At 71.0% G+C, this 53,496-nt stretch carries 54 protein-coding genes (1 of these 54 cut by a window edge); 36 read left to right on the top strand and 18 right to left on the bottom strand.

The annotated features are described in order from the left end of the window. The first annotated feature begins 333 nt into the window (after positions 1-333). From rpmH to Leucomu_RS15000, 9 genes are all read left to right on the top strand, one after another. Positions 334-471, top strand: coding sequence for a 50S ribosomal protein L34 (gene rpmH / locus Leucomu_RS15040; protein ID WP_010155609.1), 138 nt, complete (start codon positions 334-336; stop codon positions 469-471). A 24-nt stretch (positions 472-495) separates the two neighbouring features. Beyond that, positions 496-930, top strand: a complete 435-nt coding sequence (gene rnpA / locus Leucomu_RS15035; protein WP_081611644.1) for a ribonuclease P protein component — start codon at positions 496-498, stop codon at positions 928-930. Beyond that, on the top strand, positions 927-1,235 hold the full coding sequence (yidD, locus tag Leucomu_RS15030; RefSeq protein WP_128387717.1) for a membrane protein insertion efficiency factor YidD: 309 nt from the start codon (positions 927-929) through the stop codon (positions 1,233-1,235). Before rnpA ends, yidD begins: the two co-directional genes overlap by 4 nt. A gap of 5 nt (positions 1,236-1,240) precedes the next feature. Further along, complete coding sequence (gene yidC, locus Leucomu_RS15025) at positions 1,241-2,188, top strand: membrane protein insertase YidC (RefSeq protein WP_128387716.1); 948 nt, start codon at positions 1,241-1,243, stop codon at positions 2,186-2,188. 7 nt (positions 2,189-2,195) lie between these two features. Next, the gene (locus tag Leucomu_RS15020) at positions 2,196-2,699 is read left to right on the top strand and encodes a Jag family protein (RefSeq protein ID WP_128387715.1); all 504 of its coding nucleotides are present in this window, start codon (positions 2,196-2,198) and stop codon (positions 2,697-2,699) included. A 107-nt stretch (positions 2,700-2,806) separates the two neighbouring features. After that, positions 2,807-3,451 carry a 16S rRNA (guanine(527)-N(7))-methyltransferase RsmG gene (gene rsmG, locus Leucomu_RS15015; RefSeq protein ID WP_128387714.1) on the top strand — a complete coding sequence of 215 codons (645 nt, stop codon included), beginning with the start codon at positions 2,807-2,809 and terminating at the stop codon, positions 3,449-3,451. Continuing rightward, positions 3,444-4,361 carry a ParA family protein gene (locus Leucomu_RS15010; RefSeq protein WP_017884095.1) on the top strand — a complete coding sequence of 306 codons (918 nt, stop codon included), beginning with the start codon at positions 3,444-3,446 and terminating at the stop codon, positions 4,359-4,361. Before rsmG ends, Leucomu_RS15010 begins: the two co-directional genes overlap by 8 nt. A 3-nt stretch (positions 4,362-4,364) precedes the next feature. Beyond that, the gene (locus Leucomu_RS15005) at positions 4,365-5,375 is read left to right on the top strand and encodes a ParB/RepB/Spo0J family partition protein (protein ID WP_017884094.1); all 1,011 of its coding nucleotides are present in this window, start codon (positions 4,365-4,367) and stop codon (positions 5,373-5,375) included. A 47-nt stretch (positions 5,376-5,422) separates the two neighbouring features. After that, a complete protein-coding gene (locus tag Leucomu_RS15000; RefSeq protein WP_017884093.1) occupies positions 5,423-5,866 on the top strand; it encodes an SRPBCC family protein in 444 nt (147 codons plus the stop codon). A gap of 154 nt (positions 5,867-6,020) precedes the next feature. On the opposite strand, the gene trxA is transcribed toward Leucomu_RS15000, so the two are convergent. The 3 genes from trxA to Leucomu_RS14985 form a co-directional block, all read right to left on the bottom strand. Then, complete coding sequence (trxA, locus tag Leucomu_RS14995) at positions 6,021-6,344, bottom strand: thioredoxin (protein ID WP_128387713.1); 324 nt, start codon at positions 6,342-6,344, stop codon at positions 6,021-6,023. 29 nt (positions 6,345-6,373) lie between these two features. Further along, positions 6,374-7,300 (bottom strand): thioredoxin-disulfide reductase, encoded by a 927-nt coding sequence (gene trxB / locus Leucomu_RS14990; RefSeq protein WP_128387712.1) that lies wholly within the window; start codon positions 7,298-7,300, stop codon positions 6,374-6,376. Positions 7,301-7,379: 79 nt separating this feature from the next. Beyond that, the gene (locus tag Leucomu_RS14985; RefSeq protein WP_128387711.1) at positions 7,380-9,653 is read right to left on the bottom strand and encodes a DUF6049 family protein; all 2,274 of its coding nucleotides are present in this window, start codon (positions 9,651-9,653) and stop codon (positions 7,380-7,382) included. A gap of 53 nt (positions 9,654-9,706) precedes the next feature. On the opposite strand from Leucomu_RS14985, the gene Leucomu_RS14980 reads away from it, so the two are divergent. The 9 genes from Leucomu_RS14980 to Leucomu_RS14940 all read left to right on the top strand — a co-directional run bounded on the left by Leucomu_RS14980 (position 9,707) and on the right by Leucomu_RS14940 (position 16,812). Beyond that, a complete protein-coding gene (locus Leucomu_RS14980) occupies positions 9,707-11,131 on the top strand; it encodes a CCA tRNA nucleotidyltransferase (protein WP_128387710.1) in 1,425 nt (474 codons plus the stop codon). 105 nt (positions 11,132-11,236) lie between these two features. Continuing rightward, positions 11,237-12,085: a PIG-L family deacetylase gene (locus Leucomu_RS14975; protein ID WP_228407130.1), complete on the top strand. Its 849-nt coding sequence runs from the start codon at positions 11,237-11,239 to the stop codon at positions 12,083-12,085. Positions 12,086-12,260: 175 nt separating this feature from the next. Next, on the top strand, positions 12,261-12,620 hold the full coding sequence (gene rpsF, locus Leucomu_RS14970) for a 30S ribosomal protein S6 (protein WP_017884087.1): 360 nt from the start codon (positions 12,261-12,263) through the stop codon (positions 12,618-12,620). Positions 12,621-12,623: 3 nt separating this feature from the next. Further along, positions 12,624-13,169: a single-stranded DNA-binding protein gene (gene ssb, locus Leucomu_RS14965; RefSeq protein WP_017884086.1), complete on the top strand. Its 546-nt coding sequence runs from the start codon at positions 12,624-12,626 to the stop codon at positions 13,167-13,169. A gap of 54 nt (positions 13,170-13,223) precedes the next feature. Beyond that, complete coding sequence (gene rpsR / locus Leucomu_RS14960) at positions 13,224-13,484, top strand: 30S ribosomal protein S18 (RefSeq protein WP_017884085.1); 261 nt, start codon at positions 13,224-13,226, stop codon at positions 13,482-13,484. Between the two features lie 19 nt (positions 13,485-13,503). Continuing rightward, complete coding sequence (gene rplI, locus Leucomu_RS14955) at positions 13,504-13,953, top strand: 50S ribosomal protein L9 (protein ID WP_017884084.1); 450 nt, start codon at positions 13,504-13,506, stop codon at positions 13,951-13,953. Between the two features lie 465 nt (positions 13,954-14,418). Further along, positions 14,419-15,795, top strand: a complete 1,377-nt coding sequence (gene dnaB, locus Leucomu_RS14950; RefSeq protein WP_017884083.1) for a replicative DNA helicase — start codon at positions 14,419-14,421, stop codon at positions 15,793-15,795. Positions 15,796-15,869: 74 nt separating this feature from the next. After that, complete coding sequence (locus tag Leucomu_RS14945; protein ID WP_017884082.1) at positions 15,870-16,493, top strand: hypothetical protein; 624 nt, start codon at positions 15,870-15,872, stop codon at positions 16,491-16,493. A gap of 31 nt (positions 16,494-16,524) precedes the next feature. Continuing rightward, a complete protein-coding gene (locus tag Leucomu_RS14940) occupies positions 16,525-16,812 on the top strand; it encodes an ABC transporter ATP-binding protein (protein ID WP_017884081.1) in 288 nt (95 codons plus the stop codon). 88 nt (positions 16,813-16,900) lie between these two features. On the opposite strand, the gene Leucomu_RS14935 is transcribed toward Leucomu_RS14940, so the two are convergent. From Leucomu_RS14935 to Leucomu_RS14910, 6 genes are all read right to left on the bottom strand, one after another. Continuing rightward, complete coding sequence (locus tag Leucomu_RS14935; RefSeq protein WP_017884080.1) at positions 16,901-17,395, bottom strand: hypothetical protein; 495 nt, start codon at positions 17,393-17,395, stop codon at positions 16,901-16,903. After that, positions 17,388-18,218, bottom strand: a complete 831-nt coding sequence (locus Leucomu_RS14930) for an LssY C-terminal domain-containing protein (protein ID WP_128387708.1) — start codon at positions 18,216-18,218, stop codon at positions 17,388-17,390. Before Leucomu_RS14930 ends, Leucomu_RS14935 begins: the two co-directional genes overlap by 8 nt. A 98-nt stretch (positions 18,219-18,316) precedes the next feature. After that, positions 18,317-19,171: a siderophore-interacting protein gene (locus Leucomu_RS14925; RefSeq protein ID WP_128387707.1), complete on the bottom strand. Its 855-nt coding sequence runs from the start codon at positions 19,169-19,171 to the stop codon at positions 18,317-18,319. 221 nt (positions 19,172-19,392) lie between these two features. Next, positions 19,393-20,778: an adenylosuccinate lyase gene (purB, locus tag Leucomu_RS14920; RefSeq protein WP_017884077.1), complete on the bottom strand. Its 1,386-nt coding sequence runs from the start codon at positions 20,776-20,778 to the stop codon at positions 19,393-19,395. A 58-nt stretch (positions 20,779-20,836) separates the two neighbouring features. After that, entirely contained in the window at positions 20,837-21,334 is a 498-nt protein-coding gene (locus Leucomu_RS14915; RefSeq protein WP_017884076.1) for a low molecular weight protein-tyrosine-phosphatase, read from the bottom strand. A gap of 90 nt (positions 21,335-21,424) precedes the next feature. After that, the gene (locus Leucomu_RS14910) at positions 21,425-21,832 is read right to left on the bottom strand and encodes a phage holin family protein (protein ID WP_128387706.1); all 408 of its coding nucleotides are present in this window, start codon (positions 21,830-21,832) and stop codon (positions 21,425-21,427) included. 106 nt (positions 21,833-21,938) lie between these two features. On the opposite strand from Leucomu_RS14910, the gene Leucomu_RS14905 reads away from it, so the two are divergent. Continuing rightward, positions 21,939-23,315, top strand: coding sequence for an AAA family ATPase (locus tag Leucomu_RS14905; RefSeq protein ID WP_128387705.1), 1,377 nt, complete (start codon positions 21,939-21,941; stop codon positions 23,313-23,315). Here the strand turns inward: Leucomu_RS14905 and Leucomu_RS14900 are convergent. Then, positions 23,270-23,671, bottom strand: a complete 402-nt coding sequence (locus Leucomu_RS14900; RefSeq protein WP_128387704.1) for a hypothetical protein — start codon at positions 23,669-23,671, stop codon at positions 23,270-23,272. The two genes, Leucomu_RS14905 and Leucomu_RS14900, sit on opposite strands and share 46 nt — an antisense overlap. A gap of 290 nt (positions 23,672-23,961) precedes the next feature. Between Leucomu_RS14900 and Leucomu_RS15235 the strand changes: the two genes are divergently transcribed. The 7 genes from Leucomu_RS15235 (at position 23,962) to Leucomu_RS14870 (ending at position 32,113) form a co-directional block, all read left to right on the top strand. Beyond that, a complete protein-coding gene (locus Leucomu_RS15235) occupies positions 23,962-25,053 on the top strand; it encodes a hypothetical protein (RefSeq protein ID WP_164884585.1) in 1,092 nt (363 codons plus the stop codon). Then, positions 25,050-26,591, top strand: a complete 1,542-nt coding sequence (locus Leucomu_RS14895) for a tetratricopeptide repeat protein (protein WP_164884584.1) — start codon at positions 25,050-25,052, stop codon at positions 26,589-26,591. The genes Leucomu_RS15235 and Leucomu_RS14895 overlap by 4 nt, the downstream gene beginning before the upstream one ends. A gap of 70 nt (positions 26,592-26,661) precedes the next feature. Further along, positions 26,662-27,765, top strand: a complete 1,104-nt coding sequence (locus Leucomu_RS14890) for a histidinol-phosphate transaminase (protein WP_031290030.1) — start codon at positions 26,662-26,664, stop codon at positions 27,763-27,765. Between the two features lie 78 nt (positions 27,766-27,843). Then, entirely contained in the window at positions 27,844-29,031 is a 1,188-nt protein-coding gene (locus Leucomu_RS14885; protein ID WP_128387702.1) for a thiamine pyrophosphate-dependent enzyme, read from the top strand. A 137-nt stretch (positions 29,032-29,168) separates the two neighbouring features. Beyond that, positions 29,169-30,092 (top strand): alpha-ketoacid dehydrogenase subunit beta, encoded by a 924-nt coding sequence (locus Leucomu_RS14880; protein WP_238560342.1) that lies wholly within the window; start codon positions 29,169-29,171, stop codon positions 30,090-30,092. A 28-nt stretch (positions 30,093-30,120) separates the two neighbouring features. Beyond that, the gene (locus Leucomu_RS14875) at positions 30,121-31,473 is read left to right on the top strand and encodes a dihydrolipoamide acetyltransferase family protein (protein ID WP_017884069.1); all 1,353 of its coding nucleotides are present in this window, start codon (positions 30,121-30,123) and stop codon (positions 31,471-31,473) included. Between the two features lie 16 nt (positions 31,474-31,489). Continuing rightward, entirely contained in the window at positions 31,490-32,113 is a 624-nt protein-coding gene (locus tag Leucomu_RS14870) for a GNAT family N-acetyltransferase (protein WP_017884068.1), read from the top strand. A gap of 131 nt (positions 32,114-32,244) precedes the next feature. Here the strand turns inward: Leucomu_RS14870 and katG are convergent, their stop codons facing one another. The 5 genes from katG to Leucomu_RS14845 form a co-directional block, all read right to left on the bottom strand. Beyond that, positions 32,245-34,476: a catalase/peroxidase HPI gene (gene katG, locus Leucomu_RS14865; protein WP_128387701.1), complete on the bottom strand. Its 2,232-nt coding sequence runs from the start codon at positions 34,474-34,476 to the stop codon at positions 32,245-32,247. Positions 34,477-34,568: 92 nt separating this feature from the next. After that, positions 34,569-35,072 (bottom strand): Fur family transcriptional regulator, encoded by a 504-nt coding sequence (locus tag Leucomu_RS14860; RefSeq protein ID WP_128387700.1) that lies wholly within the window; start codon positions 35,070-35,072, stop codon positions 34,569-34,571. Between the two features lie 205 nt (positions 35,073-35,277). Next, entirely contained in the window at positions 35,278-36,303 is a 1,026-nt protein-coding gene (locus Leucomu_RS14855) for a cation diffusion facilitator family transporter (RefSeq protein WP_228407128.1), read from the bottom strand. Between the two features lie 16 nt (positions 36,304-36,319). Beyond that, complete coding sequence (locus Leucomu_RS14850) at positions 36,320-38,578, bottom strand: heavy metal translocating P-type ATPase (protein WP_128387699.1); 2,259 nt, start codon at positions 38,576-38,578, stop codon at positions 36,320-36,322. A gap of 3 nt (positions 38,579-38,581) precedes the next feature. Continuing rightward, positions 38,582-38,803 (bottom strand): heavy-metal-associated domain-containing protein, encoded by a 222-nt coding sequence (locus Leucomu_RS14845; RefSeq protein ID WP_128387698.1) that lies wholly within the window; start codon positions 38,801-38,803, stop codon positions 38,582-38,584. Between the two features lie 171 nt (positions 38,804-38,974). Between Leucomu_RS14845 and Leucomu_RS14840 the strand changes: the two genes are divergently transcribed. Beyond that, on the top strand, positions 38,975-40,252 hold the full coding sequence (locus tag Leucomu_RS14840; RefSeq protein WP_128387697.1) for a glycosyltransferase: 1,278 nt from the start codon (positions 38,975-38,977) through the stop codon (positions 40,250-40,252). On the opposite strand, the gene Leucomu_RS14835 is transcribed toward Leucomu_RS14840, so the two are convergent. Beyond that, on the bottom strand, positions 40,219-40,977 hold the full coding sequence (locus Leucomu_RS14835) for a GntR family transcriptional regulator (protein ID WP_017884061.1): 759 nt from the start codon (positions 40,975-40,977) through the stop codon (positions 40,219-40,221). The two genes, Leucomu_RS14840 and Leucomu_RS14835, sit on opposite strands and share 34 nt — an antisense overlap. Before the next feature lie 256 nt (positions 40,978-41,233). Here Leucomu_RS14835 and iolC point away from each other — a divergent pair, with 256 nt between their 5' ends. The 8 genes from iolC (at position 41,234) to Leucomu_RS14795 (ending at position 50,841) form a co-directional block, all read left to right on the top strand. Then, the gene (iolC, locus tag Leucomu_RS14830) at positions 41,234-42,187 is read left to right on the top strand and encodes a 5-dehydro-2-deoxygluconokinase (protein WP_031290024.1); all 954 of its coding nucleotides are present in this window, start codon (positions 41,234-41,236) and stop codon (positions 42,185-42,187) included. 1 nt (position 42,188) lies between these two features. Continuing rightward, on the top strand, positions 42,189-43,073 hold the full coding sequence (locus Leucomu_RS14825; RefSeq protein ID WP_017884059.1) for a class I fructose-bisphosphate aldolase: 885 nt from the start codon (positions 42,189-42,191) through the stop codon (positions 43,071-43,073). 138 nt (positions 43,074-43,211) lie between these two features. After that, positions 43,212-44,723 (top strand): CoA-acylating methylmalonate-semialdehyde dehydrogenase, encoded by a 1,512-nt coding sequence (locus Leucomu_RS14820; RefSeq protein ID WP_017884058.1) that lies wholly within the window; start codon positions 43,212-43,214, stop codon positions 44,721-44,723. 100 nt (positions 44,724-44,823) lie between these two features. Further along, positions 44,824-45,744 carry a 5-deoxy-glucuronate isomerase gene (gene iolB / locus Leucomu_RS14815; RefSeq protein ID WP_128387696.1) on the top strand — a complete coding sequence of 307 codons (921 nt, stop codon included), beginning with the start codon at positions 44,824-44,826 and terminating at the stop codon, positions 45,742-45,744. An 88-nt stretch (positions 45,745-45,832) separates the two neighbouring features. After that, on the top strand, positions 45,833-47,758 hold the full coding sequence (iolD, locus tag Leucomu_RS14810) for a 3D-(3,5/4)-trihydroxycyclohexane-1,2-dione acylhydrolase (decyclizing) (protein ID WP_128387695.1): 1,926 nt from the start codon (positions 45,833-45,835) through the stop codon (positions 47,756-47,758). A 228-nt stretch (positions 47,759-47,986) separates the two neighbouring features. Then, positions 47,987-48,910: a sugar phosphate isomerase/epimerase family protein gene (locus tag Leucomu_RS14805; RefSeq protein ID WP_017884055.1), complete on the top strand. Its 924-nt coding sequence runs from the start codon at positions 47,987-47,989 to the stop codon at positions 48,908-48,910. A gap of 13 nt (positions 48,911-48,923) precedes the next feature. Further along, positions 48,924-49,940: a Gfo/Idh/MocA family protein gene (locus Leucomu_RS14800; RefSeq protein ID WP_017884054.1), complete on the top strand. Its 1,017-nt coding sequence runs from the start codon at positions 48,924-48,926 to the stop codon at positions 49,938-49,940. A 28-nt stretch (positions 49,941-49,968) separates the two neighbouring features. Continuing rightward, a complete protein-coding gene (locus Leucomu_RS14795) occupies positions 49,969-50,841 on the top strand; it encodes a sugar phosphate isomerase/epimerase family protein (RefSeq protein ID WP_128387694.1) in 873 nt (290 codons plus the stop codon). 63 nt (positions 50,842-50,904) lie between these two features. Here Leucomu_RS14795 and Leucomu_RS14790 read toward each other — a convergent pair whose 3' ends face one another. Further along, positions 50,905-51,672, bottom strand: coding sequence for a sulfite exporter TauE/SafE family protein (locus tag Leucomu_RS14790; RefSeq protein ID WP_128387693.1), 768 nt, complete (start codon positions 51,670-51,672; stop codon positions 50,905-50,907). A gap of 109 nt (positions 51,673-51,781) precedes the next feature. Here Leucomu_RS14790 and Leucomu_RS14785 point away from each other — a divergent pair, with 109 nt between their 5' ends. Further along, positions 51,782-53,221, top strand: a complete 1,440-nt coding sequence (locus Leucomu_RS14785; protein ID WP_128387692.1) for a sugar porter family MFS transporter — start codon at positions 51,782-51,784, stop codon at positions 53,219-53,221. Between the two features lie 171 nt (positions 53,222-53,392). Here the strand turns inward: Leucomu_RS14785 and Leucomu_RS14780 are convergent, their stop codons facing one another. Then, positions 53,393-53,496: the end of a Gfo/Idh/MocA family oxidoreductase gene (locus tag Leucomu_RS14780; protein WP_128387691.1), read on the bottom strand. Its footprint extends 925 nt past the window's final position; the window shows 104 of its 1,029 coding nt (coding positions 926-1,029); its start codon lies beyond the right edge, outside the window; its stop codon occupies positions 53,393-53,395.

The following is a 53,496-nucleotide window of genomic DNA, read 5'->3' as shown; positions in this document are numbered from 1 at the left end:
GCGGATACTCGGTTCGGTCTCGTAGCTGGAAGAGGAGATGTTATGCCCAGCTTTATCCACAGCCTGACGCGCGTGGAGGCCCGAGATTACGGGCGAGTTCAGGACCGGACGAACACCTGCGCCCACGTTAGTCACAGATTTGTCCACAGGCAAGTCTGAAAACCCCTGGGCGATGCGCGGTGGGGAACCCCGCGAATCGGCTTTGACTGCGGCGCGGTTTGGGCGTAAAGTGATTACCTTGTATGGGCGGCAGCCATTGCAGCCCTGCCCAATTCCGACTTCCTCGACGCCTGCGAGCTTCGGGGATCTGTTCCATAAGTCACGGAGTCTTTCATGAGCAAGCGTACTTTTCAGCCCAACAACCGCCGTCGCGCCAAGGTGCACGGCTTCCGCGCCCGCATGCGCACGCGTGCCGGCCGCGCCATCGTCGCGGCTCGTCGCGGCAAGGGCCGCTCGAAGCTCACCGCGTAATCGTCTTCTGCCCCCTGGCCGATCGTGCCTGCCAAGCGGCATCGCGTCACCCGGGGTGAGGATTATCGGTTCGCCGTGCGAACCGGACGCCGCGTGGGTGGTGCGTACTGCATCACCCACGCGGTTTTGCGTTCTCCGACCGGTCGGCTCGATGCCTCCTCGCAGGCCGGCGCGCCGGCCGGGGGCGGCGAGCGCGCAGAAGGGTCGGATCCGGTTCCCCCCGCCCGCTTCGGGTTCATCATCTCGAAGGCCGTCGGAAACGCGGTGACCCGCAATCTGGTGCGTCGTCGGATGAAGAGTGTGGTGGAGCGCCGCATCCGCAGTGGCATACGGGGCGTCGACGTGGTCTTCCGGGCGCTGCCTGCGGCGGCGGGTGCGCCGTTCTCCGAGCTCGAGCGCGAGATGAATCGAGCGCTCGACCGCGTCGAGCGCGAGCTCGTCGCCGGGGAGCAGCGATGAGGCGCGCGGCCTACGAACTCTGGTTCCTGCCTCGGAACCTGATGATCGGCTTCATGCACCTCTACCGCCGCTTCATCTCGCCGCTCTACGGCCAGGTGTGCAGGTATTATCCATCGTGTTCCCGGTACGCTGTGGAGGCGTATCAACTGCGCGGCTTTCTCGTCGGATCGCTCATGACGACCTGGCGCTTGCTGCGCTGCAACCCGTTCAGCCCCGGCGGTGTCGATGATGTTTCGCCCGGGCGGCGCCAGAACTTCTTCATCAATCAGCGCGGCTTCGTCCGCCCCATCGAGCGAAAGGCCTGATCCCGGTGGACTTCTTCGAAACGATACTCTGGCCGCTGCGTTGGCTCGTCGAGCTGGTGCTGTGGGCGTGGCACTGGCTCTTCACCGCGATGGGCATGGATCCGGCCTCGGGTGTGACCTGGGTGCTGTCGATCATCGGCCTCGTGGTCGTGGTGCGCTCGGCGCTCATCCCGGTGATGGTGCGGCAGATCAAGTCGCAGCGCCGCATGATGGAGATCGCGCCCGAGCTGAAGAAGGTTCAGGACAAGTACCGGGGCAAGAAGGATCAGTTCTCGCGCGAGGCGATGAGCCGCGAGACCATGGCGCTGTACAAGAAGCACGGCACCAATCCGTTCGCATCGTGCCTGCCGATCCTCATCCAGATGCCCATCTTCTTCTCGCTCTTCTACGTGCTGCGTCACGCAGCTGAGAACAAGACCGGCATCGGCTTCATGACGCAGGATCTGACCGAGAGCTTCAACGCGGCGTCGATCTTCGGCGCTCCGCTCAAGATGAACTTCACGCAGGGCTGGGAGACCGGCAACTGGATGGTCGTCGCGCTGCTCGGCGCGATCATGGTGCTGATGATCGCCTCGCAGTTCTTCACCCAGCTGCAGATCATGTCGAAGAACGTCTCGGATGAGACGAAGAACTCGCCGATGTACCGCCAGCAGAAGATCCTGCTCTACATCATCCCCTTCGCGTTCCTGTTCTCGGGCGTCGCGTTCCCTCTCGCGCTCAACATCTACTGGTTCTCGTCGAACCTGTGGACGATGGGCCAGCAGTTCATCGTGATCCGCAGCATGCCGACCCCGGGCAGCGACGCCTGGCGGGCGCGTCAGGCCCGCCTGAAGGCGAAGGGTAAGCTGACCGACGACGAGGTGCGCGCGCTCGAGGTCTCCGAGCAGCCGAAGCCGCAGGGTCAGCGTCAGCAGCCGGTCAGCGCGAAGCGCGCCAAGAAGAAGAAAAAGTGAGGTCACTGTGAGCACTGACGAGGCAACCGCCGACCGCGTGCACGAGGATCCGGCCCTCGAGGAGCTGGAGGCCGACGGCGATCTCGCGGCCGACTACATCGAGGGCTTGCTCGATATCGCCGATCTCGACGGTGACATCGACATCGATGTCGCGAACGGTCGTGCGTACGTGTCGGTGAACGGAGGCGGCACCGATCTCGACAAGCTCGCGGCACCCGACACCGTACAGGCGCTGCAGGATCTCACGCGGCTCGCGGTGCAGGCGAAGACCGGCCGCTTCTCCCGACTCATCATCGACGTGGGCGGCTCGCGCCACGCGCGCGCCGCCGAGCTCAAGCGCATGGTCGACGCCGCGATCGCTCAGATCGCCGCGGGCCGAGATCGGGTCGAGCTCGAGCCGATGTCGTCGTACGAGCGCAAGCTCGTGCACGACGACGTGGCGGAGCGAGGCTTCTTCTCCGAGTCGCGCGGTGAGGGCAAGGATCGCCGACTCGTCATCAGCCGGGGTTGAGCGACGCGGGTGCGCGTTTCACGTGAAACGCGCACCCGGCGGACCACCGCTCGCGCCGGTCCGCCGGCCGACTCATCACTGGACACACGAACGCGAAGGAGGGCGCGGTGAGCGAGACCCAGGTCGAAGCGGAACCGGGCGCCGCGGCGCAGATCGCCGGCGACCGCGTCGGCGCGCTGCGCGAATTCGCGCGGGATCTCGGCGAGCGCGGTGAAGAGCTCGGCCTGATCGGCCCGCTCGAGCCGCCGCGCCTCTGGACGCGTCACCTGCTGAACAGTGCGATCCTCGCTCCCCTCATCACCGCGGGATCCCGTGTCGCCGACATCGGTACGGGCGGAGGCATGCCCGGCCTCGTGCTCGCGATCGTGCGCCCCGACGCGGCCTTCCGGCTGATCGAGCCGATGGAGCGCCGGTGCAACTGGCTGAACGAGCAGGTCGAGCGTCTCGGCCTCGACAACGTCGAGGTGCTGCGGGGTCGGGCCGAGGAGTATCACGGCGCGTTCGAGGTCGATCAGGTCACCGCCCGAGCGGTCACCGCGCTGCGCAAGCTCGTGCCCCTCACCGCTCCCCTGCTGCGCGACGGCGGCGAGATGCTGTTCCTCAAGGGCGCCTCGGTGCAGAACGAGATCGACGCGGCCGAGAAGGTGCTGCGCAAGCACCGCGTGCGCGACATCTCGGTCGAAGAACTCGGGGCCGGGCGGCTCGCCGAGACCACCCGCGTATTTCGAGCTAAAATCGGTACTCATGGCTGAAGCGGAGAAGACGCTCGTCGGCGACCACCTCGTCGACAAGATCCGACGACGCCGCAAACTGGCCGAGACGGTCTCGCCCCTGCCCGACGCACCGCGCGTGATCACGGTGTCGAATCAGAAGGGCGGCGTCGGCAAGACCACGACCACCGTCAATCTCGCCTCGGCTCTCGCGCGACGCGGAGCGCGGGTGCTCGTGATCGATCTCGACCCCCAGGGCAACGCTTCGACGGCTCTCGGGGTGCCCCACCGCCCCGAGGTCACGAGCGTCTACGACGTGCTGCTGGGCGACAGCAGCATCGAGGACGCGCTGCAGCCGACCACCGACCATGAGAACCTCTTCTGCGTGCCGTCGACCATCAACCTCGCGGGCGCCGAGATCGAGCTCGTATCGCTCGTGGCCCGCGAGCAGCGTCTCCGCACGGCCCTGCAGGCGTTCCTCGCGGAGCCCGAGAACACGTACCACTACGTCTTCATCGACTGCCCGCCCTCGCTCGGGCTGCTCACCGTCAACGCCTTCGTCGCCGCCGACGAGGTGCTGATCCCGATCCAGTGCGAGTACTACGCCCTCGAGGGTCTGAGCCAGCTGCTCGGCAACATCCAACTCATTCAGAAGCACCTCAACCCGGGGCTCGCCATCTCCACGATCCTGCTCACGATGTACGACGCGCGCACGAATCTCGCGCAGGAGGTCGCCGGTGAGGTGCGCTCGCACTTCCCGGAGCAGGTGCTCGCGGCCGTGATCCCGAGATCGGTGCGCATCTCGGAGGCGCCGAGCTACGGGCAGACGGTGCACGCCTATGACGGAGGGTCCATCGGTGCGCTGGCGTACCTGGAGGCCGCCGCCGAGATGGCGGAGCGAGGCGCGGAGGCTCCGCACGGAGCCGACACACATGAAGACGGAGAGGCGTAACGCATGGCGACGAAGAAGCGAGGCGGGCTCGGCCGCGGGATCGGCGCGCTCATCCCCCAGGCTCCCGCGACCGGTGAGCGACCGGTCGATGTGTTCTTCCCCGCCAACAACGGCGCGGCCGCCGTTGCCGCCGCCGAGAGCGAGGGCGCGACGAGCGAGGCCCCGGAGGCCGCCGATGCACCCCGGCTGCAGGAGGTTCCGGGCGCGCAGCTGACGCGCCTGCCCGTCGCCGAGATCGTGCCCAACCGCTCGCAGCCGCGCACCGAGTTCGACGAGGAGGCGCTCGAGGAACTCACGCACAGCGTGCGCGAGTTCGGCGTGTTCCAGCCGATCGTGGTGCGCGCGATCGAGCCGACGCCCGCCGAGGGCGAGCCCCGGTACGAGCTGATCATGGGCGAGCGCCGCCTGCGCGCCTCGAAGCGCGCCGGGCTCGAGACGATCCCCGCGATCGTGCGCAGCACCGCCGACGAGCACATGCTGCGCGACGCGCTGCTCGAGAACCTGCACCGGGCGCAGCTCAACCCGCTCGAGGAGGCCTCGGCGTACCAGCAGCTGCTCGCCGACTTCGGCATCACTCAGGAGCAGCTGGCCGAGCGCATCGGCCGCTCCCGCCCGCAGATCTCGAACACGATCCGTCTGCTCCGCCTGCCCGAGCAGGTGCAGGCTCGCGTGGCCGCCGGTGTGCTGTCGGCGGGGCACGCCCGCGCGATCCTGTCGCTCGACGGCGACGGGGAGTCGATGCAGCGGCTCGCCGACAAGATCGTCAACGAGGGGCTGTCGGTGCGCGCCGCCGAAGCAGCGGCCTCCGAGGAGCCGAAGCGCAAGACGCCCAAGCCGCGCGCCGGCGGTGTGCAGGCGCAGCTCGGCGAGATCGCGGATCGCCTCGGCGACCGCTTCGACACCCGGGTCGCGGTGAAGCTCGGCGCGAAGAAGGGGCAGATCATCATCGACTTCGCGACGATCGCCGACCTCAAGCGCATTCTGTCGGAGCTGGGCGACCCGGGCTTCAGCTGACCGGGATCGGCAGTACGGCGACCGGCGCCCTGTGGTTGACTGGCGGCATGACTGAGCAGAGCCGCATCGTGACCGCCGAACGCCTGATCGTCGCCGACGCGGCCGACATCTTCGAGCTGATCGCCGATCCCGCGCAGCAGCCCCGCTGGGACGGCAACGACAACCTCGTACAGGCCCCCGACGGCCAGCGGGTGCGCGCGGTCGGCGACGTCTTCGAGATGGTCATCCACAACGGCCAGGGACGCGAGAATCACGTGGTCGAGTTCGAGGAGGGGCGCCGGATCGCCTGGAAGCCCGCCCCGACCGGCGAGCAGCCGCGGGGGCACGTCTGGCGCTGGGAGCTGGAGGCCGCCGCGGGCGGCACGCTCGTGCGGCACACCTACGACTGGACCGCGCTCACCGACGAGTCGCGACTGGCGCGAGCCCGGGCGACGACGGCGGATTCGCTGCGGGCGTCGATCGATCGTCTCGCCGCGCTCGCCGAACGCTGACCACGGCGGCGCCAATCGCGCGGGGCGTGCGTCCGGCTCTGCGCGAGGAAGGCCCGCCGCGCACGACGAACCCCGCCCCGGCAAGAAGCCGGGGCGGGGTTCGGGCTTCCGGGCTCTGGGGCTCGGACGCGGCATGAGCCGCGGGGCGACGGGGTCAGATGATCCCGTTAAGGTGCTCCTCGATCATCGGCTTCGGCATCGCACCGATGATCTCGCGCACCTCCTCACCGTTCTTGAAGACCTTCATCGCGGGGATGGAGGTGATGCGGTACTGGGCCGCGAGATTCGGGTTCTCGTCGACGTTCAGCTTGACGATGCGCAGCTTGCCGTCCTGCTCGGCGGCGATCTGATCGAGCACCGGGGCGACGGCGCGGCACGGGCCGCACCAGGCCGCCCAGAAGTCGACCAGCACGAGGATGTCGCTCTGCAGCACGACCTTGTCGAAGGTCTGCTCGTCGACGTTGATGGGTTCTGACATTGTTCTTCTCCTTCGTACGCGGGTGAGGCTCAGCCGTCGAGGGCGGCCAGGTAGTGCTCAGCGTCGAGCGCGGCGACCGTGCCCGAGCCGGCGGCGGTGATGGCCTGGCGGTAGGTGGGGTCGACCACGTCGCCGGCCGCGAAGACGCCCGCGACCGAGGTGCGGGAGCTGCGGCCCTCGACGGCGATGGTGCCGTCGACGGTCAGGTCGAGCTTGCCGTGCACCAGGTGGGTGCGCGGATCGTTGCCGATCGCGATGAAGAGGCCCTGCAGCGGGAGCTCGCGCTCGCCGCCGTCGACGGTGCTGCGCAGCGTGACGCCGGTGACCTCGTCTGCGCCGTGGATCGCGGCCACCTCGGAGTTCCAGATGAACTCGATCTTCTCGTTGTCGAACGCCCGCTGCTGCATGATCTTCGAGGCCTTCAGCTCTTCGCGACGGTGGATCACATAGACCTTGTCGGCGAAGCGGGTGAGGAAGGTGGCCTCCTCCATCGCGGAGTCGCCGCCCCCGACCACGGCGATCGTCTTCTCGCGGAAGAAGAAGCCGTCGCAGGTGGCGCACCAGGAGACGCCGTGCCCCGAGAGGCGATCCTCGTCGGGCAGACCGAGCTTGCGATAGGCCGAGCCGGTCGCGTAGATGACGGTGCGCGCCTCGTGCACGCTGCCGTCGCCCGCCGTGACCCGCTTGACGGGGCTCGAGAAGTCGACCTCGACGATGTCGTCGTAGACGACCTCGGTGCCGAAGCGCTCGGCCTGCTCCTGCATGCGCTGCATGAGGTTGGGGCCCTGGATGCCCTCGGGGAAGCCGGGGAAGTTCTCGACATCGGTGGTGTTCATCAGCTCGCCGCCGATGCCGACGGAGCTCGCGAAGAGCACCGGCTTCAGGCCCGCTCGAGCGGCGTAGACGGCCGCGGTGAACCCGGCCGGGCCGGAACCGATGATGATGATCTGGTGCATGAAGCTCCTCGCGCACGATGCTGGTCAGAGGCGACGGCCATCGGCCGCCGCGGGGGGTACAACCAATCCTAGGCGCGGGCTATTCCGCGGGTGCCGTGACGCGCGCTCCGGCCCGCTGGCCGCTGTCGTCGGCCTCCCCTCCGGCAGTGCCCGATCGGGCGAGCGCCGACGCGCGGCGTCGTCGTCGAACGCTGCGCCAGATGCCGAAGCCGAGCAGCAGCGACGCGAGCGCGCCGAGCACCACGAGGGCGATGGTCTCGACGCCGCTGCGGATCGAGATCGGCAGGGTGCCGGTGAACACGGTGAGGTCGCCCGACGTCGCCGCCACGGTGACGACGAGCCCCGGCTCGCCCGACGAGAGGCGGCTGTGCACCGGCACGAGCACGCGCTCATTGCCCTCGGCGGGCACCGCGACCGAGGCGAAGCGGGGCTCCTGAACGGCGAGCGCGGCCGACGCCGGCACGACCTGCACGTCGACGACGGCCTCGAACGGCAGCGAGTTGTGCAGCTGCACGGGCACCCGCGTGGTGGCGCCGACGAGCTGCATGCGCTCGGTGGTGATGGCGCGCACCCCCTCGAGCAGTTCGGCGTCCCGCTCGCGGTAGCGCGAGGCGACCTCGTCGAAGTCGACCCCGGGGGCCGCGTGGCGCGTGGCGAACAGTTCGAGCAGGCGGGCGCGCTGGTAGCCGCTCAGGTACTCGGGGTGCACGAGCACCGCGCCGAGCTCGCTCACCGACGACTCGCGGCCCACCGCGGCCCGCAGCAGCTCGCGGCGCTCCTCGAGGGTGTCGGAGCCGCGCAGCAGCGCCTCGCCCTCGTCAAGATCGGCGATGCCGGTCGGGGCGACCCAGTCGAGCGCGCGCAGCTGCTCCACGAGCAGGGCAGGATCCTCGGCGTCGCCCACCGCTCCGCGGTCGAGGCCGAGCACGAGATCCTCGGAGCCGTTCTGCGCGGCGAGCAGCAGGTGGGCGGACAGTCGGGAGACGCCGGCGGCGCGCTGCACCTCGTTCGGAGCGGAGAGCGCGGTGCGGGCCGCGTCGGCCAGGGCGGCGTCGGTGATGAGCGCGGATCCCTGTTCGAGGGAGACCCTCGGCCCGCCGCTCGCGCGGTCGATGTTGTCGGAATCGAGCACGAAGGCGTCGATGTTCGCGAGACGGAGCAGCTCGAGGGTGCCCTGATCGGCGGAGCCCTCGGCGGGCCACGCCACGGCCGCGGTCGCGTCCCAGCTCAGCAGCTGCTCGAGGGTCTGCTGGGTCGGAACCGGTTCGCCGTCGCTCTGATCCCCCTCCGTCGGACCCGCGTCGCCCCCCTGGGAAGCCGGCTCATCGCCCGGGCTCGTGCCGTCGCCGGTGTTCGTCGCGTCGTCGGACGCGGGTGGATCCGCGTCATCGCCGCCCTGCTCCCCCGCGGAGGATCCCGGAGTCTCCCCCGCGTCGGTGTCGTCGCCGGTGTCGTCGTCGGCGCTGAAGCTCCCGAACCGCGTCACGAAGTCGAGACTGGTCGGCTGCATCAGCGCGGTGAAGCCGAGGTCGGCCTGCGCCGACGGATCCGCGTCGGCGAACTGCAGCAGGAAGCTCGACAGCGTGCTCGCCTCGAGCCGTGCGAGGAACTGCCGCGCCGGCTCGGGCGCCTCGTCGCCGTAGGCGCGGATCCCGGCGATGACCCGCGGATCGATCGCGAGCGTGGCCTGCGCCGCCCGCGCCTCGTCGAGCAGATCGGACCAGCCGGGCGTCAGCTCCTCGAGCTGCGAGCGCGTGGGCAGCGTGAAGATGTCGCTCGGCAGCACGATGGGCACGATCGTGCCGAGCCGCACCGACGGCGCCTCAGCGCTCGCGCCCGCCCTGCCGGTCGAGGCCGCGCCCTGCCACACGAGCGGCACGGTGACGTCGGCTTCGGCCCCGAGCGCGACCCGCAGCAGGTAGACGCCCGACTCGGTGGCGGAGGTGAAGGGCAGCCGATCGCGCGGCACCGTGACGGTGACTCTCTGATCCGTCTCGGCCGCGGTGGCGCCGATCTGCGCGTCGGCGAGTTCGATCGGGTGCTCGGGGAAGACGCCGTCGAGGTCATCGATCGTCTCGAGCGGGCGGGGGTCGAGCGTGACCTCGACCGCGGTCTCGGGCAGCGGCTGCTCCCCCGGATTGCCCACCAGCACGTCGATCTGCAGCTCGGAGTCGTCGTCGTGCAGCACCGGTTCGCGCGGGGACGCGAAGAGGTCGACCGTCGCGGGGGTGAGCTCGACCGCGTCGTCGGCCGCTGCGGCGGCCGTTCCCCCGGCCGCCGGCGCGCCGAGAAGCCCCAGGGCGAACACTGCCGCGAGCAGCGGGCGCGCGCGAAACCGGGAAACCGAGGGCATGGCCACCAGTCTAGGGATCGGGTCGGGGGCCTGCGCCCAGGTACCCTTGAGGGATGCCCACCCTTGCCGAATCCATGGAGGCGCTGCGCACCATCGCGGCGTCCGCACCCGTCGCGACGCTCGCGCGGGCGTTCGCCGACCGGGGCCACGAATTCGCGCTCGTCGGCGGACCGGTGCGCGACGCGCTGCTCGGCAGATCCGTCACCGACCTCGACTTCACCACCTCCGCGCGCCCCGACGAGACGCGCGCGATCCTCGACTCCCTCACCCAGAACGTGTGGGACGTGGGCCGCGACTTCGGCACGATCGCCGCGCGGGTGCACGGCGAGATCGTCGAGATCACCACCTATCGCGCCGACACGTATCGTGACGACTCGCGCAAGCCCGAGGTGAGCTTCGGCGACAGCATCGAGGGAGACCTGGTGCGCCGCGACTTCACCATCAACGCACTCGCCCTCATGCTGCCCGACATGCGGCTCGTCGACGTCTCGGACGGCGTCGAGGACCTGCTGGCCGGGCGGATCCGCACCCCCGGCTCCCCCGAGGCGTCGTTCACCGACGACCCGCTGCGCATGCTGCGCGCGGCGCGCTTCGCCTCGCAGCTGGGCTTCGAGGTGGTGCCCGAAACGCAGGCGGCCATGTGGGAGTTCGCCAAGCGGCTCGACATCATCTCGGCCGAGCGGGTGCGCGACGAGTTCGTCAAGCTGCTGTCGACCGCTGATCCGATCCCCGGCATCCGCCTGCTCGTCGAGACGGGCCTCGCCGAGCGCTTCCTGCCCGAGCTCACGGCGCTGCTCGCCACGCAGGACGATCACGGCCGGCACAAGGACGTCTACGAGCACAGCCTCACGGTGCTGCGGCAGGCGATCGAGCTGGAGTCGGAGCGCGGGCACGAGCCCTCCCCCGACGTGGTGCTCCGGATCGCGGCGCTGCTGCACGACATCGGCAAGCCGGCCACCCGGCGCTTCGAGCGCGGCGGCGTGACGTTCCACCACCATGACGTCGTGGGCGCGAAGCTCGCGAAGAAGCGCCTGCGCGAGCTGCGCTTCGACAACGACACGATCAAACGGGTGGCGCGCCTCGTCGAGCTACACCTGCGCTTCTTCGGCTACAGCGACCAGCAGTGGACCGACTCGGCGGTGCGCCGCTACGTGCGCGACGCCGGCGATGAGCTCGACCGTCTGCACATCCTCACCCGAGCCGATGTGACGACCCGCAATCGGCGCAAGGCCGAGCGCCTCGCGCACGCGTACGACGACATCGAGCGGCGCATCGGCGAGCTCGCCGAGGCCGAGGAGCTCGCCGCGGTGCGGCCTGAGCTCGACGGCGAGCGGATCATGGCGCTGCTCGGGATCCCGCCCGGGCCGCTCGTGGGCCGCGCCTACCGGTACCTGCTCGAGGTGCGCCTCGACGAGGGGCCGATCGGTGTGGCCGAGGCCGAGCAGCGCCTGCGCGAGTGGTACGAGCAGCAGGGCTGATCCCGCGCCGATGCTTCGGGCGAGGGCGTTGTCTCGGATGGGTTCGACCGGGAAGATCCGAATGATTGGTGAGATCCGAACCGCGGATCGAAGCTGGAGGGCATGATGAGCGAGCAGACGGTCGATCCGACGACCTGGTTCGAGGGGCGGCCCCGCGTGATGTTCGTGCACGCGCACCCCGACGACGAGACCATCACCACCGGGGGCACGCTCGCCGCGCTCGCCGAGGCGGGACTCGAGCCCCTGCTCGTCACGCTCACCCGCGGAGAGCAGGGCGAGGTGACGCCCGGCCCGCTGCAGGCGCTCGCCGGCTCGCACGGGCTGGCCGTCGTGCGCCAGAACGAGCTGCGCACCGCGCTCGGCATGCTCGGCGTTGAGCGTCACGCCTTCCTGGGCGCCGAGCCCGCGCGCGCCGAGGGGCTTCCCCCCTACATCTACGAGGACTCGGGCATGGCCTGGGGATCCGACGGCCGGGTGACGGCCGCGCCCGAGGCGAGCCGCGACGCGCTCACCAGCGCCCCCGCGGTCGAGGTGCTGAACGACCTGCTCGCCGCCGCCTACCAGGCCGGCGCGCAGGCGATCGTGAGCTACGACGACGGGGGCGGCTACGGGCACCCCGACCACCGGCTCGCGCACCGTCTCTCCCGAGCCGTCGCGCACGCGCTCGAGCTGCCGTTCTGGGAGATCGTGCCGGATCCCGAGCCCCTCGCCGCCCCCGGAGCAGACGACGCCGGCTCCCCCGGCCCTCCGGCCGCCGGTGATGCCGGGCCCGCCGGCACCGGCACTGAGACCGACGCCACCGTCGAGCGGCACGACATCTCCCCCTGGCTCGAGCGCAAGGTCGCCGCGCTGCGCGCCCACGGCACCCAGCTGACGGTCGACGGCGGCGACATCGTGCACGTCGGCGGGCAGCGGGAACCGATCGGCGGCGTGGAGAGCTTCCGGCGCGTCTGAGCCGGCCCGCTCGCGCGCCCCCGGGAAACTGCCCGGGCGGCCCGGGCTCGAAGGTGCTAAACTGTTCTAGTTGTCTGCGTGCGAAGCGTTCCGCTCAGCGCGCGGGCACACCGCATAAACACCCTCCTGCCACAGAAATCCTGTGGCCGTGAAGTCCGAAGGAGGTGGGTCAGTAATGCATCCGTACGAACTCATGGTGATCCTCGATCCGGGTATCGACGAGCGCACCGTGGCCCCCAGCATGGACAAGTTCCTCGGCGTCATCCGCAATGCGGGCGGCGAGATCGAGAACGTCGACATCTGGGGCAAGCGCCGTCTCGCATACGAGATCAAGAAGCAGGCCGAAGGCATCTACGTCGTGGTGAACTTCTCCGCGACCCCCGAGGCGACTGCCGAGCTCGATCGTCAGCTGGGTCTCTCCGAGGCCGTGCTGCGCACCAAGGTGCTCCGCGCCGACGAGCTCATCGCTCAGCGCGCTGCTCAGGCCAAGCGCGAGCAGGCCAAGGCCGCTCGTGCCGCGAAGGTGGGCGCGTAGCTCATGGCCGGCGAGCCGCTGATCACTGTCGTCGGCAACCTCGTTGCCGATCCCGAGCCTCGGGTCAGCCAGGCGGGCAACTCGTGGGTGACCTTCCGGATCGCCTCGACCCCTCGCGTGCGCGACCGTCAGTCGGGCGATTGGTCTGACGGCGAACCGCTGTGGCTCGGTTGCCGCGCATACGGCGAATACGCCGACAACATCGCGGCATCGCTCACGAAGGGCATGCGCGTCATCGTGCAGGGCCGCCTCACGCAGCGCAGCTACACCGACAACCAGGGCCAGCAGCGCACGAGCCTCGATCTCGAGGTCGAAGAGGTCGGTCCGTCGCTGCGCTTCGCCACCGCTCAGGTGAGCCGCGGTCAGTCGCGCGGCCAGGTCGGCGGCTTCGGCGGCGGTGGCAACCAGCCGCAGGGTCAGAGCAGCTGGGGTCGTCCCGCTGCGCAGCAGCAGGAAGGCAACCCCTGGACCAACTCCGGTCAGGGCGGCGCTTCTTCCGGCGGCGGCAACGACTTCGGCGGCGGCTTCGACGACGAGCAGCCCTTCTAGGCAGACAACTTCTTGATCCGGCCAGCCGGATCGCATCACGAAAAGAGACCAAATATGGCAGGCAAGTCCAGCGGCGCAGGCCGCAAGCCGGGTCGGGGTAAGAACGCCAAGACCCTCGCACCCGCGAAGAAGCAGACCGTCGGCGTCATCGACTACAAGGATGTCGCGACGCTGCGCAAGTTCATCTCTGAGCGCGGCAAGATCCGCGCCCGCCGCATCACCGGCGTGTCCGTGCAGGAGCAGCGACTCATCGCGAAGGCCGTGAAGAACGCCCGCGAGATGGCACTCCTCCCCTACGCCGGCTCCGGCCGCTGAGCCGCGAAGGAAGAACATCATGGCGAAGGTAATTCTCACGAACGAGGTCCAGGGCCTCGGTTCCGCCGGTGACGTCGTCGACGTCAAGAACGGCTACGCACGCAACTACCTCGTGCCGCAGGGCTACGCGGTGCACTGGACCCGCGGCGGCGAGGCCCAGGTCGCGCAGCTGCGCGCCGCTCGCGAGGCGCGCGCGCTCGCTTCGGCCGAGGACGCCCAGGCGCTCAAGGCCAAGCTGCAGGAGGGCAAGATCCGCCTGTTCGCGAAGACGGGCGCCGAGGGCCGCCTGTTCGGCTCGGTGAAGCCGGCGGCCGTGGCCGCAGCGGTGTCCGAGGCCGGGCTCGGTGAGATCGACAAGCGCAAGATCACCGTGCCTACCATCAAGTCGACCGGTGAGTACGAGGCCGTCGTGCACCTGCACGAGGGCGTCGACGCCAAGGTGACCCTGCAGGTCATCGCGCAGCGCTGATCCCAGCGTTTCGAGCGGGGCGGCGATCCTTCGGGATCCCGCCCCGTTTGCGTGTGCGGGGCGCTCGGGCGGGGTTTGCCCGGCGATGAATGGCGCGTGAACGCCGCACCGCGCGCGGGCTGACGAAAAGCTTTGACAGGAGCGACTTTTCCCGCTAGTTGTCCACATGAGCCGCGACCGCTCAAGCCTCAAGCTTTACCTGAAACTTGAATAACTTTCTCCCTGTGGAAAGAATAAATACCCGATCAGAGCCCATAAACGAGAAGTCGTACACAAGCTCTCCACAGGTTTTCCCCAATGGTGTGGAAAACATGTGGCTCAAACGGGCAAGTTATGCACGTAGTTATCCACAGGCCCGATCTGCGTTCGTTTGAGTGCCTCGCGAGGTGCTCGTACCGTGAATGTCGGGGGTCTGGTGTCTAATCAGTCGGTAACAGGCCCGCACAACGAAAAAGGAGCCGTCGAGTGTCGATCGCACACCTGGGGATCTCGGATCCGTTCGTCGAAGACGACGCCCGCGGGCACGAGCGCACCCCGCCCTACGACCTGCTCGCCGAGCAGAGCGCGCTCGGCGGCATGCTGCTCTCGAAAGACGCCGTCGCAGACGTCACCGGCCTGCTGAAGGGCGGCGACTTCTACGTGCCCAAGCACGAGGTCATCTACGAGGCGGTGCTCTCGCTGTACTCCCGCGGCGAGCCCACCGACGTCATCACGGTGACCGACGAGCTCACCAAGGCGGGCGAGCTGCAGCGCGCGGGCGGCGCCGAGTATCTGCACACCCTCACCAGCATCGTGCCCACCGCCGCCAACGCCGGCTTCTACGCCGAGATCGTCGCCGAGAAGGCGCTGCTGCGCCGCCTCGTCGAGGCCGGAACGCGCATCGTGCAGATGGGCTACGCGGGCGAGGGCGAGGCGATCGACCTCGTCAACGTGGCGCAGTCCGAGATCTACGGCGTGACGGGCGAGAACCAGGGCGAAGACTACGTGCCGCTCTCGCTGGCCGTCGACGCGGCCCTCGAAGAGATCAACAAGGCCAACGGCGCCGCCGACGGCATGCTGGGCGTGCCCACCGGCTTCAGCGAACTCGACGCGATGACCAACGGCTTCGCCGGAGGCCAGATGATCATCATCGCGGCCCGCCCCGCCATGGGCAAGTCGACGCTCGCCATGGACGTGGCGCGCAACGCCTCGGTGCACGCGAACGCGCCCACCGTCTTCTTCTCGCTCGAGATGGGCCGCGCCGAGATCGCCATGCGTCTGCTCGCGGCCGAGGCCAGCATCCCCATGCAGACCCTCCGCAAGGGCGCGCTCGACAACCGCGACTTCCAGAAGCTCGCCGCCACCCAGGCGCGCGTCGCCGAGGCCCCGCTCTTCATCGACGACAGCCCCAACCTCACGCTCGTCGAGATCCGCGCCAAGTGCCGGCGGCTCAAGCAGCAGCACGGCCTGCGCATGGTGGTCATCGACTACCTGCAGCTGCTGTCGAGCGGCAAGAAGTCCGAGAGCCGTCAGCAAGAGGTCAGCGAGTTCTCGCGAGCGCTCAAGCTGCTCTCGAAAGAGCTCGACGTGCCCGTCATCGCGCTGTCGCAGCTCAACCGCGCGTCCGAGCAGCGCGCCGACAAGATGCCGGCGATCAGCGATCTGCGCGAGTCCGGGTCGCTCGAGCAGGATGCCGACATGGTCATCCTGCTGCACCGCGAGGCCGTGGGCGATCGCGACAGCCCCCGAGCGGGAGAGGCCGACTTCATCCTCGCCAAGCAGCGCAACGGCCCCACGGGCACCGTCACCGTGGCGTTCCAGGGCCACTACTCGCGCTTCCAGGACATGCCGCAGGGCGTATGAGCTCTCGTCCCCGACGGGCGGTCAGCGAGCTCGCGGCAGGACGCGATAGACTGCCGGAAGAAGAAAGGGGTGTCATGTCCGCTGCCGTATCGAGCGCTGCGGAGTCGACGACCCCGAACGCGGCCGTCTCCCGCTCCGTGCGCCTGGTCCGCGTGATCGTGCTGCTGTTCTCGGGCATGGCGATCGCCTTCAGCGCGACCATGCACGAGCAGCTCGGCTTCGACCTCGGCATCACCTCGGCGGCGCTCGGCGCCATCGCCGTCGCGCACCTGATTGAGTGGTTCGCGCGCCGGTCGACGAGCCGCAGCTCGCTGCCACTGCTGCTCGGCGTCGTCGCGGTGGCCGCGGCGGTCGCCATCCCGCTCAGCTCGTCCGCCATCGGCTTCGCCGTGCTCATCGCCGCCTGGTCGCTCGTGAGCGCGCTCCTCGAGTTCATCGGGGCGGCCGTGCAGCCCGGCAGCCGCCAGGATTCGACCCTGCTCGGCGGGGCCGGCGTGCTGCTCGCGCTGCTCGCGCTGCTCGTGCGCGAAGACCCGGTCGCCGTGCTCGGCTTCTTCGGCGCATACGCGGTGATCGCGGGCGTCTTCCTCGGCATCTCTGCGTTCGACACCCGTGCCCATGACGGCCGCTCCACGAGCGATTCCGCCGCGGTCGCCGGTGCGCCCGCCGCGGAGCAGTCCTCGGCCGACGCGCGCTGATCCCTCCTCCTCACCGAACCGAAAGCAGACGATGACTGAGCCCACCGAGCCCGCACCGCAGGATCCCGTGACGCCGTCGCGCCGTGACCGCCTGCGACCGCTGGAGCTCATCGGGTTCTCGGCCGTGCTGGGCATCTTCGCGGGTGCGGTCGTGCTGATGGCCACCCGCGACTGGGTGCTCGCGCTCGTCTTCCTCGGCGTCGCATTCATCGTCTCGGTGATGATGGTCGCGCTCGTGGGCCTCGGCGGCAAGCCGAGCCAGGAAGACCTTGAGGCGCGCAAAGACCTGCACCGCCCGGACGGCGACGACTGGCACTGAGCCCGGGATCACTCATCCGCGGATGAGGCCGTGAGATCAGGACGACTGATGCCTCGGGGCCCGACCGCCGCCGTTCATGGGCGGCGGCTCACGCCCTGCGGCGCCGCGTCCACGCCCGCGCATCCCGGCTCGACAGGGCGAGCAGGATGAGGATGTCGAGAGCCAGCGTGAGCAGCGTCGTGTGCACGGTGATCTCCTCTCCCGCCGCGAAGTAGGCGATCGCCGAGGCCGTGATGCTGGCAGTGGCGCCGATCATCACGAGGATGCGCGCGCCGTTGCCGCCGCGCCAGATGAGCCACGCGAGCGCGAGCAGCAGCAGCATCCAGAAACCCTGGAAGCCGAGCAGCACGCCGAGGGCCACTCCGGACTCGTCGGGTTCGAGGTCGAGGTCGGCGCGAATGGAGCCCCACTGCCGCAGCAGCCCGACGCTCCACAGCGCGGTGCCCAGCGCGCGGGCGACGACGAGGGCGGCGCCGCCCGAGACGGAGACGGGCCGCCGGTCCTGCGGCGCGGGCTCGGCCTCACGATCGAAGAGCGTGGCGGCGGGCTCGATGGCGGCGCGTTTGCGGGGTCGTTCACCCACGGGCGGCCTCCGTCCCGATGGGGCTCAGGTCGATGACCGGCAGATCGCCATCGGTGCGGATCGTGTCGCCGCCGCCGTTGCGCGAGTGGTAGCCGGTCGAGAAGTCGGAGAGCACCTCGAGCCGTGCGGCGGGGTTGGCCCGCTGTACCGTCGCGACGACGTGGTCGCGCTCGACGTCGATGTCGGCGTCGATCTTGTGGGTGATCTGCAACGTGAACAGCGAGAAGCCGACCGCGCGGTCGAAGGTCGCGGCGCCCAGCCAATCCACCCGGGCGCCGCCGGGCAGCAGCCAGCCCTCGGGCGTGCGCCAGAAGCGCACGTGGTGGCGTTTGGCGGGATTGCCGGCGACCTCCTGCTGGTAGGCGACGTCCTGCATGCGGCCGAAGAGGAACAGCGGACTGACGGGCGCGCGATCGTAGCTGCGCCTGGTGATCGTCGAGACCACGATGCCCCACGACGACCGCAGGGTGACCGGATCGGCGCGCACCCACCCGGCGCGCTCCATCGCGTCGTGCAGCTGCTGCTCCGTGCCTCGCAGCGACAGGTTGATGGGGTCGCCCAGCAGGCCGTCGCTCGTGCGGGTGCGGCCGATGAAGTAGTCGGGCACGTAGACGGTCGTCAGGATGCGGTGCACGCGGGGGAGCGCCAGGTAGGCGAGCAGCACCCAGAAGGCGATGAACGACAGGATGCCGAGCCAGCCGAAGCTGAAGCTCTCGGTGAGCACCAGCCAGGCCAGCCAGATCGCCGCGACCCCGCCGTAGATGAAGAAGAACTCGTCGAGCACGGCCGTGAGCGAGATGCGCGAACGCTGCACGGAGTCCATGGCTCCATGCTAGCCCCCGGCTGGAGCAGGCTCGGGGAAGCCGGCGTCGAGAGCCCGCTCGAGCGCGGTGGAGGGTCAGCGGCGAGAGCCCCGGCGGGTCACTCCTCGGGATCCTCGGGATCGATGGGGGCGTGGTGGTCGAAGTTCGCCATGCCGCGCTTCCAGTAGCCGCTGAGCGCGTACTGCTCGCGGGGCACGCCGTACTCGTACTTCACCAGACGGCGCAGGGGGATGAGGCGGGTGGCCTCGCCGGCCGCGAAGAGGAACGTGCCCTCGTCGATGCCGGCGTCGGCCGCGGCGTCGGCGAGGGTGCCGAACGCCTCGGTCACCGCGACCTCTCGGCCGCCCTGCTCGCGCAGGTACTGCTCGATCCAGTCGAGGTCGGCGGGTGAGGCGTCGGCGACGACCTCGATCTCGGTGCGCTCGGGCACCTCGGCGATCCAGCGAGCCGCGGCGGGCAGGGCCGAGGGGTCGACGATCAGCAGCAGCCGATCCGCTCCCTGCGGGGCGGTCGCCGAGCCGCGCGGACCGACCACCACGAGTCGATCGCCCGGCTTCGCGGCGGCGGCCCAGGCGGAGGCCGGGCCGGGATCGGGGTGCTGCAGGAAGTCGACGTCGAACGCCCGCAGACCGGTCTCGGGATCGGTGCGCAGGTTGAGCGGCGTGAAGTCGCGGGGGAACATGGGCGCCTCCGGGCGCACGATCCCGTCCTCGCCGGGACCGACCGGGGTCGGCGCCACGAGCTCGCCCGTGAGGGGGTGGGGGAAGAAGAGCCGAGCGTGATCCGCGGGCCCGTCCGACACGAAGTCGTGCAGGTCGGGGCCCGAGAGCGTGACGCGGATGAAGGGTTCGACGGGGGAGCTCACCGCCGTCACGGTCACCTCGCGGGCGGTGAAGCGGTGGCGCACGCGCTGGCGTGCGAAGCGGTAGACGGCCGGGGTGTTCTCGGGCACGGAGGTCCTTTCATCGGATGTTTCCACTCTGGCACATCTCCTCGAGAAGCGCCAAGGGGCCCGGGGCCTGCGGGAGCAGCTTCGCGGCATCGAGGCGCCGGCGGCTCACGGTGTCAGAGCGCTCGGCTCCATGCCCCGCAACACGAGCACCGCCCCCGCCGAGGTCGGCGAGGGCGGTGCGCATGCGAAGCGGGCTGAGCGCGCGGATCGGCCCGCGCGACTCAGCGCTGCAGGTAGTCGAGCAGGCGCGCGGCGTCGCCGACGTAGGTCGCGGGCGTCAGCGCGAGCAGCCGCTGCTTGGCCTCGTCACCGATCTCGAGGCCCTGCACGAACTCGACGAGCTCGGCCTGGCCGATGCGGCGGCCGCGGGTGAGCTCCTTGAGCGCGGCGTACGGATCCTTGATGGATGAGCGGCCGGCGGTCACCTCGGCGCGGATCACGGTCTGGATCGCCTCGCCGAGCACCTCCCAGTTGGCGTCGAGATCCGCCGCGAGCACGTCGGGGGCGGCGTCGATCTGCCCGAGCCCGCGCAAGATGTTGTCGAGCGCCAGCACGGAGTGACCGAGGCCGACGCCGATGTTGCGCTGCGCCGAGGAGTCGGTGAGGTCGCGCTGCCAGCGGCTGGTCACGAGCGTGGCGGCGAGGGAGTCGAGGATCGCGTTCGAGAGCTCGAGATTGGCCTCGGCGTTCTCGAAGCGGATCGGGTTGACCTTGTGGGGCATGGTCGACGACCCGGTGGCGCCGGCGACGGGGATCTGGCGGAAGTAGCCGATGGAGATGTAGCTCCAGATGTCGGTCGCGAGGTTGTGCAGGATGCGGTTGGCGTGCGCGATGCGCGTGTAGAGCTCGGCCTGCCAGTCGTGCGATTCGATCTGGGTGGTGAGGGGGTTCCAGTCGAGCCCGAGGCCCTCGACGAACTGCTGCGAGACCTGCGCCCAGTCGGTGCGGGGATCGGCGGCGAGGTGGGCGGCGAAGGTGCCCGTGGCGCCCGAGAACTTGCCGAGGTACTCGACGTCGTCGATCTGGTTGAGCTGGCGCTCGAGGCGGTGCACGAACACCCCGAGCTCCTTGCCGAGCGTGGTGGGGGTGGCGGGCTGACCGTGGGTGCGGCTCATCATGGGCAGCTCGCGGTACTGCTCGGCCTGGCGGGCGAGCTCGGCGATGACCTTCTCGAAGCGGGGGCGCCACACGTCGGCGATCGCCTGCTTCACGGTGAGGGCGTAGGAGAGGTTGTTGATGTCCTCGCTCGTGCAGCACACGTGGGTGAGCTCGGCGAGGCGGCCGAGGTCGAGCTCGTCGAGCTTGCCGCGGACGAGGTACTCGACAGCCTTCACGTCGTGCTGGGTGGTGCGCTCGGTCTCGGCGAGCTGATCGATCTCGGCCTGGCCGAAGTTCGCGGCCCAGTCGCGCAGCGCCTGCAGCTCGGCGGCGGGCAGCGGAGTCGCCCCGAGCAGCGAGTGCTCGGTGAGGTAGGCGAGCCACTCGACCTCGACGTGCACCCGAGCCTTGTTGAGCCCCGCCTCGGAGAGGGTGTCGCCGAGGTCGGCGACCGCGGCGCGGTAGCGGCCGTCGAGGGGGCTGATGGGCTGCGGGGGGAGCGGGGTCATGGGTGCCTCTCGGTGGTTCGGGATCGCGGGCCAGGGTTTGCCGGGCACGCCCTGGCCCCTATTCTTCCATGCGGGCGACGAGGCGATCGAGCAGCACCGCGCTGCTGCGCTCGACCTGCGCGAGCACCTCGTCGAACGAGTGCTGGTCGGAGTAGTAGGGGTCGAACACGTCGGGGTCGGCGGGGCGTTCGGGATCGAACGCCGTGAGCAGCGAGAGCCGCCGCGGATCGGCGCCGAGCGAGCGCAGCCTGCGCTCGTGGCCGCGGTCGAGGGCGATCAGCAGGTCGTGCTGCTCGATGTCGGCGGGGGAGACCTGGGCCGCGCGATGGGCGCTGCCGTCGTAGCCGCACTCGGCGAGCGCGACGAGGGTGCGCGGATCGGCGGGGTCGCCGACGTGGTAGCCGTGGGTGCCGCGCGAGGTGACGACGAAGCGCTCGCCGAGGCCGGCCTGTTCGGCCAGCGAGCGGAGCACCACCTCGCCCATGGGGGAGCGGCAGATGTTGCCGGAGCAGACGAAGCTGATGCGGAAGGGGCGGATCGGATCGACGGTGCTCATGCCCCCAGTCTGCCGAATGCGCGGCGAGAATTCAGGTCGCGTTCGCTCGGGGTGCCGACCGTGCCGGCCGCGCCGCATCGGGCTCGGCGATCAGCGATCCTTCTTCTTGCTGCTGCCGAGCAGCCCGTTCATGATCCCGGAGAGGATCGACATGACGAGTGCCGCGAGCACGCCCCACCAGAACGTCTCGATGCGCAGGCCGAAACCGGCGATGTCGGAGAGCCAGGCCACCGCGGCGAACATCGCGCCGTTGACGATGAGGCCGAACAGCCCGAGCGTGAGGATGTAGAGCGGCGTCGAGAGGAATCGCAGCACGCGGCCGAGGGTGCCGTTGACGAGCCCGAAGACGAGCGCAACGAGCAGCACGGTGACGAGCGGCGAGTAGTCGTCGCCGCTGATCGGCTCGATCCACACCCCGTGGCGGCCGCTGCCGCCCACGATGAGCGTGGTGAGCCACAGCGCGAACGCGCTGACGAGCACTCGGATCACGGATCTCATGACTCCAGTGTGGTAGCCTCGGCTGCGCGCCGCCTCAGCGACGGCGACCGCATCCGAGCGGGGTCGCCGCCCCGTGCATGTGGGAGGCCGCGGGTAGCATCGAACCATGTCTGACGCACTGCTGAACAGTCTGGCCGCCGCGGTGGCAGCCTCCCCCGAAGACCCCGAGCTGCGCGCGCTCTACGCCGAGCGACTGGCCGAGGCGGGGCGGCGCGACGAGGGGCTGGGGCAGGCCATGGTGGTGCTCTCGAAGGCGCCCGGGCACGCGGGTGCGCGCGCCCTCGTCGATCGGTTGACCGGCGAGGCGCCGTCCGACACCGCCCCGGGCGAGGGAGCGGACGGCGCCTCGTCGCCGCCCGAGCACGCCGCCTACACGACCGAGACGCCCCGGCCGCAGCCGTATCAGCCGCACGGACAGGGCGACTCGCCCCCCGACGCGCGGGCGGGCGCGCCCGGCGAGGCGACCGGGCCGGGGGTCGACTGGCGTCAGCTCGAGAACCAGTTCGAGAATCCGCTGCCGCCGCCGTTCATCGTCGAGCAGGCGAGCCAGAACCCCGACGGCACGATCGACGTGGGCGTCTCCGAGGCGCCCGACGGCTCGCTGCCCGTCGAGGTCAGCCGCGAGACGATGCGGCTCTCCGACGTCGGCGGCCTGGTGCAGGTGAAGCAGCGCATCCGCGAGACGTTCCTCGACCCGATCGCGCACCCCGAGATCGCCAAGGCGTTCAAGAAGAGCCTGGGCGGCGGCCTGCTGCTCTACGGCCCGCCCGGCTGCGGCAAGACCTACCTGGCGCGCGCGATCGCGGGCGAGCTCGGCGCGCACTTCATCTCGGTCACCCTCGCCGACGTGCTGAGCAAGTGGATGGGCGAGAGCGAGGGCAACATCCACAAGACCTTCACCGAGGCCCGCCAGAAGGCGCCCGCCGTGCTCTTCCTCGACGAGATCGACGCGGTGGGCGGCAAGCGCAGCTCGCAGGGCTCGCAGTGGCTGCGCAACCTCGTCAACCAGCTGCTCATGGAGATGGACGGCGTGGGCAGCGACAACGACGGCCTGTTCGTGCTCGCGGCCACCAACATGCCCTGGGACGTCGACGCGGCGCTGCTGCGCCCCGGGCGCTTCGACCGCATGGTGCTCGTCTCCCCGCCCGACGCGCCGGCGCGGGAGGCGATCCTGCGCAGCCACCTCGAGCAGCGGCCCATCCAGGGCATCGACCTCCCCGTGCTCGTGCGCAAGACCGAGGGCTTCTCGGGCGCCGATCTCAAGCACCTGTGCGACACGGCGGCCGAGAAGGCGCTCGCCGCATCCATCAAGTCGGGGGCGGTGCAGCCGGTCTCGATGGGCGACACGAACCGCGCCCTGAAAGAGGTGAAACCGTCGATCGGGCCCTGGCTCGACAGCGCGCGCAACGTCGCCAACTACGCGAACACCGATGGCCGCTACGACGACCTCGTGCAGCTGCTCAAGCAGTACAAGCGATTCTGATGGAGGCGCCCCCGGGAGGAGCGGCCGAGGCGCAGACGGCCGCCGGCTTCTTCGAGCGGGCCGAGGCGCTCGTGGGCTTCGGCCGCGTCGACGACGCCATCGCCGAGCTCAGGCGCGGCCTCGCCGAGTTCCCCGACGACTCCGAGCTGCTCGGGTATCTGGGCTGGCAGCTGTTTTTCGCCGGGCAGCCGCAGCAGGCCGAGCAGCTCGCGCACCGCACCCTGGCGGTGCGACCGGGCGACCCCCGAGCCCTGAACACGCTGTGCGAGGCGACCATCGCCGACGGCCGCGCCGACGAGGGCCTCGCCTACGCCCGCGAGCTGCAGCAGTCGTATCCCGACTGGCCGGTCTCGCACCTGAACGCGGCGCGGGCGCTGATCGCCGACCCGCGCGGGCCGCGCAAGGAGAAGCGGCAGCGGCGCGGCGAGGCCCGCTCCTGCCTCGACCGCGCCCTGCAGCTCGCGCCCGAAGACGTCGAGACGCTGCGCCGCACTACGGTCATGCTGCGCGAGCTCGGCGACTCTGCCGCCGCCTCCGAGACCCTCGACCGCGCGCTCGCGCTCGATCCCGACGCCGAGAGCCTGAGGCGCTCGCCGCCGAGCGCGAGAGCGAGCGGGCGGGGCAGGCGAGTCCGCGCATCGGCGGCATGGGCGCCGCGCACGAGGCCGCCGCCCTGCGGCTGCTGGCGGGGGTGCTCGCCGACAACCCCGTGCAGCGCTCCGTCGCGCGGGAGATCAGCGACCGGGTCTGGGGCCGCACGCAGCTGCTCGCGGGCCTCGCGCTCTGGATGCTCGCGATGCTGTCGGTGTTCGCCTATCTCGTGTTCGGCGAGCCCTCGCCCGGCAGTCGACGCTCTCAGGTCAAGTTCGCCGAAGCGATGCTGGTGCTGCCGATGGCGTGGTTCGTGCTGCTCTTCACCATTCGCACGCGGGGGTTGCCCAAGCGCTTCATGCGCAGACTCTACGCGCCGGTGTGGTGGGTGTGGATCGGCTTCGCGCTCGCCGCCGTCGGCGGTCTCGGCACGCTGCTGTGGGCGCTGACGCTCGGCGTGCGGTCCGGCGAGCGCCACCTCGAGATGCAGGGCAGCTACATCGGCGGCGTCACGATGGGCATCGGCTTCACGGCGTGGCTGCTGATGATCGCGGAGGTGCTGTTCGTGTTCGCGCGGTTCCGCTCCGAGCAGCGCACGGGGCTGTTCCCCCGCGACGACGAGGGGCTGGCCGCGGCGCGGCAGGAGCTGCGCAACGGGTGGTGGGGCCTCGCCCGGGTCGGCGTCGCGGTGCTGCTCGCGCTCATGCCGGTGTACGCGAAGCCGATCGAGATGCGGCCCGAGGCCGCGGGCCTGCTCGCCGCGGTGGCCGCGGCGTTCGCCGTGCCGCCCCTCGTGACCCTGCTGCTGCGCGCGGGCCGGGTGCTCTCCCTCCGACGCGGATCGGCGCGCACCTCGCCGTGGCTCGTGCTCGCCGCGCTGGCCTGCGCGGCGGCGGGGATCGCCGGTGCGTGGCTGCTCGCCGACCGGCACGCCGCCGAGTTCGATCCGCCGCCGACCCCCATGGAGCTCGAGATGCGCGAGCGCACTCAGAAGCTGCAGCAGGAGATGGAGGAGCGGCGCAGCTCGCTGCCCGACGACGACGCGATCGAGCGGATGAGCCGCTCGCTCGAGGAGATCCGCCAGCGCAACCAGCAGCCGCAGGGCCAGGGCGGCGCGGCCCCGATCGACGGCGCGGAGGTTCCGTGAGCCGGGAGCCTTCGGGTGCGTCCGCCGATGAGGATCCGAACGGGTATCTGCGGCGCGCCGCGGCGCTCTGGGATTTCGGGCGGGCCGAGGAGGCGGCCGCCGAGCTGCGGCGCGGCGTCGCCGCGTTCCCGGACAGCGCAGCGCTCTGGTCCGAACTCGGGTGGACCGAGTACCGGTGCTCGCACCCCGAGGAGGGGCGCAGCGCCGCGGAGCGCGCGCTCGCCCTGCACCCCGACGGCGTGAGAGCGCACCTCACTCTCGCGGCGCTCGAGCTCAGGGATGAGCAGCCGCGGCTCGCGCGCCCCCACATCGACCGGACGCTCGCGCTCGCCCCCGAGATGCCCGCCGCGCACCTCTTCTCGGCGTGGGCGCTGCGCGCCGAGCCGCGCGGCGACGTGTCCCACCGCGAACCCGTCCGAGCGCACGTGCATCGGGCCGTCGCGCTCGCCCCGCACGACGCCGGCGTCTACGCGGCGGCGGCCCAGATGCTCGGCGGGATCGCGGACAAGGGCGAGCTCTCGCACCTCGTCGCGCAGGGGCTCGCGATCGACCCCGAGCATGAAGACCTGCTGCTGCTCGCCTCCGACGTGCACACCCGCACCGACGCCCAGGCGATGCGGGTGCTGAGCGGGGTGCTCGCCCAGAACCCGCAGCAGCGGGAGGCCGCGTTCGCGATGACCTCGGCCGTGTGGGAGCGCACCCGGCTCGTGGCGGCCCTCGCCGCGTGGCTGCTCGTCGCCATCGCGGTGCCCCCGGCGGTGTTCGCGCTGCTCGGCGCGATCTGCGTGAACCTGTTCCAGCTGCTCGTGGGCACCACCCGCTCGGCGCCGCGCGGCTTCCTGCGCCAGACGTGGTCGAGGCCCCCGTGGGCCCGGGCGGGGGTGGTACTCGTGTTCGTCGGGGCCGCCTGGCCGGTGCTGATGGGCGCCCTGCTCGCCTCGGGGGCGCTCGGCCTGCTGCCGGTGCCGCTGCTCGCGCTGCTGGCCGGCGAGCTCATCGTCGTGGCCGCCGCCGAGACCGATGCGGCGCGCACCCTCGATGGCGCGGGCGATGCGGCACGGCAGTTCGCCGAGCACCGCCTGCGCGCCGCCCGGCGGGGCTGGTGGCGCATCGGCCTCGGGGCGGGCTGCGCGCTGCTCGCGGCCGTCTTCGCGGCGCTGCTCGGCGCGGGCGACGCGACGGGCCGGTTCTGGCCGCTGCTCGGCGTGATCGCGCTCGTACTGGCCGCGCCCCCCGCGTTCGCCCTGCTGCTGCGACGGCGGCAGCTCGGCGCGGCCGTCTCCGGGGAGGCGACCGGGGCCCGCGCGCCGATGCGCTTCGCGATCGCTTCAGCGGCCGTCTCGGTCGCCCTCGCGGTCGTGATGGCGTGCGTGCCACCCGCTCCCTCCGAGCGCTCCGGGATCCCCGATCCCGACCCGTCGCCCACGCGGCCCGAGCAGCCGATCATCCCGACGGCGCCCGCGCCGACGCCCACTCCCATCGAGTTGCCCGACCTGCAGTGGGACCCGCCCGAGATCCCCGACCTCGACGGGCAGTGACGGCGTCCGCGGCCGAGACGACCGGCGACGCGGCGGGCAGGGCCGCAGCCGCTCACTAGACTTGCGATCCATGAGCGAAAACGCTGCGCCTCCCGTTCGCATCCGCCCCGACGTGCTCGCGATGCCCGCCTACCGGCAGGGTGCGACGCCCACGAGGCCGGGGTTCAAGCTGTCGAGCAACGAGAACCCCTTCGACCCGCTTCCCGGGGTGCTCGAGGCCGTGGCGCAGCGCGCGCTCGAGACGAACCGCTACGCGCCGGCGGCGATGCCCGAGCTGCGGGCCGCGCTCGCGGGCGAGTTCGGGGTGAGCCTCGACCACGTGCACCTCGCGGCCGGATCCGTCGCGATCCTCTACCAGCTCGTGCACGCCGCGGCGGGCCCCGGCGACGAGTACCTCTACGCCTGGCCCAGCTTCGAGGCCTACCCCTCGCTCGGCCTCGCCTCCGGCGCCACCGGCGTCGCGGTGCCGCTGACCGCGGGCGCCGAGCACGACCTCGACGCGATCGCCGCGGCGATCACCGAGCGCACGCGCGTGATCCTGCTGTGCACCCCCAACAATCCCACCGGCCCGGCGATCCGCCGATCCGACTTCGACCGCTTCATTGCGGGCGTGCCCTCCGACACCCTCGTAGTGCTCGACGAGGCCTACCGGGAGTTCGTCGACGCCCCCGACGCCGTGCGGGGCGAGGACGTGCTGCGCGACCATCCCAACCTCGTCGTGCTGCGCACCTTCTCGAAGGCCTACGGGCTCGCCGCGCTGCGCATCGGCTACGGCGTCGGCCACCCCGCGATCCTGTCGTCCGCCGCGAGCGTGGGCATCCCGCTCTCGGTCACCGGCGTCGCCGAGAGCGCGGCGCTCGCCTCGCTGACCCCCGGGGCCCGCGCCGTGCACGCCGAGCGCATCGCCGAGATCGTGCGGCGGCGCGACGCGCTCGCCGCGGGTCTGCGCGAGCTCGGGCTCGCGGTGCCCGAGGCGCAGGGCAACTTCGTGTGGGTGCCGGAGGGCCGGGATCGCGGCGGCGTCGACAGCGCGCAGGCGCTCGCCGCCGCGTTCGCCGAGGCGGGCACCCTCGTGCGCCCGTTCGCCGGCCACGGCGTGCGCGTCTCGGTGGGGGAGGCCGAGAGCCTGCCCGAGGTGCTGCGCATCGTGCGGGAGTTCGTCGTCGCGGTCTGAGACGAGGATCGCCCACCGGTCCGCCCACCCCGCGATATATCCGCGCGGTGTCGGGGGTGCTCATTACACTGGGTCAGGATGAGCGAACAGACGACTTACGGCCCGCTGCACGGTGGGGCGGATCCCGAGCCGATCCGCTTCCTCGACGAGGCGGGCGCCTACGCGCCCTCGGCGACCGCCGCCGAGTTCGCCGACGAGCTCTCGGCCGTCGGGATCGATGACTTCAAGCAGTGGTACCGCGACATGGTCTCCACGCGCGCCTTCGACACCGAGTGCGCCCACCTGCAGCGGCAGGGGCAGCTCGCGCTGTGGGTGCCCAGCGTGGGGCAGGAGGGCTGCCAGGTCGGCCTCGGCCGCGCCGCCGAAGCGCAGGATCACATCTTCCCCGCCTACCGGGAGCACGCCGTCGCGCTGATCCGCGGCGTGGGCTTCCTGCAGATCGCCGCGCAGTTCCGCGGCCTCACCCACGGCGGCTGGGACGTGACCGACCCGGCGCACGGCAACTTCCACCTCTACACGCTGGTGCTCGGCGCGCAGACCCAGCACGCCACCGGCAACGCGCTCGGTCAGCTGCTCGACGCCAAGCGTCGCGCGGGCGACACGAGCATGGACGCGGGCGAGCCGGGCACCGCGACGGGCGAGGCCACCATGGTGTTCTACGGCGACGGCACCTCCAGCCAGGGCGACGCCAACGAGGCCATGATCTTCGCCGCCAGCTACCAGACCCCCGAGGTCTTCGTGGTGCAGAACAACGGCTGGGCCATCTCGGTGCCGGTCGCGCGCCAGTCGCGCACCCCGCTCTACCGCCGCGCTCTCGGCTTCGGCCTGCGCAGCGTGCAGATCGACGGCAACGACCCGCTCGCCGCGTACGCGGTAGGGCGCCGATTCCTGCGAGAGGCGCGCACGGGGGGCGGCCCGGGATACATCGAGGCGCTCACCTACCGCGTCGGCGCGCACACCACCGCCGACGACCCCACGCGCTACCGGCCGGCCGGCGAGCTCGAGGCGTGGCAGCAGCGCGACCCGATCGCCCGCTTCGAGGCGCACCTGCGCACGCTGGGCATCGACGACGCGTTCTTCGAGGAGGCGCGCGAGGAGGCGGAGCGCGAGGCGAAGCGGGTCCGCGACGGCATACTGAGCCTGCCCGCCCCGCAGCCCGGGTCGATGTTCGACCACGTCTACTCCGAGCCCCATCCGCGCATCGACGAGCAGCGGGAGTGGTTCGAGCGCTACGAGTCGTCGTTCTCGGAAGGATCAGCAGAATGAGCGCCACGCACACCGAGACCTCCAGCCGCCCGGCTCAGCCGGATACCGAGCGCGTCGACGGGCAGACCGTCGCCACGCTGTCCGAGCGCACCACCCTCCCGCTCGCCCGCGCCATCAACGAGGGGCTGCGCGCCGCGATGGCCGCCGACGAGCGAGTGCTGCTCATGGGTGAGGACATCGGCCCGCTCGGCGGCGTCTTCCGCGTGACCGACCGGCTGCAGGCAGACTTCGGCTCGGCCCGCGTGCTCGACACCCCGCTCGCCGAGGCCGGCATCGTCGGCAGCGCGATCGGCCTCGCGATGCGCGGCTACCGCCCCGTCATCGAGATCCAGTTCGACGGCTTCATCTTCCCGGCCTTCAACCAGATCGTCACGCAGCTCGCGAAGATCCGCGCCCGCCACGACGGCCGGGTCGACATGCCGGTGGTCATCCGCGTGCCCTACGGCGGGCACATCAACTCCATCGAGCACCACGAGGAGAGCCCCGAGGCGTACTTCGCGCACACCCCTGGCCTGCGCGTCGTCGCGCCGTCGACGCCGAACGACGCCTACTGGATGATTCAGCAGGCGATCGCCTCGAACGATCCCGTGCTGTTCTTCGAGCCCAAGGCGAAGTACTGGCAGAAGGGCGAGGTCGATCCGGCGGCGCCGGCCGCGGGCCTCCACCAGACCCGGATCGCCCGCACGGGCACCGACTGTACCGTCGTCGGCCACGGCGCGATGGTGACGACGCTGCTGCAGGCCGCCGAGGTCGCGCAGTCCGAGGGCACGAGCCTCGAGGTCGTCGACCTGCGCAGCGTCTCGCCGATCGACTACGAGCCGCTGCTCGCCTCCGTGCGCAAGACCGGGCGTCTCGTGGTCGCGCAGGAGGCGGTCGGCAACGCGAGCATCGGCAGCGAGATCGCCGCGACCGTCGCCGAGCGCGCGTTCTACTCCCTGCAGGCGCCGGTGCTGCGCGTCTCCGGCTACGACGTGCCGTTCCCTGCGGCCGCCGTCGAATCGCTCTACCTGCCCGACGCCGACCGCGTGCTCGAGGCCGTCGACCGCACGATGCACTATTAGAACCTCCCACCGAATCCCAGGAGCAACCATGAGCGAGATGACGTTCCCCCTTCCCGACGTGGGCGAGGGCCTGACCGAGGCCGAGATCGTCACCTGGCACGTCTCGCCCGGCGACACGGTCGAGCTCAACCAGGTGATCTGCGAGATCGAGACCGCGAAGTCGCTCGTCGAACTGCCGTCGCCGTTCACCGGCACGGTCACCGAGCTGCTCGCCGAGATCGGTCAGACCGTTCCCGTGGGCGATCCGATCCTGCGCGTCACGACGGCGGGGTCCGAGGGCGGCGAGGCCGCAGCGGCGCCCGGGGCGGAGCCGGCGGGTGCGGAGTCGGCGGGCGCCGACGAGGAGACCCGCGCCGCGGTCGCCGACGCGGCTGCGAGCGTGGAGCACGAGGACGAGGGCGGCGCCGTGCTCGTCGGCTACGGGGCGGGCGGCGCGGTGAAGTCGCGCCGTCGTCGCGGCGGCGAACCGCTGTTGAACGGGTCGCCGCGCGCGCACGCGCCGATCCCGGTCGCCGAGGCAGCCCCGATCATCGCGAAGCCGCCGATCCGCAAGCTCGCAAAGGATCTCGGCGTCGACCTCTCGCAGGTCTCGGGCACCGGCATCGCCGGCGAGATCCTGCGCGACGACGTGGTGCGGCACGCCACCCAGGCGAGCCTCTTCCGCAACATCTCCACCCCCGAGGCGTCGGAGGCCCGCGAGGAGCGCATCCCGCTGAAGGGCATGCGCAAGCAGATCGCGAAGGCGATGGTGGCCAGCTCGACCGAGGCGCCCCACGTGGGCGTCTTCACCGACGTCGACGCGACCCGCACGATGGAGTTCGTGAAGCGCCTCAAGAACTCCACCGACTTCGCGGGCGTCAAGGTGTCACCGCTGCTCATCTTCGCGAAGGCGATGCTCTGGGCGATCCGGCGCAACCCCGAGGTGAACTCCACCTTCACCGACACCGAGATCATCCGACACAACTTCGTGAACCTCGGCATCGCCGCGGCCACGCCGCGCGGCCTCGTGGTGCCCAACATCAAGGACGCGCAAGACCTCAGCCTGCTCGACCTGGCGAAGGCGATCGAGCAGCTCACGATCACGGCGCGCGACGGCCGCACCCAGCCCGCCGAGATGCAGAACGGCACCATCACGATCACCAACATCGGCGTCTTCGGCATGGACTTCGGCACCCCGATCCTCAACCCCGGCGAGTGCGCCATCATGGCGATGGGCACCATCAAGCAGAAGCCGTGGGTGGTCGACGGCGAGGTGCGACCCCGGATGGTCACCACCGTCGGCGGATCGTTCGACCACCGCATCGTCGACGGAGACGTGATCTCGCGCTTCGTCGCCGACGTGGCGTCCGTGCTCGAAGAGCCCGCGCTGCTGCTGGACTGATCGTCGGGGCGACCAGATGACACTCGAACATCCGGGCGTGCTGCGGGGCCGGCTCGTCACGCTCGAGCCGCTCGCGCCCGAGCACCACGACGGGCTCGTCGAGGCCGTGCAGGATGGCGAGATGTGGCGGCTCTGGTACACGAGCATCCCGGCGCCCGACGGCATGGCGGCCGAGATCGACCGGCGCCTCGAGCTGCAGCGGTGCGGGTCGATGCTGCCCTTCACCGCGCGCCGCAACGACACGGGCCGCGTGATCGGCATGACCACGTTCATGAACATCGACGCCGCGACGCCCCGGGTCGAGATCGGCTCGACCTGGAACGCGGCCGGCGCGCACGGCACCGGCACGAACCCCGAGTCGAAGCTGCTGCTGCTCGCGCACGCCTTCGAGGTCTGGGACTGCCCGGCGGTCGAGTTCCGCACCGACTCCCACAACCACCAGTCGCGGGAGGCGATCGCGAGGCTCGGGGCGCGGCAGGACGGCGTCCTGCGCGCGCACCTGCGGCAGCCCGCGGGCTACCTGCGCGACACCGTGGTGTTCTCGATCACCCGCACCGAGTGGCCGGGCGTGCGGCTCGGCCTCGAGCAGCGCGTGGCGCGGCACCTGGCGCAGCCGGAGGGCGGCCCGAGGCTCGGCTGAGGGGCGCTTGCCGCACCCGCACCGTCGACGTGCGACGAGGGGATGCCTCCCCGTCGGGAGGATGCCGGGCGAACGGGTGTTCAGGCATCCTCGCGACAGGAAGGCATCCCCTCGCCGAGGCCGAGCGTCGGCTACCGCAGATCGAAGCGGTCGAGGTTCGCGACCTTGACCCAGGCGCGCACGAAGTCGTCGACGAACCGGTCGGCGGCGTCGTCGCTGGCGTACACCTCGGCGACCGCGCGCAGCTCGCTGTTCGAGCCGAACACGAGGTCGGCGCGGGTGCCGGTCCAGGTCTCCTCGCCCGTAGTCTCATCGATGGCCTGGAAGGTGCGCGACTCGGGGTCGATCGCGCGCCAGTTCGTGTTCAGATCGAGCAGGTTCACGAAGAAGTCGTTCGTGAGCACGCCCGGGCGGTCGGTGAGCACGCCGTGCTTCGAGCCGTCCCAGTTGGCGTCGAGCACGCGCAGACCGCCGACGAGCACGGTCATCTCGGGGGCCGACAGGGTGAGCAGGTTGGCGCGGTCGACGAGCAGCTGCTCGGCGGGGCGTCCGAGTGCCCGCGGGCTCTCGTAGTTGCGGAAGCCGTCGGCGGCCGGGTTGAGGTACTCGAACGACTCGACGTCGGTCTGCTGCTGCGAGGCGTCGGTGCGACCCGGGGTGAAGGGGATCGAGACCGTGCGGCCCGCGGCCTCGGCGGCCTGCTTCACGCCCACGTTGCCGGCGAGCACCGTGAGGTCGGCGATCGAGACGCGCTTGCCGGTGGCCTCGTTCTCGGCGTCGAACTGCGCCTTGACGCCGTCGAGCACCTGCAGCACCCGGGCGAGGCGCTCGGGGTTGTTGACCTCCCAGTCGCGCTGCGGCTCGAGGCGGATGCGGCCGCCGTTCGCGCCGCCGCGCTTGTCGCTGCCGCGGTAGGTGGCGGCCGCCGCCCAGCCGGTCGAGACGAGCTCGGCGACGGTCAGGCCGGATTCGGCGATGCGCTGCTCGAGGGCGGCGACGTCGGCGGCGTCGATCAGCTCGTAGTTGCGCGCCGGGATCGGATCCTGCCAGATCAGATCCTCCGACGGAACCTCGGGGCCGAGGTAGCGCGACTTCGGGCCGAGATCGCGGTGGGTGAGCTTGAACCAGGCGCGAGCGTAGGCCTCGGTGAAGGCGCGCTGGTCGTCGCGGTAGCGCATCGAGATCTCGCGGTAGATCGGATCCTCGCGCAGCGAGATGTCGGTGGTGAGCATGCGGGGCTCGCGGCGGCCGCTGAAGTCGGCCTCGGGCACCATGTCGGATCCGCCGCCGTCCTTCGGACGCCAGTGGTGGTGGCCGCCGGGGCCGTCGACCTTCTCCCACTCGTAGGCGAAGAGGATGTGGAAGAACTCGTTGTCCCAGCGCGTGGGGTGGTAGGTCCAGGTGACCTCGAGGCCCGAGCCGATGGTGTCCTTGCCGTGGCCGGTGCCGAAGCTGCTCTTCCAGCCGAGGCCCATCTGCTCCATGGGGGCGCCCTCGGGCTCGGCCGCGACGTGGTCGCCCTCGGGGGCGGCGCCGTGGGTCTTGCCGAAGGTGTGGCCGCCGGCGATGAGGGCGACGGTCTCCTCGTCGTTCATGGCCATGCGGGCGAAGGTCTCGCGGATCTGGAGCGCCGCGGCGAGGGGGTCGCCGCTCGCGCGCGGGCCCTCGGGGTTGACGTAGATGAGGCCCATCATGGTGGCGCCGAGCGGTTCGGAGAGCTTGGCCTTGCCGTCGTCGCCGAGGCGGGCCTCGTCGCCGAGCCAGCTGCCCTCGGAGCCCCAGTACACGTCGTCGTCCGGCTCCCACACGTCGGGGCGACCGCCGGCGAAGCCGAAGGTGGGCATGCCCATCTGCTCGTGCGCGACGTTGCCTGCGAGGATCATGAGGTCGCCCCACGAGAGCGACTTGCCGTACTTCTTCTTGACGGGCCACAGCAGGCGGCGCGCCTTGTCGAGGCCGACGTTGTCGGGCCAGCTGTTGAGGGGCGCGAAGCGCTGCTGGCCGGTGCCGCCGCCGCGGCCGTCGAAGACGCGGTAGGTGCCGGCCGAGTGCCAGGCCATGCGGATGAAGAGCGGGCCGTAGTTGCCGAAGTCGGCGGGCCACCAGGGCTGCGAATCGGTGAGCACCTCGGCGATGTCGGCCTTCACGGCGGGCAGGTCGAGCGTCTCGAAGGCGGCGCGGTAGTCGAAGTCGGCGCCCTGGGGGTTGGCGACGTCGGGGTTCTTGGCAAGGATCTTCAGGTTGAGGCGGTCGGGCCACCAGTCGGTGTTGGTGGTCGCGCCTGCGGCGGGCTTCGCCGTGCCCTCGGTGGGGGCGGGGCCCCTGCCGCTGTGGTCGACGGGGCACTTGAGCTCGTCAGTCAATGCCGGTTCCTTTCTTCGGGGGTGTGCTGGACGTGTTCGGGCATGGGGGAGCCGCGGAGGGGCTCGGCGTCGAGCTCGCGGCGGGGTGCGGATCAGGCGGCTGGTGCGGATCCGGCGGCCGCGGTTGCGGCCTCGGGATCGGCCTCGCGCGTCTCGGCCCGCCGTTCGCAGACGGCGCAGATGCCGCGGAAGGTGACGGTGGCCTCGATGATGCGCATGCCGTGGGTCTGCGGGGGCAGCATGCACGGCGCCGCGCCGAGGGCGCAGTCGACGTCTTCGATGCGGTGGCAGACGATGCACTGCACGTGATGGTGGTTGTCGTGCAGGCGGGTCTCGTAGAGGGCGCTGCCGGAGTCGGGCGGGTCGATGCGGCGCAGCAGGCCGTGCTGGGTGAGGTCGTTGACGATGTTGTGCACCGACTGGGGGGAGAGCGACGGCTGCTGCTCGGCGAGGGCCGTGTGGATGGCGGCGGCCGAGCTGTGCGGGTGGGCGGCGATGTGGTCGAGAGCGGAGAGGCGGCCCTCGGTGACGCGCAGCCCGCGCGCGCGGAGCAGGCTGCTCCACGGTTCGTGAGGGGCCGGGGTGTTCGCGCTCATGGCATCAGCCTACTTGTTTTGAATAACTCAAAATAAGGATCGGCGCGGTTCTGCGCCTGCGCGAGGGGAGGGCCGGGCGTGTCGCGGTTCGGAGACCGGTCTCCGCGCCCGGACGGGGACCCCTCGCGCGTTGCTCCTTCGTCGCCCCGCGCGCCGCCGAGGCGCGCGGAGCTCCACTCTCCTCGCCGACCTGAGGGGACCGCAGTCACGCATGTGCATGTGAGGAGTTCTCGCCGTGGCTCGCGGGTTCGAGCTGCAGCGTGACGTGGGAGGTGTCGAAGTGCTCGTGCAGGCAGGCCCGCAGCTCGTCGAGGATCGCGTGGTAGTCGCGCTCGCTCCAGGCCGCATCGGAGACCGTGACGTGGGCCGAGAAGGCGGGCACCCCAGAGGTGATGGTCCAGGCGTGCACGTCGTGCACCTCGGTGACGCCCGGCACGGCGAGCATGTGGTCGCGGGCCGCGTCGACGTCGATGTTCTTGGGGGAGGCCTCGAGCAGCACGTCGACGACGTCGCGCAGCAGGCTGATCGCGCGCGGGAAGATGAGCAGGGCGATGAGGATCGAGGCGATCTGGTCGACGGCGTTCCAACCGGTGAGCATGATGACGATGCCGGCGATGATGACGGCGATCGAGCCGAGCAGGTCGCCGAGCACCTCGAGGTAGGCGCCCCGCACGTTGAGGCTCTCCTTCTGGCCGGACTGCAGGATCAGCAGCGAGACCAGGTTCGCCGCGGCGCCGATCACGGCCGCCACGAGCATGGGCCCCGAGTGCACCTCGACCTCGGCACCGAAGCGCGAGATCGCCTGCACGAGGATGACGACCGCGATGACGCCCAGCACGATGCCGTTGACGAGCGCGGCGAGCACCTCGACGCGCAGGTAGCCGAAGGTGCGCTTCGAGGTGGCGGGAAGCGCCGCGATGAGGCTCGCGATGAGCGCGATCGCGACGCCGGTGGCGTCGGTGAGCATATGCCCGGCGTCGGCGAGCAGCGACAGCGAGTTCGAGACGAAGGCGCCCGCCACCTGCACCACGAAGACGCCGAGGGTGATGGAGAGCACGAGGATCAGCCGCTTGCGGTGCTTCGCGGTCGCGGTGCCGGGCGCCCCGGATCCGCCGCCGACGCCGTGGTCGTGGGAGTGCCCGTGCCCGTGGCCGTCGTCGCGGGCGTCGGGGCGCTCGGGGTGCCCGGCGCTGAACTCGGGCTCGCACTCGTCCTGCATCCGTGTCTCCATCTCTCGGTACTCGACGCTACCGCTCACGCCGAGTCGAAGCGCCCCTGAAGCCGCGCAGGCGAAGGCTGTTGCCCACGACGAAGACGCTCGAGAACGCCATCGCGGCCCCCGCGATCATCGGGTTGAGCAGGCCGAGCGCCGCGAGGGGGATCGCGGCGACGTTGTAGGCGAAGGCCCAGAACAGGTTGCCCTTGATGGTGGCGAGGGTGCGGCGCGACAGCCGGATGGCGTCGGCCGCGCTGCGCAGGTCGCCGCGTACGAGGGTGATGTCGGCGGCCTCGATGGCGGCGTCGGTTCCGGTGCCCATGGCGAGGCCGAGGTCGGCCTGCGCGAGGGCGGGGGCGTCGTTGACGCCGTCGCCGACCATCGCGACGACGCGCCCCTCGGCCTGCAGCGCCCTGACGACGTCGACCTTGTCGCCGGGCAGCACCTCGGCGTGCACGCGATCGATGCCGACCTCGGCGGCGACGCGCTCGGCGACGGCGCGGTTGTCGCCGGTGAGCAGCACGGGGGTGAGGCTCAGGCGTTCCAGGGCGCGGATCGCTTCGGCGCTCGTGGGCTTGACGCTGTCGGCGACGGCGAGCAGGCCCCGGGCCTCGCCGTCCCAGGCGGCGACGACCACGGTGCGCCCGGCGGCCTCGAGGCGGTCCTTCTCGGCGAGCAGTGCGGCGTCGGCGGTCACGGCCCAGTCCGCGAGCAGGGAGTCGCGCCCCACGATGACCGCGGTGCCCTCGACGGTCGCCGCGACCCCCCGGCCGGCGACGTTGCGGAACGACTCGGCGGCCGGCAGCCGGTCTCCGAGCTCGTCGGCCGCGGCGCGCGCGACGGCCTGCGCGATCGGGTGCTCGGAGGCCGCCTCGACGGCGCCCGCGCGGCGCAGCAGCTCGTCTCGATCCTGACCCGCTGCGGGGATCACCTCGGCGAGCTCCATCCGCCCGCTCGTGACGGTGCCCGTCTTGTCGAGCACGACGGTGTCGACGCGGCGCGTCGACTCGAGGATCTCGGGGCCCTTGATCAGGATCCCGAGCTGAGCGCCGCGACCGGTGCCGACGAGCAGGGCCGTGGGAGTCGCGAGCCCGAGCGCGCAGGGGCAGGCGATGATGAGCACGGCGACGGCCGCGGTGAACGCGCTCGCCGCCGAGGATCCGAGCGCGAACCAGGTGATGAGCGTCGCGAGGGCGATCACGAGCACGATCGGCACGAAGACGCCCGAGATGCGGTCGGCAAGGCGCTGCACCTGCGCCTTGCCCGACTGGGCGTCTTCGACCATCCTCGCCATCCGGGCGAGCTGGGTGTCGGAGCCGATGCGGTCGGCGCGCACGACGATGCGGCCGCTTGTGGAGACGGTGCCGCCCGTGACGCTGTCGCCGGTGGCGGCCTCGACGGGCACCGACTCGCCGGTGAGCATGGAGGCGTCGACCGCGGTGGCGCCCTCGACGATCACGCCGTCGGTGGCGATCTTCTCCCCGGGCCGCACGATGAACTCGTCGCCGACCTCGAGCTGCTCGACGGGCACGCGGGTCTCGACCCCGCCCCGCCGCACCGCGACGTCCTTCGCTCCGAGCTCGAGCAGCGCGCGCAGCGCGGATCCGGCCTGGCGCTTCGAGCGCTTCTCGAAGTAGCGCCCCGCCAGCAGGAACATGGTGACGCCCGCAGCGACCTCGAGGTAGATGTTGCCCGCGCCGTCGTGGGGGTGGACGGTGATCTCGAAGGCGTGCGTCATGCCCCTCTCGCCGGCGGTGCCGAGGAACAGCGCGTACAGCGACCACAGGAACGCGGCCGAGGTGCCCACCGACACGAGCGTGTCCATGGTGGCGGCGCCGTGCTTCAGGTTGACCCAGGCGGCCCGGTGGAAGGGCCAGGCCGCCCAGGCGATGACGGGGGCGGTGAGGGTGAGGGCGGCCCACTGCCAGTAGTCGAACTGCAGGGCGGGGATCATCGAGACGAGGATCACGGGCACCGACAGCCAGACCGAGCCGACGAGGCGGCGGCGCAGGGCGAGCAGTTCGGGGTCGTCGTGCTCGGTCGCGCCGTCGTCGGCGCCGGTCGCGTCGGGCGGCGGCGCGGGGAGCTCGGCGGTGTAGCCGGTCTTCTCGACCTCGGCGATGAGCAGGTGCGGGTCGAAGCCCTCCGGCGCCGCGATGCGGGCCTTCTCGGTGGCGTAGTTGACGCTGGCCTCGACGCCGTCGAGCCGGTTCAGCTTCTTCTCGATGCGGGCGGCGCACGAGGCGCAGGTCATGCCGCCGATCTCGAGCTCGTAGGTGCTGGTGCTCATGGCTCAGGCGCGGGCGGCGGTGTAGCCGGCCTCGTCGACGGCGGCGAGGATCGCGGCGTCGTCGAGCGGCTCGGCGTGCGCGACGCGCAGCAGGCCGGTGCCGGCGCTGACCTCGATGCCGGTGACGCCCGGCACCTCGGCGACCTCCTGGCGGATCGCATTCTCGCAGTGTCCGCAGCTCATGCCGGTGACTCGGTACTCGGTGGTCTGGGGTGCGGCGGTCATGGCGATCCTCTCGTTGCAGTCTCTTTCAGCATACCCCTATGGGGTATATCTCGCATCAACCCCGTTGCCCGCCCGCGTATTCCCGGCCCGCGAACCCGATCCTCGGCACCGCGGCAGGGAAGCCGAGCGAGGCGAGGCGGGCCGGCCCGGCCGAGGCGATACGCTCGATGCATGCCCTCCAGCGCCGCCCCGCTCCGTATCGGCTTCGTCATGCTGCACACGTCGCCACTCGACGTGCCGGGCACGAAGGACGCCGGCGGCATGAACGTGGTGGTGCGGGCCCAGGCCGACGCCCTCGCCCGCGCGGGGCACGAGGTCACCATCTTCACCCGCCGCAGCGATCCTGCGCCACCGGCCCGCACCGTGCTCGAGTCTGGGCTCGCGGTCGTGCAGATCGACGCCGGCCCGCCGCGGCTGCTCGCGAAGGGCGAGCACGAGGGCGTGATGGGCGAGTTCGGCGCGCTGCTCGACGCCGAGCTGCAGCGCGCGCCCGTCGACCTGCTGCACGCCGAGCACTGGTTCTCCGGCATCGCGGCACTGCCGGTCGCGCGCCGCGCCGGCGTTCCGCTCGTGCAGAGCTACCACTCGATCGCGGCGCCGCCCGAGTCGCCGCTCACCGACGGCGAGCGGCCCGAGTCGCCGGGCCGGCTGGCGGGGGAGCGGCGCCTCGCGCACGAGGTCGACCTGGTGATCGCGGTGAGCGAGGCCGAGCGGCGCACCGTGCTCGAGCGCCTCGACGGCGACGAGGATCGCGTGCGCGTCGTGCCGCTCGGCGTCGACACCGAGCTGTTCCATCCGTGCGCCACGCGCGACTGCGAAGAGGACCGCGACTGGTTCGGCAGCGGCGGACGCCCCGAGGCGATCGTTGTGGGGCGGCTGCATCCGCTCAAGGGCTTCGACCTCGTGATCGAGGCGGTGGCGGTGCTGCCGCCCGACCAGCGGCCCATGCTGCGCATTGTGGGCGCGCCGCCGCCCGACGGCGACGACTACGTGCGAGCGCTGCACGAGGCGGTCGCCCGCCACGGCATGCTCTGCACGACCGCCTTCGACGGCGCCCTGCGGCGGGGCGAGCTCGCCGACCGCATCCGCCGCGCGGCCGTGATGCTCGTGCCGTCGCACTCCGAGACGTTCGGGCTCGTCGCCCTCGAGGCGGCCGCCTCCGGCATCCCGGTGATCGCGCGCGACGCGGGCGGGCTGCGCGAGGCCGTCATCGACGGCGAGACGGGAGTGCTGGTGGCGGGCGACGATCCGCGCGTCTGGGCCGACGCACTGTCGGCGCTGCTCGCCGATCCCGACCGGCTCGCCGCGCTGGGTCGCGGCGCCCGGGCCCATGCTCTCACCCGCAACTGGGGGGCGTCGGCGGATCGCCTGCTCGAGGTCTACCGCGAGCTGCTCGCGGGGGCGCGCGGCGGCGCTCAGCGCGAGACGAGCGTCGTCTCGAAGGAGTAGAGGTCGGGGCGGTAGCAGTGGTGCCCCGCCTCGATGACCCGCCCGCCGTGGTCGAAGGCCACGCGGTCCATGGTGAGCAGCGGGCTGCCCTTCGCGAGATCGAGCAGCTCGTGCTCGTCGCCGTGCGTGCGCCTCGCGCCGATCGTCTGGTTCGCGATCTTGATGGTGATGCCGCGCGCCCGCAGGATCTCGTAGAGGCCGTGCCGCTCGAGGTCCTCGGCGGTGATGTCCGAGAACTCGGGGGCGAGCAGGTTGTCGAGGATCGCCATGGGGGTGCCGTCGGCGCAGCGCAGGCGGCGGATGCGGCTGATCTCGGTGCCGGGGGCGATGCGCAGCTGCGCCGCCACCTCCTCGTCGGCCTGCACGCGCTCGATCGAGAGCACGCGCGTCGTGGGCGTGTGGCCCACCCGCGTGAGATCCTCGTGCAGGCTCGTCAGCTCGACGGGCCGGCTCACCCGCGCCTGCACCACCTGGGTGCCGATGCCGCGGCGGCGCACGAGCAGGCCCTTGTCGACGAGCTCCTGGATCGCGCGGCGCACGGTGGGGCGCGAGAGGCCGAGGCGCTCGCCGATCGAGATCTCGTTCTCGAGGCGGGCGCCGGCGGGGATGACGCCGTCGCGGATCGCGCGCTCGAGGCGGCTCGAGATCTGGAAGTAGAGGGGCACCGGGCCGGTTCGATCGAGGTCGGTGAACAGCTCTTCCGGCCAGACGGGTTCGGTGCTCATGTGACCCTCGCTTCGCTCGGCGGGCCGCCGTGCGAGGCGCCGGCCGCAGCGCGAACGGAACAGGGGCCGCTGATCCGCGCCCGCTCTCCGTGCACTGAGCGGCGACGTCTGGGGAGCCGCGCTACTCCTATGTGATGACAACATTACCTCCATTGAGGCGATGTGGTGCCACCGGCTTCGCTTCGTGATATTGTTAGGACAAATGCAGCGGCGCACGGCGCGCTGCTCATGTCATGAACCGGAAGGCGGGGAGCGAATGTCGGAACAGCGGCGTCCTGATGACGTGTTGGTGATGGGGCGGCTCGGCGTCGACGTCTACCCGTTGCAGAAGGGTCCGCTCGAGGACGTCGAGAGCTTCGGCAAGTACCTCGGGGGCAGCGCGGCCAACGTCTCGGTCGCGGCGGCCAAGTACGGCGACACGAGCGCCCTCATCTCCCGAGTGGGCGACGACCCCTTCGGCCGCTACCTGCTGCGCGAACTCGACCGCCTCGGCGTCGACCCCCGCGAGGTGAGGGTCGATCCCGAGTTCCCCACCCCCGTCACCTTCTGCGAGATCTTCCCGCCCGACGACTTCCCGCTCTACTTCTACCGCAAGCCCAAGGCGCCCGACCTGCAGATCACGAGCTCCGACCTCGACCTCGACGCCGTGCGCGCCGCACGCATCTTCTGGTTCACGCTCACCGGGCTCAGCGAGGAGCCCAGCCGCAGCGCCCACCACACCGCCCTCGAGGCGCGCGCCGGCCACAGGCACACCGTCTTCGACCTCGACTACCGCCCCATGTTCTGGGCCGACCCCGCCGAGGCCACCGCCCAGGTCGAGCGCGCCATCGGCAACGCGACCGTCGCCGTGGGCAACAAGGAGGAGTGCGAGGTGGCCGTCGGCGAGACCGAGCCCGACCGCGCCGCCGACGCGCTGCTCGAGCGCGGCATCGAGCTCGCCATCGTGAAGCAGGGCCCGAAGGGCGTGCTCGCCAAGACCCGCGACGAGCGCGTCGAGGTGCTCCCGCACTTCGTCGACGTGGTCAACGGCCTCGGATCGGGGGACGCCTTCGGCGGAGCGCTCTGCCACGGCCTGCTGCAGGGCTGGGAGCTCGAGCGCATCCTCCGCTTCGCGAACGTCGCCGGCGCCATCGTCGCGACCCGACTGGAGTGCTCCACGGCCATGCCCGACGCCGCAGAGGTCGAGGCGATTCTTGCGAAGGGGGCCTGAGATGGCACTGGACTTCGAGCGCCTGCGCGAACTGCGCGCCGCCGACCCGGCGGGCGTCGGCCGCGCCCTCGCCGAGCGCCGCCGACGCGATGTGATCCGCGGCGACGGGCGGCTGTTCATCGTCGCCGCCGACCACCCCGCCCGAGGCGCGATCGCCGTCGGCTCCAACAAGACCGCCATGGCCAACCGCTACGACCTGCTCGAGCGCATGGCGCTCGCCGTCTCCCGGCCCGGCGTCGACGGCGTGCTCGGCACCCCCGACATCATCGACGACCTCGCCGCGCTCGGCCTGCTCGACGACAAGCTCGTGGTGGGCTCGATGAACCGCGGCGGCCTGCGGGGAGCCTCGTTCGAGATGGACGACCGCTACACCGCGTACGACGTGCCCGCCATGAAGCGGCAGGGCATCGACTTCGCCAAGACCCTCATCCGCGTCGACCTCGACGACGCGGGCACCGCCTCCACGCTCGAGGCGACGGCCCGCGCGGTCGACGCCGCAGCCGCGGCCGAACTGCCCATCATGCTCGAACCGTTCATGAGCGGCCGCGTCGACGGCAGGGTCGTCAACGACCTCTCGGCCGACGCCGTGATCCTCTCGACCGCGATCGCCTCGGGCCTCGGCAACTCGAGCGCGTACACGTGGATGAAGCTGCCCGTCGTGCCCGAGATGGAGCGCGTCATGGAGGCCACGACGATGCCCACGCTGCTGCTCGGCGGCGACAACGGCGGCGATCCCGACGAGACGTTCGCCGCCTGGGAGCACGCGCTCGGGCTCCCCGGCGTGCGCGGCCTCACGGTGGGCCGCACCCTGCTCTACCCCCACGACGACGACGTGGCCGCGGCGGTCGACACGGCCGCGCGCCTCGTGCACCGCGACCTGCCCTAGCGCCGGCGTCGGCACTCGGCGCCGGCTCACCTCGCGCGAGCCGGTCCGAGCCTCGCGCGGCCCGCGCGTTTACCGATAAGAATGTCAGTGGCCCCGCCCAGAATGGCGGGCACACACCTCCACCCCGAAGGGAACCCCATGAGCACCGATCTCCCCGTGATCCCGCACTGGATCGACGGCGCACGTCGCGAGTCGGCGAGCGGTCGCACCGCCCCCGTCTACAACCCCGCCACCGGTGAGGTGCAGGCCCATGTGGCGCTCGCCGACGAGGCCGAGATCGCCGAGGCCATCGCGTCGGCGCAGCGCGGCTTCGAGCTGTGGAGCGAGTTCTCCATGGCCAAGCGCCAGACCGTCATCTTCAAGTTCCGCGAGCTGCTCAACGAGCGCAAGCCCGAGCTCGCCGCGATCATCACCTCCGAGCACGGCAAGGTGCTCTCCGACGCCATGGGCGAGATCCTGCGCGGCCAGGAGGTCGTCGAGCTCGCCACCGGCTTCCCCCACCTCATCAAGGGCGCGTTCTCCGAGAACGCCTCCACCGGCATCGACGTCTACTCGATCAAGCAGCCCATCGGCGTCGCCGGCATCATCTCGCCCTTCAACTTCCCCGCCATGGTGCCGATGTGGTTCTTCCCCGTCGCCATCGCGGCCGGCAACGCGGTCATCGTGAAGCCGAGCGAGAAGGATCCCTCGGCGTCGCTGTGGCTCGCCGAGCTGTGGAAGGAGGCGGGTCTGCCCGACGGCGTGTTCACCGTGCTCAACGGCGACAAGCTCGCGGTCGACGGTCTGCTCACCGACCCCGCGGTGCAGTCGATCTCGTTCGTCGGCTCGACCCCCATCGCGCAGTACATCTACGAGACCGCCTCGAAGCACGGCAAGCGCGTGCAGGCCCTCGGCGGCGCGAAGAACCACATGCTGGTGCTGCCCGACGCCGACCTCGACCTCGTCGCCGACCAGGCGATCAACGCCGGCTACGGCGCCGCGGGCGAGCGCTGCATGGCGATCTCGGTCGTGCTGGCCGTCGAGCCCGTCGCCGACGAGCTGATCGAGAAGATCAAGGAGCGCATCGCGAACCTCAACATCGGCAACGGCGCATCGAGCCCCGAGCCCGACATGGGTCCGCTCATCACCGACGTGCACCGCGACAAGGTGACGGGCTACATCGACATCGCCGAGCAGGACGGCGCGACGATCGTGGTCGACGGCCGCGACTTCACGGTCGACGGTCACGAGAACGGCTTCTTCGTGGGCCCGACCCTCATCGACCACCTCCCCACCACCTCGCGCGCCTACACCGAGGAGATCTTCGGGCCCGTGCTCGAGATCGTGCGCGTGAAGACCTTCGAGGAGGGCGTCGAGCTCATCAACTCGGGCGCCTTCGGCAACGGCACCGCCATCTTCACCAACGACGGCGGAGCCGCCCGGCGCTTCCAGCACGAGATCCAGGTCGGCATGATCGGCATCAACGTGCCGATCCCCGTGCCGGTCGCCTACCACTCCTTCGGCGGCTGGAAGGCCTCGCTCTTCGGCGACTCGAAGGCGTACGGCGTGCAGGGCTTCGAGTTCTTCACCCGCGAGAAGGCGATCACCAGCCGCTGGCTCGATCCCGCCAAGCACGGCGGCATCAACCTCGGCTTCCCGCAGAACGACTGACGCACCGGCCGCGCCGGGGGCGCGGCGGTCGGAGCCCGGGGGCGGGAGCCCCCGGCCCGGCCCCGCTCGCCCGGCCGGCAGGGCTGGAGAGGAGAACGACATGACGCAGCAGGCCGAGCGCTGGTTCCACCGCCGCGGCGAACTCGCCGAGGACGGCTGGGAGAGCGTGGTCGACGAGCGCACCCCCGGGTGGGAGCACACCGGCATTCGAGTGGGCAGACTCGAGCCGGGCGCCTCGCTCGACCTCGAGGGCACCGGCGTCGAGCGCCTCATCGTGCCCCTCTCCGGCTCGTTCCGGGTGACCCACGCCGAGAACGGCGAGCAGGCGGTCACCGAGCTCGCCGGCCGGCCCTCCGTGTTCGCGGGCCCCACCGACGTGCTCTACCTCTCGGCGGCCGCCACCGGAACCGTCACCGCGACTTCGCCCGGCGAGAGCCGCTTCCTCGTCGCCACCTCGCCCACCGACATCGTGCGCCCCACCCGCTACATGCCGGTCGAAGAGGTGCCCGTCGAACTGCGCGGAGCCGGCGCCTCCAGCCGCCAGGTGCACAACTTCGGTCGCAAGGAGGCGCTCGACGCGGCCCGCTTCATCGTGGTCGAGGTCATCACCCCGGCCGAGAACTGGTCGTCGTATCCGCCCCACAAGCACGACGAGCACGTCGAAGGCCACGAGTCCGAGCTCGAGGAGATCTACTACTTCGAGGTCGCGCCCACCAAAGACGCCCCAGAGGGCGTCGACGCTGAGCACGCCTTCGGCATGTTCAGCACCTACTCGTCTCCCGCGGGGCAGATCGAGATCGACTCCCAGGTGAAGACCGGCGACGTGGCGCTCGTGCCCTACGGCTACCACGGCCCCGCGGTCGCGGCGCCGGGCTACGACATGTACTACCTCAACGTGATGGCCGGGCCCGACCCCGAGCGCACCTGGCTCATCAGCGACGACCCGGCCCACGGCTGGGTGCGCGAGACCTGGGAGGGGCAGCAGCTCGACTCGCGCCTTCCCTTCACCGCCGACCGCTGACCCTCCACCCGCTCGCGCCCCGCCGTGCGAGCGGGCCGATCCTTCGACGGGCTCAGGGCCCGACCCCTCAAGCGAAACGGAGACCACGATGACCACCCGTCGAATGACCGTCAGCCAGGCGCTCGTCGAGTTCCTGGCGAACCAGTGGACCGTCGACCGCGCCGCCGACGGCACCGAGATCCGCGAGCGCACCGTGCCCGGCATGTTCGGCATCTTCGGCCACGGCAACGTCGCCGGCGTGGGTCAGGCGCTGAAGCAGTGCAACGCCGAGAACCCCGAGCTCATGCCCTACTACCAGGCCCGCAACGAGCAGGCCATGGTGCACCAGGCTGTCGGCTACGCCCGGATGCATCGGCGCCGCGGCACCTACGCGTCGGCCGCCTCGGTGGGCCCCGGCGCCACGAACCTGCTCACCGGCGCGGCGCTCGCCACCACCAACCGGCTGCCGGCGCTGCTGCTGCCGAGCGACACCTTCGCCACCCGCGTCGCCGACCCGGTGCTGCAGCAGCTCGAGCAGCCCCACGACATCGGGCTCACCGTCAACGACGCGTTCCGCCCCGTCTCGAAGTTCTTCGACCGCGTGCAGCGCCCCGAGCAGCTGTTCTCGATCGCCCTCGCGGCGATGCGCGTGCTCACCGACCCCGCCGAGACCGGCGCGGTCACCATCGCGCTGCCCGAGGACGTGCAGGCCGAGGCCTTCGACGTGCCCGTCGAGTTCCTGCAGCCGCGCGAGTGGCGCATCCGTCGCCCGCGCCCCGAACGCGACGCGCTCGCGCTCGCCGTCGAGGCGATCCGCGCGGCGAAGCGGCCCTTCATCGTGGCCGGCGGCGGCGTGCTCTACTCCGACGCCGAGCAGCAGCTGCGCGAGTTCGTCGAGGCGACCGGTATCCCGGTCGGCTCCTCGCAGGCGGGCGGAGGCGTGCTGGACTGGGATCACCCGCAGTACCTGGGGGGCGTCGGCGCGACCGGCACGCTCGCGGCAAACCGCCTCGCGGCAGAAGCCGACCTCATCATCGGCATCGGCACCCGCTACAGCGACTTCACCACCGCCTCCCGCACGGCGTTCCAGAACCCCGACGTGCGGTTCGTGAACATCAACGTCGCATCGTTCGACGCCTACAAGCACGGCACGCAGATCCCCGTGATCGCCGACGCCCGGGAGGCGCTGCTCGATCTGCACACGGCTCTCTCCGACCTGCGCGTCGAGGCCGACTACGCCGAACGCGTGGCCTCCGAGAAGGCGCAGTGGGACGGCATCGTCGACGAGGCGTTCCGGCCCTCGGGGCTCGCGCTGCCGGGCCAGCCCGAGATCATCGGGGCCGTGCAGCAGGCCTCCGCGCCCGAGGACGTGATCGTGCAGGCGGCGGGATCGCTGCCCGGCGACCTGCACAAGCTGTGGCGCGTGCGCGACCCGCTCGGCTATCACGTCGAGTACGCGTACTCGTGCATGGGCTACGAGATCGCGGGCGGCCTGGGCGCGAAGCGCGGCCTGCTCGCCGACGGCGACGACCGCGACGTGATCGTGATGGTGGGCGACGGCTCGTACCTGATGCTCAACACCGAGCTCGTCACGGCCGTGGCCGAGGGCATCAAGATCATCGTGATCCTCATCCAGAACCACGGCTACGCCTCGATCGGCCACCTCTCCGAGACGGTCGGTTCCGAGCGCTTCGGCACCTGGTACCGCGAGTACGACGAGCGGGCACGCAATTTCCAGGGAGATCGAGTGCTGCCCGTCGATCTGGCGATGAACGCCCGCAGTTATGGCATGAACGTCATCGAGGTCGAGCCGGGCGCCGACGCGATCGACGAGCTGCGGGCCGCGATCGCGCAGGCGAAGGCGTCGGATCGCGCCACGTTCATCCACATCAACAGCGACCCGCTGATCTACGCGCCCGACGGCGCGGGCTGGTGGGACGTGCCGGTGCCGCAGGTGTCGACGCTCGAGTCGACCCAGCGGGCCCGCGCCGAGTACGTGCAGCAGGTCGCTGCGCAGAAGCCGCTGCTGGGCTGAGCCCGGACGACCCGCTGCGGGGGCCGCCCGGACGCCGCACGTCGCGCGCGTCCCGGCGGCCCCGCTGCGCGTGCGGCGGGCTTCCGGATGAGCCTTCGAACGCGTTCGCCCGAAGGTCTGGGAAAGACGATCCGAGTGCCCTACAATGGCATATTGTCATATCAAAGCCCGAGCGCAGCGGCGCGAGCGGGCCGCCCCGCGCAGAACGAGTGAGGAAGCATCACGCACATGGCAGCTATCACCGACAACCCCGGACTGCGCATCGGCACGGCGCCCGACTCCTGGGGCGTCTGGCACGCGGACGACCCCGGCCAGGTGCCCTGGCGGCGATTCCTCGACGAGGTCGTGCAGGCGGGCTACGAGTGGATCGAACTCGGCCCCTACGGCTACCTGCCCACCGACCCCCACCAGCTCGAGGACGAACTCGGCACGCGCGGCCTCAAGCTCTCGGCCGGCACCGTCTTCACGGGCTTCCACAAGGGCGACGAGCAGTGGCAGCGGGCCTGGGACCAGGCCCTCGCGGTCGCCGGCCTCGCCTCGAAGCTCGGCGCCGAGCACCTCGTCGTGATCCCCGACCTCTGGCGCAGCGACGTCACCGGCGAGAACCTCGAGCCCCGCACGCTCGACGACGAGCAGTGGACGAAGCTCGCCGCCGGCCACGACCGCCTCGGGAAGGCGCTGCTCGACGAGTTCGGCATGCGGCAGCAGTTCCACTCGCACGCCGACAGCCACATCGGCACCACGCGAGAGGTGCTGCGCTTCCTCGACGAGACCGACCCCCGCTACACGAACCTCTGCCTCGACACCGGCCACTTCGCCTACTACGGCGGCGACAACGTGCAGCTCATCGAGCAGCGCCCCGAGCGCATCGGCTACCTGCACCTCAAGCAGGTCGATCCCACGCTGCTCTTCGACGTGCTGAAGAACGACACGTCGTTCGTCGACGCCGTCGCCGACGGCATCATGATCGAGCCGCCGAACGGCATCCCCGACCTCGCACCCGTGATCGAGGCCGTCGCGAAGATCGACCCCGAGATCTTCGCGATCGTCGAGCAGGACATGTACGGCTGCGACGTCGACCGCCCCCTCCCGATCGCCCGGCGCACCCGTGAGCACATCTTCGGCTGCACCCACCTGGCGCGAATCTCCTAAGGAGCAAGAAAAGATGACTGAAGAACTCCGCGTCGCCGTCGTCGGCGCCGGCATGATGGGCGCCGACCACATCAAGCGCATCACGCACCGCATCGCGGGCGCCCGCGTCTCCGCCATCGTCGAGCCCGACGCCGGCCGTGCAGAGGCGGCTGCGGCCGACGCCCCGGGATCCCTCTCCTTCACGCGCCTCGAGGAGGCGATCGAGGCCGGCGCCATGGACGCGGTGCTCATCGCGACCCCCGGCCAGTTCCACGCGCCGGTGCTGAAGCCGGCACTCGAAGCGGGGCTGCCCATCCTGTGCGAGAAGCCCCTCACGCAGACTTCGGAGAGCTCGCTCGAGATCCTCGAGCGCGAGCAGCAGCTCGACCGCCCGCACATCCAGCTCGGCTTCATGCGCCGCTTCGACGACGAGTACCAGGCCCTGCGCGAGCTCGTCTCCTCGGGCGAGAGCGGCGAGCTGCTGATGGTGCGCGCGCTGCACCGCAACCCCTCGGTGCCCGAGAGCTACACCGAGGACATGCTCATCACCGACTCGGTGGTGCACGAGTTCGACGTGGTGCCGTGGCTCGCCGGGTCGCGCGTCGTGAGCGTCGAGGTGAAGCACCCCCGCCGCAACTCGCTCGCCCCGGAGCGCCTGCGCGAGCCGATCCTCGTGATCATGGAGCTCGAGAACGGCGTGCTCGTCGACGTCGAGATGAACGTCAGCGTGCAGTTCGGCTACCAGGTCGCCACCGAGGCCGTCTTCGAGAAGGGCATCGCCCGCATCGGCCAGCCGTCGGGCCTGCAGCGCTGGGACGCCGGGTTCTTCCGCGTGCGGGAGCATGAGAGCTTCACCACGCGGTTCGCCGCCGCCTACGACGCGCAGATCCAGCGCTGGGTCGACGCCGTGCGCCGCGGAGACCTCATCGACGGCCCCAACGCGTGGGACGGCTACCTCGTCGCGCTGTCGTGCGAGGCCGGGGTCAAGGCCCTGCACGAGGGCGGTATCGTGCCCGTCGAGGCGCCCGAGCGCCCCGCTTTCTACGCCTGACCCGCACCGCACAGCAAAGGAGCTCCCGATGGTTCGCATCGCTCTCGATCCCACCCCCTACAACGGCACCGTCCACCTGCTCGACTTCCCGGACCTGGTGGCGCGGCTCGGCTACGAGTACCTGCAGCTCACCCCGAACCCCGACTTCGGGCGCCACTTCCACTATCCGAAGGTCGACGGCGACATGATCGCGAAGCTCAAGAAGCGCGCGAACGACGCCGGGGTGACGATCACGTCGGTGCTGCCCGTGCAGCGCTTCGGCGGGCCCGAAGAGCACCAGGTGCAGGCCGCGATCTTCAACACGACCCGCTACATCGAGATCGCGGCCGAGCTCGAGGCGCCCATCGTCAACACCGAGTTCTCGGGCCGCCCCGAGCGCGAGGAGGAGTCGGAGTTCGCGTTCTACCGCGCGATGGAGGCGCTGGTGCCGGTGCTCGAGCGCGAGGGCGTCACGCTCAACTTCGATCCGCACCCCGACGACTTCGTCGAGGACGGGCTCGAGGCGTGGCGCATCATCCGCGGTCTGAACACCGACCGCGTGGGCTTCGTCTACGTGGGTGCGCACACGTTCCACTACGGCGACCGCGCGGCCTCGCTGCTGCCCGAGGTTGGCGATCGCCTGGGCGCCGTCTACGCGGCCGACACCTTCGACCACACGCGCTCGAACGCGCTGCGCTACATCACCAACCCGCCCGGCAACGCCGTGCGCGTGCACCAGCACCTCGCGATCGGCGACGGCGACGTCGACTGGGCCGAGCTCTTCGGCACGCTGCGGCAGACGGGCTTCCTCGACCGCGAGGACGCGCTCATCGTGTCGAACGTGTTCGCCGAAGACGAGCGGGCCGACGAGATCTCGAAGTTCCAGCTCGCGAAGATCAAAGAGCTGATCGCCTCGGCGTGATCCGAGGGGATCCCGCCGGGCCGGCTGCGGGGCGGCCGGGCCGCGGAACGCCGTGCCCGCCGCTCAGCTCAGCAGCAGGTAGAGTGCGCCGAGCACGGTGCACAGGATCACGGCCCACTCGAAGGCCTGCTGCCTGATGCGATCGGCGATCCAGCGCCCGAGCATCGCGCCCCCGATCACGCCGGGCACGAGCAGCAGATCGAGCAGCAGCGTACCCGGCGTGATGAGCCCGAGGCCCACCGACACGGGCAGCTTCGCGAGGTTGAGCACGGCGAAGAACCAGGCCGCGGTGCCGAGGAACGCCTTTACCGGGAAGCGCGCGGCGAGGAAGTACATCGACATCACGGGGCCGCCGGCGTTCGCCACCATCGTGGTGAAGCCGCCGAGCGAGCCGTAGCCGACGCGAGCGAGCGCGGCGGCGCGATCCGACGCGGGTTCGACGCCGATGGGGCGGCGCCTCGCTCGCTGCCAGAGGGTGAACGCGATGATGAGCAGCAGGATCACGCCGATCACGCGGCGCACCCACGCGTCGTCGGCGACGGCGAGGAACCCGGCGCCGAGTGCGAGGCCGGCGACGACGGCCGGGATGAGTCGGATCAGCGTGCGCCAGTCGGCGTGCCTCCGGTAGCTGAGCAGCGCGAAGAGATCCCCTACGATGAGCAGGAGGAGCAGCGCGCCCGTCGATGCGCGCGCGGGCAGCACGGCCGCGAAGACTGCGATCGAGAGTGTGTTGATGCCGGGGATCGCGGTCTTCGAGACGCCCACGAGCACCGCCGCGAGCGCGAGCAGTGCCCAGGCGGGCGGCGCGAGGTGCGGAAGCAACGACGTCACGGGGCCACCCTATGCCCCCGCCCAAGTTTGTCCAAATGTAACGACATTGTTAAGCTCGGGTGAGCGCTCCGTTACGACTCGAGCGCGCGATCGACGAAGGAGTCTCTTCATGGCCTCAGCATCCATAGACCCGAGCACATCGACCCTGCCGCCGCTCACCGGCGGCCCGCACCGCAAGCGGCTCGGCCTCGTCGCGCTGATCGCGACCTTCGGCGGCCTGCTCTTCGGGTACGACACGGGTGTGATCAACGGGGCGCTGCGGCCCATGGCCGCCGAACTCGGCCTCAACCCCTTCACCGAGGGAGTCGTCACCAGCTCGCTCATCTTCGCCGCCGCGATCGGCGCCATGCTCTGCGGCCGTCTCTCCGACGGCTGGGGCCGCCGCAAGACCATCATCCTGCTCGCCGTGCTGTTCTTCGTCGGCACCCTCTTCGTCGTCGCGGCCCCCGGCCTCACCGTGCTCGTGATCGGGCGCGTGCTGCTCGGCCTCGCGGTCGGCGGGGCCTCGACCGTGGTGCCCGTCTTCCTCGCCGAGATGGCGCCCTACGAGATCCGCGGCTCCCTCGCGGGCCGCAACGAGCTGATGATCGTCACCGGCCAGCTCGCCGCCTTCGTCGTCAACGCGATCATCGGCAACGCCCTCGGCCACCTCGACGGCGTCTGGCGCATCATGTTCGCGATCTGCGCGCTGCCCGCCATCGCGCTCTTCTTCGGCATGCTGCGCATGCCCGAATCGCCGCGCTGGCTCGTCGAGAAGGGCCGCCGCGCCGACGCGCTCGCGGTGCTCAAGACCGTGCGATCCGAAGATCGCGCCGAGGCCGAGATGCGCGACCTCGAGCGGATCACCGCCGAGGAGGCCGTCGAGACCCAGCTCGGGTGGCGCGCCGTCTTCTCGAACAAGAACCTGCTGCGCATCCTGCTGATCGGCATCGGCGTCGGCATCGCCCAGCAGCTCACCGGCATCAACTCGATCATGTACTTCGGCCAGACGGTGCTCGTCGAGTCGGGCTTCGACGAGAGCGCCGCCCTCATCGCGAACATCGCCCCCGGCGTCATCGCCGTGGTGGGCGCCATCATCGCCCTCGCCATGATGGACCGCTTCGATCGCCGCAAGACCTTCATCACCGGTCTGACGCTCACCACCGCGAGCCACCTGCTGATCGCGCTCGCCTCCATGACGCTGCCCGTCGGCAACCCGGCGCGACCCTGGGTGATCCTGCTCCTCGTCGTGCTGTTCGTCGGCTCGATGCAGACGTTCCTCAACGTGGCCGTCTGGGTCTACCTCTCCGAGATCTTCCCGCTGCACATGCGCGGCTTCGGCATGGGCGTCGCCGTGTTCATGCTCTGGGTGACCAACGGGTTCCTGTCGCTCTACTTCCTGTCGCTCGTCGACGCGGTCGGGATCACGGGCACGTTCTACCTCTTCGCCGGAGTGGGCGCACTGGCGCTGCTGTTCGTGTGGAGGTTCGTGCCCGAGACGCGCGGCCGCACGCTCGAGGAGCTCGAGGAGGACGTCACGACCGGCGCGATCTACCTGCCGCAGAAGTAGCGCCGCCGCCCGGAGGCGGGCTGCGGTGGGGACCGCGGATCCGCCCGGGCTTCCCGGGGGACCCGCCGAGAGGCGAGAATCGCAGGTGGTTCGGGCGAGCCGCCTGCGATTCTCGCCTCTCGACGGGGAGGAGCGCGGGCGCGGGTGCGGGGAGGGGGGGAGGGACGCGGGCTACGCGGTCTCGACCTCGATCGAGCGGCCCCGCGCGTCGCTCTCCCTCGCGGCGTCGAGCACCGCGATCGTGTGCAGGGCCTCGTCGAGCCGCACCGGCAGTG

This window comes from Leucobacter muris (assembly GCF_004028235.1).
In the GTDB taxonomy this organism is placed as follows: domain Bacteria; phylum Actinomycetota; class Actinomycetes; order Actinomycetales; family Microbacteriaceae; genus Leucobacter; species Leucobacter muris.
The sequence above is the reverse complement of the archived record's forward strand: the minus strand, read 5'-3'. Positions and strand labels throughout refer to the sequence as shown.

Excerpts from the sequence above, each read along its gene's own strand:
- Leucomu_RS14835 (WP_017884061.1), bottom strand. The coding sequence starts at position 40,977 with ATGAGCACCGAACCCGTCTGGCCGGAAGAGCTGTTCACCGACCTCGAT.
- rplI (WP_017884084.1), top strand. The coding sequence starts at position 13,504 with ATGGCGAAGGTAATTCTCACGAACGAGGTCCAGGGCCTCGGTTCCGCC.
- Leucomu_RS15235 (WP_164884585.1), top strand. The coding sequence starts at position 23,962 with ATGGGCGCCGCGCACGAGGCCGCCGCCCTGCGGCTGCTGGCGGGGGTG.
- Leucomu_RS14860 (WP_128387700.1), bottom strand. The coding sequence starts at position 35,072 with ATGAGCGCGAACACCCCGGCCCCTCACGAACCGTGGAGCAGCCTGCTC.
- Leucomu_RS14870 (WP_017884068.1), top strand. The coding sequence starts at position 31,490 with ATGACACTCGAACATCCGGGCGTGCTGCGGGGCCGGCTCGTCACGCTC.
- Leucomu_RS14915 (WP_017884076.1), bottom strand. The coding sequence starts at position 21,334 with ATGAGCACCGTCGATCCGATCCGCCCCTTCCGCATCAGCTTCGTCTGC.
- Leucomu_RS14825 (WP_017884059.1), top strand. The coding sequence starts at position 42,189 with ATGGCACTGGACTTCGAGCGCCTGCGCGAACTGCGCGCCGCCGACCCG.
- Leucomu_RS14820 (WP_017884058.1), top strand. The coding sequence starts at position 43,212 with ATGAGCACCGATCTCCCCGTGATCCCGCACTGGATCGACGGCGCACGT.
- Leucomu_RS14845 (WP_128387698.1), bottom strand. The coding sequence starts at position 38,803 with ATGACCGCCGCACCCCAGACCACCGAGTACCGAGTCACCGGCATGAGC.
- ssb (WP_017884086.1), top strand. The coding sequence starts at position 12,624 with ATGGCCGGCGAGCCGCTGATCACTGTCGTCGGCAACCTCGTTGCCGAT.
- purB (WP_017884077.1), bottom strand. The coding sequence starts at position 20,778 with ATGACCCCGCTCCCCCCGCAGCCCATCAGCCCCCTCGACGGCCGCTAC.
- rpsR (WP_017884085.1), top strand. The coding sequence starts at position 13,224 with ATGGCAGGCAAGTCCAGCGGCGCAGGCCGCAAGCCGGGTCGGGGTAAG.
- Leucomu_RS14850 (WP_128387699.1), bottom strand. The coding sequence starts at position 38,578 with ATGAGCACCAGCACCTACGAGCTCGAGATCGGCGGCATGACCTGCGCC.
- Leucomu_RS14940 (WP_017884081.1), top strand. The coding sequence starts at position 16,525 with ATGACTGAGCCCACCGAGCCCGCACCGCAGGATCCCGTGACGCCGTCG.
- trxB (WP_128387712.1), bottom strand. The coding sequence starts at position 7,300 with ATGCACCAGATCATCATCATCGGTTCCGGCCCGGCCGGGTTCACCGCG.
- iolD (WP_128387695.1), top strand. The coding sequence starts at position 45,833 with ATGACCACCCGTCGAATGACCGTCAGCCAGGCGCTCGTCGAGTTCCTG.
- Leucomu_RS14975 (WP_228407130.1), top strand. The coding sequence starts at position 11,237 with ATGAGCGAGCAGACGGTCGATCCGACGACCTGGTTCGAGGGGCGGCCC.
- Leucomu_RS14905 (WP_128387705.1), top strand. The coding sequence starts at position 21,939 with ATGTCTGACGCACTGCTGAACAGTCTGGCCGCCGCGGTGGCAGCCTCC.
- Leucomu_RS14795 (WP_128387694.1), top strand. The coding sequence starts at position 49,969 with ATGGTTCGCATCGCTCTCGATCCCACCCCCTACAACGGCACCGTCCAC.
- rpsF (WP_017884087.1), top strand. The coding sequence starts at position 12,261 with ATGCATCCGTACGAACTCATGGTGATCCTCGATCCGGGTATCGACGAG.
- Leucomu_RS15010 (WP_017884095.1), top strand. The coding sequence starts at position 3,444 with ATGGCTGAAGCGGAGAAGACGCTCGTCGGCGACCACCTCGTCGACAAG.
- Leucomu_RS14880 (WP_238560342.1), top strand. The coding sequence starts at position 29,169 with ATGGCCGCCGACGAGCGAGTGCTGCTCATGGGTGAGGACATCGGCCCG.
- Leucomu_RS14930 (WP_128387708.1), bottom strand. The coding sequence starts at position 18,218 with ATGGACTCCGTGCAGCGTTCGCGCATCTCGCTCACGGCCGTGCTCGAC.
- Leucomu_RS14855 (WP_228407128.1), bottom strand. The coding sequence starts at position 36,303 with ATGGAGACACGGATGCAGGACGAGTGCGAGCCCGAGTTCAGCGCCGGG.
- Leucomu_RS14785 (WP_128387692.1), top strand. The coding sequence starts at position 51,782 with ATGGCCTCAGCATCCATAGACCCGAGCACATCGACCCTGCCGCCGCTC.
- iolC (WP_031290024.1), top strand. The coding sequence starts at position 41,234 with ATGTCGGAACAGCGGCGTCCTGATGACGTGTTGGTGATGGGGCGGCTC.
- Leucomu_RS14885 (WP_128387702.1), top strand. The coding sequence starts at position 27,844 with ATGAGCGAACAGACGACTTACGGCCCGCTGCACGGTGGGGCGGATCCC.
- Leucomu_RS14985 (WP_128387711.1), bottom strand. The coding sequence starts at position 9,653 with ATGCCCTCGGTTTCCCGGTTTCGCGCGCGCCCGCTGCTCGCGGCAGTG.
- Leucomu_RS14800 (WP_017884054.1), top strand. The coding sequence starts at position 48,924 with ATGACTGAAGAACTCCGCGTCGCCGTCGTCGGCGCCGGCATGATGGGC.
- yidD (WP_128387717.1), top strand. The coding sequence starts at position 927 with ATGAGGCGCGCGGCCTACGAACTCTGGTTCCTGCCTCGGAACCTGATG.
- iolB (WP_128387696.1), top strand. The coding sequence starts at position 44,824 with ATGACGCAGCAGGCCGAGCGCTGGTTCCACCGCCGCGGCGAACTCGCC.
- Leucomu_RS15000 (WP_017884093.1), top strand. The coding sequence starts at position 5,423 with ATGACTGAGCAGAGCCGCATCGTGACCGCCGAACGCCTGATCGTCGCC.
- Leucomu_RS14890 (WP_031290030.1), top strand. The coding sequence starts at position 26,662 with ATGAGCGAAAACGCTGCGCCTCCCGTTCGCATCCGCCCCGACGTGCTC.
- Leucomu_RS15005 (WP_017884094.1), top strand. The coding sequence starts at position 4,365 with ATGGCGACGAAGAAGCGAGGCGGGCTCGGCCGCGGGATCGGCGCGCTC.
- Leucomu_RS14840 (WP_128387697.1), top strand. The coding sequence starts at position 38,975 with ATGCCCTCCAGCGCCGCCCCGCTCCGTATCGGCTTCGTCATGCTGCAC.
- Leucomu_RS14805 (WP_017884055.1), top strand. The coding sequence starts at position 47,987 with ATGGCAGCTATCACCGACAACCCCGGACTGCGCATCGGCACGGCGCCC.
- rpmH (WP_010155609.1), top strand. The coding sequence starts at position 334 with ATGAGCAAGCGTACTTTTCAGCCCAACAACCGCCGTCGCGCCAAGGTG.
- Leucomu_RS14980 (WP_128387710.1), top strand. The coding sequence starts at position 9,707 with ATGCCCACCCTTGCCGAATCCATGGAGGCGCTGCGCACCATCGCGGCG.
- trxA (WP_128387713.1), bottom strand. The coding sequence starts at position 6,344 with ATGTCAGAACCCATCAACGTCGACGAGCAGACCTTCGACAAGGTCGTG.
- Leucomu_RS14910 (WP_128387706.1), bottom strand. The coding sequence starts at position 21,832 with ATGAGATCCGTGATCCGAGTGCTCGTCAGCGCGTTCGCGCTGTGGCTC.
- Leucomu_RS14945 (WP_017884082.1), top strand. The coding sequence starts at position 15,870 with ATGTCCGCTGCCGTATCGAGCGCTGCGGAGTCGACGACCCCGAACGCG.
- Leucomu_RS14875 (WP_017884069.1), top strand. The coding sequence starts at position 30,121 with ATGAGCGAGATGACGTTCCCCCTTCCCGACGTGGGCGAGGGCCTGACC.